The organism is Burkholderia pseudomultivorans (assembly GCF_902499075.1).
GTDB lineage: Bacteria > Pseudomonadota > Gammaproteobacteria > Burkholderiales > Burkholderiaceae > Burkholderia > Burkholderia pseudomultivorans.
In genome coordinates this window covers 1-57,171 of sequence record NZ_CABVPP010000004.1, presented here as the reverse complement: position 1 = coordinate 57,171, position 57,171 = coordinate 1, and the positions used below count along the sequence as shown (strand labels likewise).

Annotated in this window: 49 protein-coding genes and 1 pseudogene (1 of these 50 only partly in view); 20 read left to right on the top strand and 30 right to left on the bottom strand. The window is 68.7% G+C overall.

What is annotated here, in order from left to right; all coding sequences use genetic code 11:
* The 3 genes in view from BST28156_RS04880 to BST28156_RS04870 are tightly spaced (at most 32 nt apart) and all read left to right on the top strand, a layout consistent with a single transcriptional unit that may run on beyond the window.
* Positions 1-311 carry the 3' end of a purine-cytosine permease family protein gene (locus BST28156_RS04880; RefSeq protein WP_012218346.1) on the top strand. Its footprint begins 1,132 nt before the window's first position, so 311 of the gene's 1,443 nt are visible here — the last part of the coding sequence; the start codon falls outside the window, past its left edge; the stop codon is at positions 309-311.
* Between the two features lie 32 nt (positions 312-343).
* On the top strand, positions 344-559 hold the full coding sequence (locus BST28156_RS04875) for a hypothetical protein (protein ID WP_038442359.1): 216 nt from the start codon (positions 344-346) through the stop codon (positions 557-559).
* Positions 556-1,458 carry a LysR substrate-binding domain-containing protein gene (locus tag BST28156_RS04870; RefSeq protein WP_012218345.1) on the top strand — a complete coding sequence of 301 codons (903 nt, stop codon included), beginning with the start codon at positions 556-558 and terminating at the stop codon, positions 1,456-1,458. Before BST28156_RS04875 ends, BST28156_RS04870 begins: the two co-directional genes overlap by 4 nt.
* 102 nt (positions 1,459-1,560) lie before the next feature.
* Here BST28156_RS04870 and BST28156_RS04865 read toward each other — a convergent pair whose 3' ends face one another.
* Positions 1,561-2,655 (bottom strand): AraC family transcriptional regulator, encoded by a 1,095-nt coding sequence (locus BST28156_RS04865; RefSeq protein ID WP_012464840.1) that lies wholly within the window; start codon positions 2,653-2,655, stop codon positions 1,561-1,563.
* A 253-nt stretch (positions 2,656-2,908) separates the two neighbouring features.
* Between BST28156_RS04865 and BST28156_RS04860 the strand changes: the two genes are divergently transcribed.
* The 5 genes and pseudogenes from BST28156_RS04860 (at position 2,909) to BST28156_RS04840 (ending at position 10,145) form a co-directional block, all read left to right on the top strand.
* Positions 2,909-4,300 carry an APC family permease gene (locus BST28156_RS04860; RefSeq protein WP_012218343.1) on the top strand — a complete coding sequence of 464 codons (1,392 nt, stop codon included), beginning with the start codon at positions 2,909-2,911 and terminating at the stop codon, positions 4,298-4,300.
* A 43-nt stretch (positions 4,301-4,343) separates the two neighbouring features.
* Positions 4,344-5,732: an aspartate aminotransferase family protein gene (locus BST28156_RS04855; RefSeq protein WP_012218342.1), complete on the top strand. Its 1,389-nt coding sequence runs from the start codon at positions 4,344-4,346 to the stop codon at positions 5,730-5,732.
* Positions 5,733-5,769: 37 nt separating this feature from the next.
* A complete protein-coding gene (locus BST28156_RS04850; protein ID WP_012218341.1) occupies positions 5,770-7,194 on the top strand; it encodes an aldehyde dehydrogenase family protein in 1,425 nt (474 codons plus the stop codon).
* A gap of 141 nt (positions 7,195-7,335) precedes the next feature.
* Positions 7,336-8,825: pseudogene (locus BST28156_RS04845) on the top strand (M81 family metallopeptidase).
* A gap of 132 nt (positions 8,826-8,957) precedes the next feature.
* Positions 8,958-10,145, top strand: a complete 1,188-nt coding sequence (locus BST28156_RS04840; RefSeq protein WP_012218338.1) for a beta-propeller fold lactonase family protein — start codon at positions 8,958-8,960, stop codon at positions 10,143-10,145.
* Between the two features lie 65 nt (positions 10,146-10,210).
* On the opposite strand, the gene BST28156_RS34955 is transcribed toward BST28156_RS04840, so the two are convergent.
* A complete protein-coding gene (locus BST28156_RS34955) occupies positions 10,211-10,345 on the bottom strand; it encodes a hypothetical protein (RefSeq protein WP_006405345.1) in 135 nt (44 codons plus the stop codon).
* Positions 10,346-10,700: 355 nt separating this feature from the next.
* Here BST28156_RS34955 and BST28156_RS04835 point away from each other — a divergent pair, with 355 nt between their 5' ends.
* Complete coding sequence (locus BST28156_RS04835) at positions 10,701-11,144, top strand: hypothetical protein (protein WP_012464841.1); 444 nt, start codon at positions 10,701-10,703, stop codon at positions 11,142-11,144.
* Positions 11,145-11,386: 242 nt separating this feature from the next.
* On the top strand, positions 11,387-12,556 hold the full coding sequence (gene ampC, locus BST28156_RS04830) for a class C beta-lactamase (RefSeq protein ID WP_174901652.1): 1,170 nt from the start codon (positions 11,387-11,389) through the stop codon (positions 12,554-12,556).
* An 80-nt stretch (positions 12,557-12,636) separates the two neighbouring features.
* On the opposite strand, the gene BST28156_RS04825 is transcribed toward ampC, so the two are convergent.
* The 9 genes from BST28156_RS04825 to BST28156_RS04785 are packed head-to-tail and all read right to left on the bottom strand — an operon-like array spanning position 12,637 to position 20,990.
* On the bottom strand, positions 12,637-12,993 hold the full coding sequence (locus tag BST28156_RS04825) for a RidA family protein (RefSeq protein ID WP_006399142.1): 357 nt from the start codon (positions 12,991-12,993) through the stop codon (positions 12,637-12,639).
* Between the two features lie 41 nt (positions 12,994-13,034).
* On the bottom strand, positions 13,035-14,195 hold the full coding sequence (locus BST28156_RS04820) for an NAD(P)/FAD-dependent oxidoreductase (protein ID WP_012218335.1): 1,161 nt from the start codon (positions 14,193-14,195) through the stop codon (positions 13,035-13,037).
* 1 nt (position 14,196) lies between these two features.
* A complete protein-coding gene (locus BST28156_RS04815; RefSeq protein ID WP_012218334.1) occupies positions 14,197-15,603 on the bottom strand; it encodes an FAD/NAD(P)-dependent oxidoreductase in 1,407 nt (468 codons plus the stop codon).
* A complete protein-coding gene (locus tag BST28156_RS04810) occupies positions 15,593-15,955 on the bottom strand; it encodes a (2Fe-2S)-binding protein (protein ID WP_006399139.1) in 363 nt (120 codons plus the stop codon). The genes BST28156_RS04815 and BST28156_RS04810 overlap by 11 nt, the downstream gene beginning before the upstream one ends.
* 16 nt (positions 15,956-15,971) lie before the next feature.
* Positions 15,972-17,129, bottom strand: coding sequence for an NAD(P)/FAD-dependent oxidoreductase (locus BST28156_RS04805; RefSeq protein WP_012218333.1), 1,158 nt, complete (start codon positions 17,127-17,129; stop codon positions 15,972-15,974).
* Positions 17,126-17,923: an ABC transporter permease gene (locus BST28156_RS04800; RefSeq protein ID WP_012218332.1), complete on the bottom strand. Its 798-nt coding sequence runs from the start codon at positions 17,921-17,923 to the stop codon at positions 17,126-17,128. Before BST28156_RS04800 ends, BST28156_RS04805 begins: the two co-directional genes overlap by 4 nt.
* A 12-nt stretch (positions 17,924-17,935) precedes the next feature.
* Positions 17,936-18,808, bottom strand: coding sequence for an ABC transporter permease (locus tag BST28156_RS04795; RefSeq protein WP_012218331.1), 873 nt, complete (start codon positions 18,806-18,808; stop codon positions 17,936-17,938).
* Entirely contained in the window at positions 18,795-19,865 is a 1,071-nt protein-coding gene (locus BST28156_RS04790) for an ABC transporter ATP-binding protein (RefSeq protein ID WP_006399135.1), read from the bottom strand. The genes BST28156_RS04795 and BST28156_RS04790 overlap by 14 nt, the downstream gene beginning before the upstream one ends.
* A gap of 36 nt (positions 19,866-19,901) precedes the next feature.
* On the bottom strand, positions 19,902-20,990 hold the full coding sequence (locus BST28156_RS04785) for an ABC transporter substrate-binding protein (RefSeq protein WP_012218330.1): 1,089 nt from the start codon (positions 20,988-20,990) through the stop codon (positions 19,902-19,904).
* A gap of 167 nt (positions 20,991-21,157) precedes the next feature.
* Between BST28156_RS04785 and BST28156_RS04780 the strand changes: the two genes are divergently transcribed.
* Positions 21,158-22,072 carry a LysR substrate-binding domain-containing protein gene (locus tag BST28156_RS04780; RefSeq protein WP_012218329.1) on the top strand — a complete coding sequence of 305 codons (915 nt, stop codon included), beginning with the start codon at positions 21,158-21,160 and terminating at the stop codon, positions 22,070-22,072.
* A gap of 112 nt (positions 22,073-22,184) precedes the next feature.
* Here BST28156_RS04780 and BST28156_RS04775 read toward each other — a convergent pair whose 3' ends face one another.
* From BST28156_RS04775 to BST28156_RS04760, 4 genes are read right to left on the bottom strand one after another with little or no spacing between them, the layout of a single operon-like run.
* Entirely contained in the window at positions 22,185-22,973 is a 789-nt protein-coding gene (locus BST28156_RS04775; protein WP_006399130.1) for an ABC transporter substrate-binding protein, read from the bottom strand.
* Positions 22,974-23,016: 43 nt separating this feature from the next.
* Positions 23,017-24,453, bottom strand: a complete 1,437-nt coding sequence (locus BST28156_RS04770) for an FAD/NAD(P)-dependent oxidoreductase (RefSeq protein ID WP_012218328.1) — start codon at positions 24,451-24,453, stop codon at positions 23,017-23,019.
* Complete coding sequence (locus BST28156_RS04765; protein WP_006405327.1) at positions 24,450-24,749, bottom strand: (2Fe-2S)-binding protein; 300 nt, start codon at positions 24,747-24,749, stop codon at positions 24,450-24,452. Before BST28156_RS04765 ends, BST28156_RS04770 begins: the two co-directional genes overlap by 4 nt.
* The gene (locus BST28156_RS04760) at positions 24,742-25,866 is read right to left on the bottom strand and encodes an NAD(P)/FAD-dependent oxidoreductase (protein WP_012218327.1); all 1,125 of its coding nucleotides are present in this window, start codon (positions 25,864-25,866) and stop codon (positions 24,742-24,744) included. Before BST28156_RS04760 ends, BST28156_RS04765 begins: the two co-directional genes overlap by 8 nt.
* Before the next feature lie 149 nt (positions 25,867-26,015).
* Between BST28156_RS04760 and BST28156_RS04755 the strand changes: the two genes are divergently transcribed.
* Complete coding sequence (locus BST28156_RS04755) at positions 26,016-26,930, top strand: LysR family transcriptional regulator (protein ID WP_012218326.1); 915 nt, start codon at positions 26,016-26,018, stop codon at positions 26,928-26,930.
* Between the two features lie 76 nt (positions 26,931-27,006).
* On the opposite strand, the gene shc is transcribed toward BST28156_RS04755, so the two are convergent.
* The gene (gene shc, locus BST28156_RS04750) at positions 27,007-29,058 is read right to left on the bottom strand and encodes a squalene--hopene cyclase (protein WP_012218325.1); all 2,052 of its coding nucleotides are present in this window, start codon (positions 29,056-29,058) and stop codon (positions 27,007-27,009) included.
* Between the two features lie 52 nt (positions 29,059-29,110).
* Here shc and BST28156_RS04745 point away from each other — a divergent pair, with 52 nt between their 5' ends.
* Positions 29,111-29,845 carry a TetR/AcrR family transcriptional regulator gene (locus BST28156_RS04745; protein WP_012218324.1) on the top strand — a complete coding sequence of 245 codons (735 nt, stop codon included), beginning with the start codon at positions 29,111-29,113 and terminating at the stop codon, positions 29,843-29,845.
* 12 nt (positions 29,846-29,857) lie between these two features.
* Here BST28156_RS04745 and BST28156_RS04740 read toward each other — a convergent pair whose 3' ends face one another.
* Positions 29,858-30,961 (bottom strand): helix-turn-helix transcriptional regulator, encoded by a 1,104-nt coding sequence (locus tag BST28156_RS04740; protein ID WP_012218323.1) that lies wholly within the window; start codon positions 30,959-30,961, stop codon positions 29,858-29,860.
* Between the two features lie 392 nt (positions 30,962-31,353).
* Here BST28156_RS04740 and BST28156_RS04735 point away from each other — a divergent pair, with 392 nt between their 5' ends.
* Positions 31,354-31,614 (top strand): hypothetical protein, encoded by a 261-nt coding sequence (locus BST28156_RS04735; RefSeq protein WP_006415950.1) that lies wholly within the window; start codon positions 31,354-31,356, stop codon positions 31,612-31,614.
* 143 nt (positions 31,615-31,757) lie between these two features.
* Here BST28156_RS04735 and BST28156_RS04730 read toward each other — a convergent pair whose 3' ends face one another.
* The gene (locus tag BST28156_RS04730; protein ID WP_006405320.1) at positions 31,758-32,699 is read right to left on the bottom strand and encodes a dihydrodipicolinate synthase family protein; all 942 of its coding nucleotides are present in this window, start codon (positions 32,697-32,699) and stop codon (positions 31,758-31,760) included.
* Positions 32,700-33,103: 404 nt separating this feature from the next.
* Between BST28156_RS04730 and abaF the strand changes: the two genes are divergently transcribed.
* A complete protein-coding gene (gene abaF, locus BST28156_RS04725) occupies positions 33,104-34,480 on the top strand; it encodes a fosfomycin efflux MFS transporter AbaF (protein ID WP_012218322.1) in 1,377 nt (458 codons plus the stop codon).
* A 122-nt stretch (positions 34,481-34,602) separates the two neighbouring features.
* Here abaF and BST28156_RS04720 read toward each other — a convergent pair whose 3' ends face one another.
* Positions 34,603-35,961 carry a hypothetical protein gene (locus BST28156_RS04720; protein ID WP_012218321.1) on the bottom strand — a complete coding sequence of 453 codons (1,359 nt, stop codon included), beginning with the start codon at positions 35,959-35,961 and terminating at the stop codon, positions 34,603-34,605.
* 325 nt (positions 35,962-36,286) lie between these two features.
* Between BST28156_RS04720 and BST28156_RS04715 the strand changes: the two genes are divergently transcribed.
* Positions 36,287-36,967 (top strand): GntR family transcriptional regulator, encoded by a 681-nt coding sequence (locus BST28156_RS04715; protein WP_006399115.1) that lies wholly within the window; start codon positions 36,287-36,289, stop codon positions 36,965-36,967.
* Between the two features lie 28 nt (positions 36,968-36,995).
* Here the strand turns inward: BST28156_RS04715 and BST28156_RS04710 are convergent, their stop codons facing one another.
* Both BST28156_RS04710 and BST28156_RS04705 read right to left on the bottom strand, forming a co-directional pair.
* Positions 36,996-37,190 (bottom strand): hypothetical protein, encoded by a 195-nt coding sequence (locus BST28156_RS04710; RefSeq protein WP_006399114.1) that lies wholly within the window; start codon positions 37,188-37,190, stop codon positions 36,996-36,998.
* Between the two features lie 220 nt (positions 37,191-37,410).
* Entirely contained in the window at positions 37,411-39,561 is a 2,151-nt protein-coding gene (locus BST28156_RS04705; protein WP_012218319.1) for a glycoside hydrolase family 28 protein, read from the bottom strand.
* Positions 39,562-40,088: 527 nt separating this feature from the next.
* On the opposite strand from BST28156_RS04705, the gene BST28156_RS04700 reads away from it, so the two are divergent.
* Genes BST28156_RS04700 through BST28156_RS04690 form a run of 3 tightly spaced genes read left to right on the top strand, consistent with a single transcriptional unit; the run spans position 40,089 to position 43,000 of the window.
* Complete coding sequence (locus BST28156_RS04700; RefSeq protein WP_006399111.1) at positions 40,089-41,075, top strand: TRAP transporter substrate-binding protein; 987 nt, start codon at positions 40,089-40,091, stop codon at positions 41,073-41,075.
* A complete protein-coding gene (locus tag BST28156_RS04695) occupies positions 41,072-41,641 on the top strand; it encodes a TRAP transporter small permease (protein WP_012218318.1) in 570 nt (189 codons plus the stop codon). The genes BST28156_RS04700 and BST28156_RS04695 overlap by 4 nt, the downstream gene beginning before the upstream one ends.
* 6 nt (positions 41,642-41,647) lie before the next feature.
* Positions 41,648-43,000 (top strand): TRAP transporter large permease, encoded by a 1,353-nt coding sequence (locus BST28156_RS04690; protein ID WP_012218317.1) that lies wholly within the window; start codon positions 41,648-41,650, stop codon positions 42,998-43,000.
* 154 nt (positions 43,001-43,154) lie between these two features.
* On the opposite strand, the gene proP is transcribed toward BST28156_RS04690, so the two are convergent.
* From proP to BST28156_RS04650, 8 genes are all read right to left on the bottom strand, one after another.
* The gene (gene proP, locus BST28156_RS04685) at positions 43,155-44,624 is read right to left on the bottom strand and encodes a glycine betaine/L-proline transporter ProP (protein ID WP_012464845.1); all 1,470 of its coding nucleotides are present in this window, start codon (positions 44,622-44,624) and stop codon (positions 43,155-43,157) included.
* A 373-nt stretch (positions 44,625-44,997) separates the two neighbouring features.
* A complete protein-coding gene (locus BST28156_RS04680; protein ID WP_012218315.1) occupies positions 44,998-46,068 on the bottom strand; it encodes a porin in 1,071 nt (356 codons plus the stop codon).
* Between the two features lie 248 nt (positions 46,069-46,316).
* On the bottom strand, positions 46,317-48,359 hold the full coding sequence (gene acs / locus BST28156_RS04675; RefSeq protein ID WP_012218314.1) for an acetate--CoA ligase: 2,043 nt from the start codon (positions 48,357-48,359) through the stop codon (positions 46,317-46,319).
* Between the two features lie 188 nt (positions 48,360-48,547).
* Positions 48,548-50,425 (bottom strand): sigma-70 family RNA polymerase sigma factor, encoded by a 1,878-nt coding sequence (locus BST28156_RS04670; RefSeq protein WP_012218313.1) that lies wholly within the window; start codon positions 50,423-50,425, stop codon positions 48,548-48,550.
* A complete protein-coding gene (locus BST28156_RS04665; protein WP_012464848.1) occupies positions 50,409-50,726 on the bottom strand; it encodes a high-potential iron-sulfur protein in 318 nt (105 codons plus the stop codon). The genes BST28156_RS04670 and BST28156_RS04665 overlap by 17 nt, the downstream gene beginning before the upstream one ends.
* A gap of 74 nt (positions 50,727-50,800) precedes the next feature.
* A complete protein-coding gene (locus BST28156_RS04660) occupies positions 50,801-52,039 on the bottom strand; it encodes a c-type cytochrome (RefSeq protein ID WP_012218311.1) in 1,239 nt (412 codons plus the stop codon).
* 70 nt (positions 52,040-52,109) lie between these two features.
* Positions 52,110-53,837: a methanol/ethanol family PQQ-dependent dehydrogenase gene (locus BST28156_RS04655; RefSeq protein ID WP_006399100.1), complete on the bottom strand. Its 1,728-nt coding sequence runs from the start codon at positions 53,835-53,837 to the stop codon at positions 52,110-52,112.
* Positions 53,838-53,924: 87 nt separating this feature from the next.
* The gene (locus BST28156_RS04650; protein ID WP_038442352.1) at positions 53,925-54,212 is read right to left on the bottom strand and encodes a hypothetical protein; all 288 of its coding nucleotides are present in this window, start codon (positions 54,210-54,212) and stop codon (positions 53,925-53,927) included.
* Between the two features lie 223 nt (positions 54,213-54,435).
* Here BST28156_RS04650 and BST28156_RS04645 point away from each other — a divergent pair, with 223 nt between their 5' ends.
* Positions 54,436-56,736 (top strand): TonB-dependent receptor, encoded by a 2,301-nt coding sequence (locus BST28156_RS04645; protein WP_012464849.1) that lies wholly within the window; start codon positions 54,436-54,438, stop codon positions 56,734-56,736.
* Between the two features lie 18 nt (positions 56,737-56,754).
* Here BST28156_RS04645 and BST28156_RS04640 read toward each other — a convergent pair.
* A partial coding sequence (locus BST28156_RS04640; protein ID WP_367651220.1) for an alpha/beta fold hydrolase occupies positions 56,755-57,171 on the bottom strand: 417 nt, incomplete at its 5' end.

The following is a 57,171-nucleotide window of genomic DNA, read 5'->3' as shown; positions in this document are numbered from 1 at the left end:
TCAATCTCGTCGACTTCTTCTTCGTGCGGCATACGCATTACTCGGTGCGCGAAATCTTCAACCCGCGCGGCATCTACGGGCGCTGGAACTGGCGCGGCCTTACCGCCTATGCGGTCGGCTTCGTCGCGATGATCCCGTTCTTCAAGACCGAGACGTACAGCGGCCCCGTCGCACGTGCGCTCGGCGGTACCGATATCGCGATGCTGGTCGGCCTGCCGGTTGCCGCGCTCGTCTATCTGTGGGCATGCCGCTCGCTCGATACCGAAGCGGAGCGCAAGCTCGTCGAGGCGGCCGATCGCGGCCTGAACTGATCCGCACGGATCGTCGACTTCGCGATGAAACGATGAGTCACGTGCTGAAGCAGATGCTGTCGCTGGTGGCGCTGAGCCTCGCGTGCGTCGCCACCGACAGCCGTGCGCAGGGCGGTGTCGCGCAACGCGGCGGGTTCGCCCCTGCGTTCGGCGCGGACGGCGTGCACGTCGCAAAGTGGGGCGACGAGGACGCAAACGCAGGCATGCGTCGGCAAGTGCGACGCGATCGGAACGGAGCCGCGCGATGAACGAGACGAGCGCGATGCCGGAGCTCGGCGACCTGCGCGTATTCTGCATGGTCGCGCGCAAGGCGAGCTTCAGTGCGGCGGCCGACGCGCTTGCGATGTCGTCGTCGTATGTCAGCAAGCGCGTCGGGATGCTCGAGACGAGCCTCGGCATTCGTCTGCTGCACCGCTCGACGCGCCGCGTCTCGGTGACGGACGCCGGCGAGCGCGTATACGCGTGGGCCGAGAAGATCCTCGACGACGTCGAGCATCTGGTCGAGGACGTGTCGAGCACGCGCCGCGTGCCGCGCGGCACCTTGCGCGTGTCGAGCAGCTTCGGCTTCGGCCGCAATGTCGTCGCGCCCGCGCTGGCCGAGTTGTCGGATCGCCATCCGCAGCTCAACGTCCGGCTGGAGCTGTTCGACCGGATCGTCGATGTCGCCGCCGAGGGCTTCGACGTCGACATCCGTATCGGCGACGAGATCGCCGGCCATCTGATCGCGAAGCAGCTGGCGACGAACCATCGCGTGCTCTGCGCGTCGCCCGACTATCTGGCACGGCATGGCGCGCCGAAGCAGGTCGGCGATCTCGCGTCGCACGCCTGTCTCGCGATCAAGGAGCGCGACCATCCGTTCGGCGTGTGGCGGCTCGACGCGCGCGGCGAGACGGTGTCCGTGCAGGTCACGGGGCCGCTGTCGAGCAATCACGGCGAAGTCGCCGTGCAGTGGGCGCTCGCCGGGCGCGGGATCGTGCTGCGCTCGGTGTGGGACGTCCAGCCGTTGCTCGATGCGGGCCGGCTGCAGCGTGTGCTGCCGGGCGTCACGCAGCCGGCGAATGTCTGGGCCGTCTATCCGGCGCGGCTCGCACAGTCCGCGAAGGTGCGCGCGTGCGTCGAGTTTCTGAAGGACAGGCTGGGCGCGTAGGAGTGCGGGTGATCGCCCTTTCGGGTGGTTGCGTCGCGGGCCGCGTGCAGGTCCGCTTCTCCCGGATGGCACCGCAATGCGCACAGAGAGCCGCGGCGACTTTCACGCATCGCCGCCGCGACCCTCGCGCGGCGTGCGTCCGGTCCAGCGCCGGTAGGCATGACGGAACGCGCGCGGCTCGCTGTAGCCGAGATGCTCGGCGATCGCGGCAACCGTCAGCGCCGGATCGTCGAGCAGCCGTGCGGCTTCGTCGCGCCGCACGTCGTCGAGCAAGGCCTGAAACGAGATGCCGTCCTTCTCGAGCCGTCTGCGCAGCGTGCGCTCCGTCATGTGCAGCGCATCGGCGAGCGACGTCATCGACTTGAAGCGCGATAGATCGCGCGTCATCAGCGCCTTCGCACGATCGGCGAAGCGCGTGCCGATCGATGCGGCCCATTGCCGCTCGAGCGCCTCGCACTGGCCGTGCAGCGCGTTGAAGCTGACCTCGTTCGCGAGCCGCGGCGTTTCGGTGCCGTTCACCGCAGTAAACACGAGACTGTTCTCGCCCGCATTGAAAACGGCCTTGCAGCCGAAATGCCGCACGTAATCGGACGCATTGCGCGGCGTGCGGCGCGCGAGCAGCAACTGGTCGGGCCAGACCGGCTTGCCGACGAGATCGGACACGATCAGCCGCAGGCTCGACAGGCACATGTCGGTCTGGAACACCTCGAGATCGGGCTCGCCGTTGTAGCGGTCGATCGTCACCGTCATGCCGTCTGCATGCGCATGCACGCGCACGTCGAAATACAGACCCATGAACAACGGAAACTGGCTCATGCAGCGAAACGCCTGCATCACGGAGCCGCTGATCAGCATCGCGTAGCCGGCAAGACCGAGCGTCGACACGTGCAGCCGCGCGCCGATCCACAGCCCGATCGACGGCACGCCGCTGCATCGCAGCAGATTGCGAAAACAGCGCTGCTCCTGCGCGCGGTTCACGTACAGGTTCGGCGACGCGACCTCGTCGGCGCCGAGCCCCGTGCCTTCGAGCAGTGCGGCGCTGTCGATGTGTCTGACGCGGCATTCGTCGAGCGCGACCGCGATCGCGTGGCCGGTCGCGGGAATGTCTTCCTGGCGTCCGGCCGGACGCGCGGGATCGAAAGACGAACGCTGGCTGCGTTCGGCGCTGCATTGATGTCGGTGAGACGGGCTGTCCATGGCAGTGAGGCGGCGACGGGATCGCGTAGAACATAGCCGGAATGTGCGCGCGGCGCCAGAGGCGTCGCACGCGTCGCGCGCCGGCGCGGCCGCGCATGTCTGCCTGTCCGGAAATATCCCTCGATTACGTCCGCATTTGTCATTCGTCCTCGCGTTTTTGGCGCACCACACTTTGTCCGACATCGCGCTCGGGCCGTCGACGGCCGCGAGCGGCGCAACACGACACGACGAACGACATACACGTGAGGACAGCATGACAGACAGCACATCCGCTCGACGCGCGCCGCACGCCGCGTTCGACGATTCCGCCTCCGACGCCGACGCACGCGACGCCTTCGCGTCGCGGCACGCGCGTCCGCTCGGCCTGTTCACGCTCGTGATCTTCGGTCTCGCCTACATGCTGCCGATGACGGTGTTCACGACGTACGGCCTCGTCACGCGCGAGACGAACGGCCACCTCGTCGCCGCCTATGCGGTCACGCTGATCGCGATGCTGTTTACCGCGCGCAGCTACGGACATATGACGCGTCTGATGCCGAGCGCAGGCTCCGCGTACACGTTCGCGAGCCGCAATTTCGGCACGTCGGCCGGCTTCATGGTCGGCTGGGCGCTGCTGATGGATTACCTGTTCATCCCGATGATCAGCTATCTCGCGATTGGCATCTACATGAAGCAGATCGTCCCCGCGGTGCCGCCCGCCGTCTGGATCGTCGCGAGCATCGCATTCATCACGGCGCTGAACGTGATCGGCATCCGGCTCGTCAATCGCGTGAACCTGATCCTGATCGCGAGCCAGCTCGTGTTCATCGCCGTGTTTCTCGTTGCGGCCGCGCGCGCGGCGGGCGGCGACGCGCTGCCGACGACGATCGCGCTGCCCGTCACGGAGGACGCACACGCGATCTTCTCCGGCGCCGCGATTCTGTGCCTGTCGTTTCTCGGCTTCGACGCGGTGTCGACGCTGTCCGAGGAAACGCGCGAACCGCGGCGCACGGTGCCGCGCGCGATCCTGCTCTGCACGCTGGCGAGCGGCGTGCTGTTCATGCTGATCGCGTATGCGGGGCAGGCCGCGTTTCCGGACTGGCACGCGTTTCGCGATCTCGATTCGGCGAGTCTCGAGCTGATGCGGCATATCGGCGGCGGCGCGCTGTCCGCGTTTTTCGTCGCGGTCTACGTGGCCGGCTGCTTCGCGAGCGCGATGGCCGGGCAGGCGAGCGTCACGCGCGTGCTGTTCGCGATGGGACGCGATCGCGTGCTGCCCGAATGCGTATTCGGCCGTCTGCATGTCCGGCTGCGCACGCCGGTGCGCGCGACGCTCGCAGTGGGCGCCGTGTCGCTGTCGGCGTTGTTCATCACGCTCGATCTCGCGTCGACGATGATCAGCTTCGTTGCGCTCGTCGCGTTCGCGGTCGTGAACCTCTGCGTGATGCGCAGCTATCTGTCGCGGCCCGAACATCGCACGGCGGCCGGCTGGATCCGGTTCGGCGCGATGCCCGCGATCGGCTTCGCGCTCAACGTCTGGCTGTGGTCGGGGCTGTCGCGCCAGACGTTCTACGTCGGCATCGCGTGGCTCGCGCTCGGACTCGCGCAGCTCGTCTGGCTCACGCGCGGCTTCACGCGCCCCGCGCCGACGCTGACGATGAATTGAACGGCCGGTCGTCGCACCGGCACTGATAAGGAGGAACGAGGCAATGAACGTCAATCCCGATACCGATCTGCAGGCGCTCGCGAAGCGCCATCTGCTGATGCACTTCACACATGCCGACGCATACGGCGACGCGGCGCTGACCGTCTTCGACTGCGGCGAAGGATGCTGGCTCGTCGATCGCGACGGCAAGCGCTACTTCGATGCGCTGGCCGGGTTGTACTGCGTGCAGGTCGGCTACAGCCACGGCGCGGAGATCGGCGACGCGGTGCGCGAGCAGATGACGCGGCTGCCGTTCGCGACGAACTGGAGCTATGCGCACGAACCGGCGATCCGGCTCGCAGAGCGGCTCGCGACCTTGGCGCCGGAAGGGCTCAATCGCGTGTTCTTCACGTCGAGCGGATCGGAGTCGAACGAATCGGCGATCAAGCTCGTGCGCCAGTATCACCAGGCGCGCGGCGAACCGCAGCGGCGCAAGTTCATCGCGCGGCGCGTCGCGTATCACGGCACGTCGTTCGGCGCGCTCGCGCTGAACGGCATGACGGCGTTCCGCAAGCATTTCGAGCCGCTGATGTCGGGCGTGCGGCACGTCGGCAACACGAAGCGCTACGGCCGGCCGGTCGATGAGACCGAAGCGCAGTTCACGCGTCATCTGCTCGACGAGATCGAGTCGCTGATCGTGCAGGAGGGGCCGGACACGGTCGCGGCGATCGTCGTCGAACCGCTGCAGAACGCGGGCGGCAGCCTGACGCCGCCGGCCGGCTACACGGCCGGGCTGCGTGAGATCTGCGACCGGCACGGCGTGCTGCTCGTCGCGGACGAAGTGATCTGCGGGTTCGGCCGCGTCGGCGAGTATTTCGGCTCGACGCGCTACGGGTTGAAACCGGACATCATCACGTTCGCGAAAGGAATCGCATCGGGCTATGTGCCGCTCGGCGGCGTGATCGCGAGCGACGCGGTGGTCGATGCGGTACTCGCAGGCCCGCAGCAGATGTTTCTGCACGGCGCGACCTACGGCGGCCATCCGGTTGCCTGCGCGGCCGCGCTCGCGAATCTCGCGATCATCGAGCGCGAGCGCGTGTTCGACAACGTGCGCGACAACGCCGCGTATTTCCGCGCGACGCTCGATGCGCTGCTCGAGCTGCCTTGCGTCGGCGACGTGCGCGGCGACGGCTATCACTATTCGCTCGAACTCGTGACCGACAAGCAGGCACGCCGCTGGACCGGCAGCATCGACGCACGGACCTTCGTGTCGACCGTGCTCGCGCCGGCGATCTTCGATGCGGGGCTGCTGTGCCGCGCCGGCGTCGATCACGAAGGCACGCCGATCGTGCAGTTCTCGCCGCCGCTCGTGATGACGCGCGACGAGATCGCATGGTTCGTCGCGCAGATTCGCGACATCGTCGCCGACGCGTATGCGCGCGCGACGCGCTGAGCGCCCGTGCCGCGCGCCAAACCCACAGGAGCATTCGATGCGTACGTCCCGACAAACCTACATCGCCGGACAATGGCTCGACCCGGCGGACGAACAATCGATCGACGTGATCGATCCGGCCACGGCGCGGCCGTATGCGCGGCTCGGCATCGGCGGCATGACCGAGGTCGACCGCGCGGTCGCCGCCGCAAAGCAGGCATTCGATGCGTATGCGCGCTGGCCGGTCGACGCGCGCGTTGCGCTGCTGTCGCGCGTGCTCGACATTTACCGGCGCCGCTACGACGAGGTCGCGCAGACGATCAGTCAGGAAATGGGCGCCCCGATCGCGTTCGCGCGTGCGATGCAGGCCGCGGTCGGCACCGCGCACCTCGAGCAGACGATCCGCGCGCTGCAGTCGTTCCGCTTTGCGACGCAGACCGATTCGCTGCTCGTCTCGCACGAGCCGATCGGCGTTTGCGCGCTGATCACGCCGTGGAATTGGCCGATCAACCAGATCGTCTGCAAGGTGGCGCCTGCGCTTGCGGCCGGCTGCACGATGGTGCTGAAGCCGAGCGAGATCGCGCCGTTCAGCGCGATCCTGTTCGCGGAGATCCTCGACGAAGCCGGCGTGCCGCCCGGCGTGTTCAACCTCGTGCATGGCTACGGGCAGGTCGTCGGCGATGCGCTCGCGCGGCATCCGGACGTCGACATGGTGTCGTTCACGGGCTCGACGCGCGCAGGCATCGAGGTCGCGAAGGCCGCGGCCGATACCGTCAAGCGCGTGCATCAGGAACTCGGCAGCAAGAGCCCGAACCTGATCCTGCCCGACGCGGACATTGCCGACGCGGTCGCGCGCGGCGTGCGCAGCTGCTTCAGCAACAGCGGCCAGTCGTGCAATGCACCGACGCGCATGCTCGTGCACGTCGATCAACTGGCCGAAGCCGAAGCGGCAGCGCGCGACGAGGCGCGCCGCACGATCGTCGGCGATCCGCGTTCGCCCGAGACGACGATCGGGCCGGTCGTGAGCCGCACGCAGTTCGAGCGGATCCAGCAGTTCATCGGGCTCGGCATCGACGAAGGCGCGACGCTGATCGCCGGTGGCCCCGGCCGGCCGGAGGGGCTCGGCGACGGGTTTTACGTGCGGCCGACGGTATTCTCGAACGTGACGCCCGACATGACGATCGCGCGCGAGGAAATCTTCGGGCCCGTGCTGTCGATCATGACGTACCGGACCGAGGACGAGGCGATCGCGCTCGCGAACGATTCGGTGTACGGGCTCGCCGCCTACGTGCAGTCGAAGGATCTCGAGCGCGCGCGGCGCGTGGCCGCGCGATTGCGCGTCGGCAACGTGCACATCAACTATCCGCCGTGGAATCCGGCCGCGCCGTTCGGCGGGTACAAGCGATCGGGCAACGGGCGCGAGTATGCGGAATTCGGCCTCGCCGAATATCTGGAAACGAAGGGCACGACGGGCTACGCTTGAGCGGCATGTCGATCCGCGCACGCCGGGCGGCGTTCTATCGATGCGGATCGCCATGACGATGCCGCGCGCGGCCGGTCGCCGCGCAACGAAACCGACCGTCGCGCGCGCACCGGCCGCACGCGACAAGGAGGACGCGACACGATGAAGATCCTGATCGCCCGGATGAATCACGAGACGAACACGTTTTTGCCGGTGCCGACGCCGCTCGCGGCCTTCGGCCGCGACGGCCCCGACTGGGGCGACGACGCGGCGCGCGCGAACCGCGGCATGCGCACGGCGATGGCCGCGTTTCTCGACGCCGCCGCGCGCGAGCGCGCCGACGTCGTCACGCCGGTGTCGGCCGCCGCCAATCCGAGCGGCCCCGTCTCGGCCGACGCGTATGCGGCGATCTGCGAGGCGATCGTCGCAGCCGCGCCCGGCTGCGACGCGGTGATGCTCGATCTGCACGGCGCGATGGTCGCCGAGCAGAGCGCGGACGGCGAGGCGATCTGCTCGAACGCGTGCGCGCGGCGCTGCCCGACGCGCCGATCGCGGTCGCGCTCGATCTGCATGCGAACGTCACGCAGAAGATGATCGATCATGCGGACGTGATCGTCAGCTTCAAGACCTATCCGCACGTCGACATGTACGAGACGGGCGAGCATGGGGCGCGCCTGCTGTTCGACCGGCTGCACGGCCGCGCACGGCCGGTGCTCGCGTGGCGCCAGCCGCCGCTGATGACGTCGACGCTGCGCAGCGCGAGCGCCGAAGGCGCGATGCGGCGTGCGGTGGAGGCCGCGCGCGCGGCGGAAGCGGACGGCATGCTCGCCGTGTCGGTGCTGCCCGGCTTCTCGCTCGCCGATATTCCGGCGCCATGCATCAGCGTTGTCGTGGTCGGCGACGGCGACCGCGCCGCGGCCGACGCAGTGGCCGCACGCATCGCGCGGCAGATCTGGGAGGCGCGCGACGAATTCGTGTATCGCAGCGCGCCGCTCGCGGAATCGGTCGCCCAGGCGGCGGCGCTCGCGCGCGATTCGGAGCCGCCGGTGCTGATGCTCGATCACGGCGACAACTGCATGTCGGGCGGCCCGTGCGACACGATGGACGTGCTCGAGGAAGCGCTCGCGCAGCGGCTCGACGGCATCGTCAGCGGCCCGCTGTGCGACCCGGACGCCGTCGCGCAGCTGATCGCCGCCGGCGTCGGTGCGACGGTCACGGTGCCGGTCGGCAACAAGCGGCCGTCGCATGGCGGCGTGCAGCGTGAGCCGTTCGTCGCGACCGGCATCGTGCGCGCGCTGACCGACGGCGAATACGTGATCACGGGGCCGACGTATACGGGCCAGCGCGCGTACATGGGGCGCACGGCCGTGCTCGACATCGGCGCGGCCACGCTTGTGATCGCGGAGCGCACGCAGGAGCCGTGGGATCTCGGCGTATTCGAGAGCGTCGGGATCGACCCGCGTCGCGCGCGATTCCTGCTGCTGAAGTCGCGGATGTACTGCCGGCCGGTGTTCGTGCCGATCGCCGCCGCGCTCGTCGAATGCGACAGCCGCGGCGTGACGAGCTCCGACTACGCGCTGTTCCGCTACGCGCGGCTCGCCCGGCCCGTCTATCCGCTCGACGCGATCGATCGATGGGCGCCCGCCGCGTAAGCGGCATGCGCGCGCGGTGACGTGCCGAACGCCGGCGTCGCGCCGTTTCGTGCATCATGCGAAGGCGCGACCCGCGATGGCGCCGGGTCGCGCGTTTCCTGCATCCGCACCGACCCGGAGAACCGACCGCTCATGCCTACGCATTCCTTCCGCCTGCGCCGCACGCGCGCACTCGTCGCGCTCGCGCTGGCCTCCGCTACCGTCGCCGTGCATGCCGCCGACTGGATCGTGTCCGGCAACGACGGCAAGTATCAGCGCGTCGAAGGCCGCGACACGTATCTGCCGTCGCCGCCCGCCGACACGCTGACGCTGCTCGACGCAAGCTCGTTTCCGCCGAAGGTCGCGCAGACCGTCGACGTCGAAAACGGCATTCAGGGGCCGCCGCAGGCCGTCGCGATCGCGCCCGACGCGAAGCTCGCGCTCGTCGGCGCGCCGACGCGCTACGACACGGCCGCCAAGCAGCTCGTGTACGACACGTTCGTGCAGGTCGTGAATCTCGGCGCGTCGCCGCCGAGCATCGCGCGGATCGAGCTCGGTACGCATCCGCAAGGGATCGCGATCGATCGCTCGGGCCGGCTCGCGCTCGTCGCGAACGTCGACGGCAGCGTATCGATCCTGCGCATCGACGGCACGCAGGTCACGCTCGACGGCAATCTGAAGATCGGTAAAAAGCGGCTGGCCGGCATCAGCTTCACGCACGACGGCAAGCATGCGCTCGTGTCGCTGCGCGACGAGCAGGGCATTGCGGTGCTGAACGTCGACGACGGCAAGGTGACCGACAGCGGGGCACGTTTGAGCACGGGCGTCGCGCCGTATACGATCGACGTGTCGAGCGACGGCCGCTGGGCCGTCGTCAGCAACGTCGGGCTCGCGGGGCTGCCCGGCTATACGGGTACGCTCGCCGGCGATGCGGATACGATCGCGCTGATCGACGTGTCGCGCGTGCCGTTCCGCACCGTCCAGTATCTGACCGTCCCGTCGCTGCCAGAAGGCGTCGCGATTTCGCCGGACGGCAAGTGGATCGCCGTGCAGGCGATGGACGGGTCGAACCTGACCGCCGACAATCCGGGCCGGCACAAGCGCGGCAAGGTGCTGCTGTTCGAAATCCGCGACGGCCGTGCCGTGCAGACGAGCGAAGTGCCGGGCGGCGAGGCGTCGCAAGGCATCGTGTTCACCGCGGACAGCCGGCACGTGATCGTGCAGTTCAACGTCGAGCGGCAGCTCGCGCTCTATGCGGTCGAGGGCGGCAAGCTGCGCGATACGGGCCAGCGGATCGCGCTGTCGGGCGGGCCGTCGTCGCTGCGGAGGCTGCCGCGCTGACGCACGCGCGTGTCGCGCGACGCGGTGCGCAGGCCGATGTGCGCGGCATGCGCCCGCTATGTCGATCACGGACGCAGCAGATCGAATCCGCCGAACACGACGACTCCGCTGAGCGCGATCATCGCGACCGAATGCTGGCCGAAATACAGAATCGCGGCCGCAAGCCACGTCGTGATGCAGAAGGCGCCGATGCGGGCCATCGTGGGTTCCTCGAATCGAGAAGCGGTCGAACGGGCGATCGCCGGCGCCGGACCTGCGGCTTGGTGCGTTGCTCGAATCGGCGGACGACGCGGGGATGAACAACGGGCGATCGGTGCGGTCGCGGTGACGGCGCGCGTTGCGCGGCACGATCGACGTGCGGCGCGCGGGCGGCCGGCGAAAAGCGCGATTTTACCAGCGTCGTCGCGGTGCTCATCCGGCCCTTCGATGCGGAATTCGCGTGGCCCGTCTGCCGCGGCCGGGTCCTCAAGTTTCGTGTGACGAATGCCGTCAACCGGTTGTAAGCCACGCAGGGCTCAACCGATACGACCCGTTCATTCATTCCGGACCGACACGATGCAGATCGATCTTTCCGCGACCCATGCGTCTGCGTTGCCCGCCGCCGGCGGCGCCGCGGACGCGGCCGTGCCTGCCTCATCGACCGCGCCTGCCGATGCTTCGTCGGCGGCCGGCGCGTCGGGCGACACGACGTCCGCCGGCGCAACGCCGACGGGACCGACGCTCGGCGCGGCCGGCAGCGATGCCGACAACCCGGCCGTCAAGCAACTGAAGCAGCTGATCGAGCGCTTGCAGAAGCAGCTCGCGCAGTTGCAGCAGCAGATCGCGCGCGCCGCGCAACGCGCGAAGACCGACCCGGCCGCAGCCGTCGAACAGCAGGCGCTGAGCGCGGAAGCGAGCGCGGTGTCGGCCGCGCTGTCCGCGGCGATCGGGCAGCTTGCGCAGGCGCTGCAGCAGTCGGGCGCATCGGCGGCCGGCGCGCTCGTATCGACGCAGGCATGACAGGCCGCCGCGCGGCGCAACGCGCACGCAGGCGCGTTCGCGCGTTGCCCGCCCATTAGTTTTTCTTTCTGCTCGCGCAACATATCGTCGATTGTCGGCACGCGGCCGGCAGCGGATAGTCCAGCATCGGCAACCGGCCGGCGCGCCATGTCGCGTTGCCTGTCCGTCGCCGTCGCCGTTGCGGCTCGCGGCCGCGCGCGCCGAAGCTGTTCGTTCCACTGTCCGACAGGAACCCGAAAACCATGCGAATCACCGTCACACGTGTCGTCGCGACGCTGCTCGTCGCGACCGCCGCAATCGCCACGACCGGCCGCGCGGCCGAACTCACGCAGGCGCATATCCGACAGATCGTCACGCAGCAGGTCGCGCCCGCGATGAAGCAGTACGCGATTCCCGGCGTCGCGATCGGCGTGATCGTCGACGGCAAGCGCTATGTGTTCGACTACGGCGTGATGTCGAAGGACACCGGCAAGCCGGTGACGGCCGACACGCTGTTCGAGATCGGCTCGGTCAGCAAGACGCTGACCGCGACGCTCGCGGCCGACGCGCAGGAGGGCGGCGAGCTGTCGCTGTCCGATCCCGTCGCGCGCTACGTGCCGGCGCTGAACGGCAAGCCGGCCGGCGCGCTGACGCTGCTCGAACTCGGCACGCATACGGCCGGCGGCCTGCCGCAGCACGTGCCGGACGCGATTCACGACGACGCGACGCTGATCGGCTATTTCGACGCGTGGCGTCCGGCATCGGTGCCGGGCACGCAGCGCGTGTACTCGAACGTCGGCATCGGCACGCTCGGGTGGATCACCGCGAAGGCGATGAAGCGCGACTTCGCCGAGCTGATGGAACGACGGTTGTTTCCGGCGCTCGGCATGACGCACACATATATCGACGTGCCGGACGCGCGCCGCGCCGATTACGCGCAGGGCTATACGACCGACGGCACGCCGATCCGGATGAAGCCGGGCGGGCTGTGGCAGCCGGCGTACGGCGTGCGCACGACGGCCACCGATCTGCTGCGCTTCGTGCAGGCAAACATGGGCGGAATCGACATCGCGCCGCGGCTGCAGCGCGCGATCGAACGGACGCACACCGGCTACTTCCGGGCCGGTCCGCTGACGCAGGATTTGATCTGGGAGCAGTATCCGTATCCGGTCGCGCTGCCGACGCTGCTCGAAGGCAACGCGTCGAAGATGCTATCGGACGCAGTGCCGGCCGTTGCGCTGACGCCGCCGCTCGCGCCGCAGCGCAACGTCTGGATCAACAAGACCGGGTCGACCAACGGTTTCAGCACGTATGTCGCGTTCGTGCCGGCGAAGCGGATCGGCTTCGTGATGCTCGCCAATCGCCGTGTGCCGAACGAAGTCCGCGTCGAGATCGCGTACCGGATACTGGCGTCGCTCGGCGGCGCACGCTAGCGCTCGTTGCATGAACGCGCACGCACCCGCAGGTGCACGCGCGTGCTGCTGCGCGCCCGCCATGCCGCCGAACGCAGCACTCAGCGCTGCGCGGCGACGACGGCGATCTCGACCAGCAGATGCGGCGCCGCGAGCTTCGCCTCGACGGTCGCGCGCGCCGGTGCGTGACCGGCCGGCACCCACGCATCCCACACCTCGTTCATGCCGGCGAAATCGCGCGCGATGTCGGCGAGCCACACCTGCGCGGACACGAGCCGCGTCTTGTCGATGCCGGCCTGTTCGAGAAAGCCGTCGATCTTCTCGAGCACTTTCGCGGTCTGCACCTTGACGTCGGGCGACGGATCGGCGGACGTCTGGCCGCCGATGAAGACGAGGCCGGCGGCCTTGACGACGCGGCTCATGCGCGCATTGGTTTCGATGCGAACGATTTCGGACATGATGACAAACGCTCCTTCGCCATGACGGCAGGTGGAAAGATTCAGTGAGTCGCAGGCGCCGCGCCACGTGCGCGCGCGAAGCGATCGATCGCGAATGCGTCGAGCGGCACGGACGGCGTGCCGTCGAGCATCAGCTCGGCGACGACCTGCCCGCAGCCGGGGCCGAGCTGGAAGCCGCTGCCGCAATAGCCGAACGAGTAGTAGAGATCGTCGGCCGTGCGGCTCGCGGAGATCACCGGTAGCGCATCGTCGGTGAATGCCTCGACACCGGCCCACGCGCGGTTGATGCCGAGATCGCGCAGATGCGGAAACAGATCGACGACGGTGCGCGCGCTGCGCGCGAGCCGCATGAAGTCGACTTCGCCGTGCCGCGCCTGCAGATCCGCATGGCCGATCAGCTTGCCGCCGATCACGACCGTGCCGTTGTCGAACTGCTTGAACGACAGCGGCCGCCCGGTCGCCCCGAGCGTCGCGCGGCAAAACGGCGCGACGCGCTGCGTGACCATCAGCATCAGTCCTTCCGCATGCAGCGGCACCGGTTCGCCGGCCGCGCGCGCGAACTCGCCCGACCACGCACCGGCCGCAATCAGCAGTTTGCGGGCCGCGAACGCGCCGCGCGGCGACTGCGCGATCCAGCGCGTGCCGCGCCGCTCGAGATGCGTGACCGGCGTGCGTTCGTGAAAGCGCGCGCCGTGTCGCTGCGCGGCGATCCGGAACGCGGCGGTCGTGCGAAACGGCAGCGCGTAGCCGTCGTGCTCGACCCAGATGCCGCCCGTCACGTGCGGCGCGAGCGCGGGCTCGAGTTCGCGCACGCGCGCGCGGTCGATCAGCGTTTCGTGCGTGTAGCCGTGCGCTTCGAGCAGCGCGACGCGCGCACCGCATTCGTCGAGCTCCGCCTCGGTTTCGGCGATCTTCAGCTGGCCGGACGGCACGAACCCGCCCGTATCGCCGATCAGATCCGGCAGCGTGTGCCACAGCTCGCGCGACAGCAACGCAAGCGGAATCTCGTCGAGCGGCCGGCCCAGCGTGCGCACGCCGCCGGCGTTGACGCCCGACGCATGGCGCGCGACGTAGTCGGCCTCGAGCACGATCACGCGCGCGCCGCGCCGCGCAAGATGCCACGCGCTGCTCGTGCCGTGCAGGCCGCCGCCGATCACGATCGCATCGGCTTCGTCGCGTATCGCCTCGTGTGTGCCGGTCATGTCACTCACCGGCCAGTTCGCCGAGCGTGATCGGCTTGATCGGCGGCCGGATCCGGTAGTAGCCGACCGTGTCGGGCGCGACGCGGCGCGCATCGGCGATCACCTCGGTGACGGTCAGCCCGCACAGGCGTCCCTGGCACGGTCCCATTCCGCAGCGGCCGAACGATTTCGCCTGGTTCGGGCCGACGCAGCCGAGCGCGACGAAGCCGCGCAGCTCGCCGGCCGTCACTTCCTCGCAGCGGCAGACGATCGTGTCGTCGGCAGGAATGCGGTTCGCGTCGCGCGGCCGGTACAGGCTGTCGAGGAACGGCCGAATCCGCAGCGCGCGGGCCAGCGCGTTCCGATGCGCGCCCGCTTCGCGATCGCGCGCGGCCTCGTCGAGCGCACCGAGCTGCGCGGCCACCGCGAGCGCAGCGAGCGTGCCCTGTTGCGCCGCGGCCTGTGCGCCGCCGATTCCGGCGCCGTCGCCGGCGACGAAGATGCCCGGCACGTCGAGTTCGCCCCACGCGTCGACCTGCGGCGTAAAGCAGAGCTGCGCGTCGTCCCAGCGGTGCGCGGCGCGCAGCGCATGCGTGAACTGCGTGTTCGGAACGACGCCCTGATGCAGCAGGATCACGTCCGCGTCGATGCGGTGCGCGCGGCCCTGCGCCGTAAACGTCAGGGCGGCGGCGCGCGGCTGGCCGTCGTCGCCTGCGCGGCTCACGATCGCGAGATCGTCCGCGCCTTCATGGATCGGCACGTTCGCGTCGCGCAGCGCGCGCATCATCTGCAGCCCCTTGCCGAGGAACGGCCACGCGCGCAGCGCCGCGAACAGATGCTTTTTCGCGCGCCAGCGATCGGCGGGCCGCGTGGTGTCGACGAGCGCGCGAATCGGCACGCCGGCGCGCAGATACTGCCAGCCGAGCAGATAGAGCAGCGGCCCGCAGCCGGCCAGCACGGGCGGCGTCGACGGCACTTCGCCCGCGCTCTTCAGCAGGATCTGCGCGGCGCCCGCGCTCAGCACGCCGGGCAGCGTCCAGCCCGGAATCGGAAACGGCCGCTCGAGCGCGCCGGTGGCGAGAATCACACGGCGCGCGTCGAAGCAGCCGACCTTGCCGTCGCGCAGATAGTGCACCTGCCGCTCGCGCGTGACCTGCCAGACCGTCGTGCGCGTCAGGTGACGGGCGCCCGAGCGCGCAAATGCGTCGGCGAGCGCGGCGCCGGCCGCGTAGTCGGGGCCGAGGATCTCGCGGCGGCGTGCGTCCGCGCGCTCGATCGCGCGATAGATCTGGCCGCCGACGGCATCCTGCTCGTCGAGCAGCACGACCGACAGCCCCGCGCGCGCTGCGCGCGTGGCGGCGCCGAGGCCGGCGGGGCCGGCGCCGACCACGACGACGTCGACGGTTTCCTGCATGAATTCAGCGGTCATCGGCGTTCTCCAGTGACGCGGCGGCAAGCGCGGATTCGGGCGGCAGGTCGCGCGCGCCTTCCTGCGTGCGCACGCACATGCCGTCGCGCACGTCGACCATGCAGCTCTGGCGCGCGGGCACGCCGTCGATTTCGACGAGACATTCGAAGCACGCGCCCATCATGCAGTAGGGCGCGCGCGGCGCATGCGACACGGGCGTCGCGCGAAAGCGCCGTACGCCGGCCGCGAGCAGCGCGGCAGCGACGCTGACGCCGGCCGGCACGCGCAGCGGCGCATCGTTGAAGCGGATCTCGACGGTCGCCGCGGCGGCATCGAGCGGCTTGAACAGGGACGAACTCGGGTGGGCAGTCATGGGCGGGCGGACAAAGTCAGTAAGCGGGAGCAGGCCGGGCGGCAGCGGCGATCGTGTCGGGCGCGTCCGGAAAGCGCCGCGCGGACAGCGCGGGCAACTCGTCGGGCATCGGCGCGCCGACGATCCACGGCGCGATGCGCATCGCATGCGCGGCCGCGAGCGTGACGCCGCTGTGGCAGGTGACGACGAACGCGCCCGGATGCTGCGGCGATTCGTCGTAGATCGGAAAGCCGTCGGGGCTGTACACGCGCAGCGCGGCCCACATCCGCACGAGCCGCACGTGCTGCAGCATCGGGAATGCGCGCACGCCGCGCCGCGCGATGTCGGCGAGCACGGGCGTCGTGGTCAGGTCGTCGAAGCCGACTTCCTCCATCGAGTCGCCGAACTGCACGGTGCCTTCGTCGGTCTGCCGCACGTTGATGGTCGGATAGCGGAGAAACGGTGCGACGCGTTCGCTGACGAGCACCTGCCCGCGATTCGGTGCGACCGGCGCATGGAGCCCGACCTGCGGCGCGAGCGTGCGATTGCCGAGGCCGGCCGCGAGCACGAGGCGGCCGGTGCGGAACGTGCCGGCCGCGCTGTCGGCGACGAAGCCGGCGCCTTCGGCGCGCACCTGCTGCACGCGCGCGCCGGACACGAGGCGCACGCCGCGATGCTGCATCGACGCGTGCAGCGCGCGCAGCAGCTTCAGCGGATTCACGTGGCCGTCCATCGGCGTGTAGCTCGCGCCGACGACCGCGGGGCCGATGCCCGGCAAGCGCTCGCGCAGCTCGCGATGATCGAGCAGCTCGAACGGATAATCGCCGAGCGCGGTCTGCAGCGTCGCGAGACGCGTGCGGCGCTCCGCGAGCTCGTCGTCGGAGAAGCAGAGATGAAAGCCGCCCGGCTGGCGCAGTGCGACGTCGACGCCGCTGTCCTCGAGCAGGCTCGCGGCGAGCTGCGGCCAGCGCACGGCCGAGCTGCGCGACCAGCTCGCGTAGGGCGTGCGGTCGTGGCCCTTGCCCTGAATCCAGACGAGGCCGAAATTGCCGCGCGACGCGCGAAAACCGCCGTCGTCCTCGTCGAGCACGGTCACGCGCGCGCCTTCGCGGGCGAGGCCGTACGCGACGGCCGTGCCGACGAGGCCGCCGCCGATCACGAGCACGTCGGGGCTCGCGGCTGCAGGTCGAATCATCGTGCTTCTCCGATCAGGATGCGATCGAGCCCGACCAGCCGGTCGAGCACGAGCATCAGCAGGACCGTGCCGACGATCAGCACCGCCGACACCGACGTGACGAGCGGATCGATCGTCTGCGCGATCTGGTTGTACATGGCGACGGGCAGCGTCGTCGTGCCCGGTGTCGCGACGAAAATCGTCATCGTGAGCTCGTCGAAGCTCTGGATGAACGACAGCACCCAGCCGCCCGCGACGCCGGTGCGGATCATCGGCAGCACGACGCGGCGAAACGCGGTGAAGCGGCTCGCGCCGCACGCCAGCGCCGCGCGCTCGGCATCGCGGTCGAGCCCGATCGCGGACGACAGCGCGAGCCGCAACGCATACGGCAGCACGATCACGACGTGCGCGGCGACGAGCGCCCAGAACGAGCCGCTCAGATGCAGCAGCGACAGGAAGCGCAGGAACGCGATGCCGAGCACGACCGCCGGAATCATCATCGGCGACAGGAAGAAGCTCGTCAGCGCGCCGCGTCCCGGGAAGCGGTAGCGCGCGATCGCAAGCGCGGCCGGCACCGCGAGCGCGACGCCGAGCGTCGCGGCGACGAGCGCGAGCCGCACCGACAGCCAGAACGCCGACACGATGTCGCCGTTGTCGGCGATCGCGCGAAACCAGCGCAGCGACGCGCCGTCGAACGGCATCGAGATATAGCCCTTGTCGGTGAACGCGACGAGCATCACGGCCGCGAGCGGCGCGACGATGAACGCGACGAACAGCGCATGGAAGGCGAGGGCGGCAAAACCGTTGCGTTGCATGGCGTCGCTCCGTCAGTCGAAGATGTGCTTGAAGCGGCGGTCCGCGAGCCGGCTGCAGCCCATCACGATCGCGACGTTCGCGATCAGCAGCAGTACCGCGATGCTCGCGCCGAGCGGCCAGTTCAGCGTGCCGAGGAATTCGTCGTATGCGGCCGTCGCGACGACTTTCAAGCGGCGGCCGCCGATCAGCGCGGGCGTCGCGAACGCCGATGCGGACAGCGCGAACACGATGATCGACCCCGACAGCACGCCGGGCAGGATCTGCGGCAGGATCACGCGGCGAAACACGCGCATCGGCGACGCGCCGAGCGACCGCCCGGCCCATTCGACCTGCGGGTCGAGCTTCTGCAGCGTCGCCCATACCGACATCACCATGAACGGCACCAGCACGTGCGTGAGCGCGACGATCGTGCCCGTCATCGTGAACACGAGGCGCACGGGCTCGTCGGTGATGTGCAGCGCCTGCAGCGCATCGTTGAGCACGCCGTTGTTGCCGAGCAGGATCTGCCAGCCGAGCGTGCGCACGACGACCGAGATCAGCAACGGGCCGAGCACGACGAGCAGGCAGATCGACTGCCACGGCTTGCGCATGCGCGCGAGCACGATCGTCTCCGGCACGCCGAGCACGATCGACAGCAGCGTGACGGCGGTCGCGAGGCCCGCGGTGCGCGCGAAGATCGTCAGATAGTAGGGATCGCGAACGACTTCGAGATAGTTCGCGACTGTCCAGCCCGGCTGCGTGCCCGCGATGTCGCTGAACGTATGGAACGACAGCACGAGCGTGAGCAGCAGCGGCGCGAGCAGCAGCGTCGCGAACAGCAGCAGCGCGGGCGCCGACAGCAGCCACGGCGCGGCGCCGCCGCGCGTATCGTCAAGCGTGGCCATGCGCGCCCTCCCGCGTCAGCATCCGCAGATCGTCGTCGGCCCACGCGAGGCCGACTTCGCTGCCTTCGTCCGGCGGCGGCGCGCCGGTGTTCGACTGCGTGACATGCAGCTTGCCGAGCGCCGTGTCGATCACGAGCAGCCACTGGTTGCCGACGAACACGCGCGTCGCGACGCGCCCGTGCAGCCGCGCGTCGCCGTTCGCGAGCCGCATCTTCTCCGGACGGATGTAGACGTTGACGGGGCCCGCGACGTCGCGCCCTTCGTGCGGCACATGCAGCGTCGTGCTCGCGACCGCGACTTCCGCGCAGCGCGGATTGCGGCGCAGCACTTCGCCTTCGAACGTGTTCGTGCGGCCGAGGAACACCGACGCGAACGGCGTGGCCGGCCGCTCGTACGCGTCGAACGGCGTGCTCAGCTGCGCGATGCGGCCGCGATGCATGACGGCGATGCGATCGCTCATCGTCATCGCCTCGACCTGATCGTGCGTGACGAGGATCGTCGTGATGCCGAGGCGCTTCTGGATCGCGCGCAGCTCGATGTGCATTTCCTCGCGCAGCTTCGCGTCGAGGTTCGACATCGGCTCGTCGAGCAGCAGCAGCTCGGGCCGCATCGCGATCGCACGCGCGATCGCCACGCGCTGCCGCTGGCCGCCCGACAGCTCCTTCGGGTAGCGCGCGTCGAGGCCGTCGAGCCGCACGAGTGCGAGCGCCTCGGCGATCCGCTCTTCGCGCTGCGCGCGCTTCATCTTGCGCATTTCGAGGCCGAAGCCGACGTTGCCGGCGACCGTCATGTGCGGAAACAGCGCGTAGCTCTGGAACACGACGCCGATGCCGCGCTTCTCCGGACGTTCGTGCGTGATGTCGCGGCCGTCGAGCGTCACGCGCCCGGCGGACGGCGCGACGAAACCCGCGATCATCTGCAGCGTGGTCGTCTTGCCGCAGCCCGACGGCCCGAGCAGCGACAGAAATTCGCCGCGCTCGACCGACAGGTCGAGCTGCTCGATCGCCGTGAAGTCGCCGTAGCGTTTCGAGACGTGTTGCAGGGTCAGAAAGCTCATGGGTCGGATTCCTTGCGAAGCGGCGGCGCCGCGCGTTCAGCGTTCGACCGAGCGGTTCCAGCGCTGCGTCCATTCGGTGCGGCGCGGGTTGATGGTCGTCCAGTCGACGGTCGTCAGCTTCGCGACCTGGTCGGGACCGTAGGGCACGCGCGCGGCGACGTCCGGTGCAAGCTTCACCGTCCGGTTGACGGGGCCGAGCCCGATCGCCTGCGCTTGCAGCGCCTGGACTTCCGGCGTCAGCAGGTACTGGATGAACTGCTGCGACAGCTGTGGCTGCGCGTTTTCGGCGACTGCGCACGCGGCGACCTGCAGTGCGACCGCGCCTTCCTTCGGATAGACGAACTTCAGCGGGAAGCCGGTGTTCTGCAGCGACACCGCGCGACCGCTGCCGTACGGTGCGGCGATCACGTCGCCGGCCTGCATCAGGCCATCCATCTCGCCGGGCGTCGGCGCCCACGACAGCACGTTCGGCGCGACGCGTTTGGCCATCGCATCGAAGCCGGGATCGATGCGCTTTTCGCCGCCGCCGTTCAGGCGCGCGAGCATCACGAGCGTGTGCAGCCCGTACGTGACGGTGATCGGCGGCATGCCGAGCTTGCCCTTCAGTCGCGGATCCTCGAGCGACTTCCACGAATCGGGTGCCGGCAGGCCGAGCTTCTTGAACGCGTCGGCGTTGTAGCCGATGCCGGTCGCGACCACGCCGACACCGACTGCCGCCGGACCGAGGCGCGCAAGCGGATAGAGATCCTTCATGATCGGCGCATCGTCGATCGTCGCGCAGAGGCCGAGCGGCATGGCCTGATACATCGGGCCGTCGTCCATCACGGCGACGTTGATCTGCTGATGGCCCTTCTGCGCCTGCAGCTTCGCGAGCGTGTCGCTCGAGTTGCCGGCGACGTAGACAATCTTCACGTTGTGCGCCTTCTCGAACGCCGGGATGACCTTCTGCCGATAGAGCTGTTCGTTCGAGCCGCCGACGTTCGCGACGTTCAGCGTCGTTTCCGCATGCGCGGCGACCGACGCGATCAGCGCGAGCGCCGCGCCTGCGGCGACGAGCGGTTTCGCCGCGACGCGGCGCGAGGCGGGAGAGAAGCGGGACGGGCGGCGGTGCGGCGAACGGTTCATGACGGCGATCTCCATTCGGGTGTGGTGGGCGGCGGCATCGGAACGTGTGCCGATGCAATGCAGTCTGGCGCCTGTGGTCCATGCCGTCCAATACGAATAAAATGCCGGTCCATACCGAAATGTGATGGATCAGGGTTAGGCTCTACGGGACGATACGGAGTGGCACGATGAACCTGAAGCAGATCGAAGCGTTTCGCGCGGTAATGGTGGCCGGTTCGATGACGGCCGCCGCGAAGGCGCTGTTCACGACGCAGCCGAACGTGAGCCGCATGATCGCGAGCCTCGAGCGCGATACGGGGCTCACGCTGTTCGAGCGTGTCGGCGCGCGGCTCGTGCCGACGAGCGAGGGCACCGCGTTCTTTCGCGAGGTCGAGCGTGCGTATGTCGGATTGCGCGGGCTCGCGAATGCCGCCGAGCAGATTCGCAATCTCGGCAGCGGACGGCTGCGGATCGCCGCGATGCCGGCGGTCGGCTATACGCTCGTGCCGCGCGCGATCAAGCGCTTCCAGGAGCAGTATCCGGGCGTCACGGTGTCGCTGCACGTGAACACGTCGGCCACCGTGAATCACTGGACCGCGTCGCAGTTCTGCGATATCGGCGTGGCCGTCTACGTGAGCGAGACGTCGAATTGTGAGGTCGAGCTGCTGTCGAAGGTCGCGGCCGTCTGCGTGATGCCGGGGCAGCATCGTCTCGCGAGCAAGCGCACGATCAAGCCCGCCGATCTCGCCGGCGAGTCCTTTATCTCGCTCTGTCAGGGCGACGGGATGCGCACGCTGATGGATGCGGTGTTCGAGCGCGCGGGCGTCGAGCGCAAGCTCGCGACCGAAGCGCAATACACGGCGATCTGCTGCGAGATGGTGCGGCTCGGGATGGGCGTGACGCTCGCGCATCCGGTCGTCGCGCAGGCGTTCGCGGGGCCGGACGTCGCGATCCGTCCGTTTTCGCCGGCCGTCACGATGCCGACGTATCTGCTGTTTCCGCCGCAGCCGTCGCGCGACCGCCTCGCGACCGCGTTCGCGACGCTGCTCGCCGACGAGCACGACGCGGCGACGGGGCGGACGTCGGCGCGAGGGCGTCGTTAGTTATTTGGTTTGTGAAATCGTCGGCGTCGCGGCCGCTAGCCGACGCAAACGCCGATTCGCACGCAAGCGGCAACGCACGCCGCTTGCATCGCGCGGTCTACCAGAGCGCACTTCAATTCCCGTACATATCGAAGTCGAAATACTTCGACTGAATCTTGTTGTAGGTCCCGTCGCTGCGAATCTGCGCGATCGCGCGGTTCAGCGCATCGCGCAGATCGGTATCGGCCTTGCGCACGCCGGCCGCATCGCCGTTGCCCATGATCTTCGGGTCGTAGACGACGCCGCCCGCGAACGAGAAACCCTTGCCGCGCGGCGTCGCGAGGAAGCCGAGCTGGCCCTGCACGGCGTCCATCAGCACGCCGTCGACGCGCCCGTTCACGAGATCCGCATACGCCTGGTCGTAGCTCGGATACGGCACGACCTCGACCTTCGCCGCCGCCCATTTCTCGCGCGCATAGGTCTCCTGGATCGTCCCTTGCTCGACCGCGATGCGCTTGCCGGCGAGCTTCGCCGCTTCGGGTAGCAGCCCGGAGCCCGTGCGTGCGATCAGGCGCGTCTGGTTGCGGTACAGCCGATCGGTGAAATCGATCTGCTGGCGCCGCTGCTCGGTCGCCGCCATCGACGACAGGATCACGTCGAACTTGCGCGCCTGCAGCCCCGGAATCAGTCCGTCGAAGCTGCTCGACACCCATACGCATTTCGCGTTGAGCTTCGCGCAGAGCGCGTTGCCGAGATCGATGTCGAACCCTTGCACGCTGCCGTCGGTCGCGGTCGATTCGAACGGCGGATAGGTCGGATCGACGCCGATGCGGATCGTCGTCCATTCCTTCGCCGAGGCGAGCGTCGCGCAGGCCATCGCGGCCGCGGCGACGAGCATCGTGATACGCGTCTTCTTCTTCATGGTCAGGCTCCGTTCGTGTGGGGAAGCGGGGGCGGGTGCGGCGTCAGCTCGGGAAGTCGCCGCGGCGGAAATCGTCCGACAGTTCGACGGCGTCCGCGAGTTCGTCGACGGTGATCGGCTTGATCGGCGCGCGCACGCGGTATTGGCCGACGTCGGCGACGTCGCGCTGCTGCACCTCGGCGATCAGCTCGCCGACGGTCGTGCCGCACCAGCGTCCCTGGCACGGACCCATCCCGCAGCGCGTGAACGCCTTCATCTGATTCGGGCCCTGACAGCCGAGCGACGCGAGCCGGCGGATTTCGCCGGCCGTCACTTCTTCGCAGCGGCAGGCGATCGTGTCGCCGTCGGGACGGCGCAGCGCGGCGGGCGGCGTATAGAGTGCATCGAGCAGCGGCCGTACCGCGAGATGACGGCGCCACGCCTTGAGCAGCGGCCGTTCGCGTGCGGCCTGTTCGTGCGGCGCGAGCGCACCGACGCTCGCCGCGATATCGAGCGCCGCGACCTCGCCCGCGATCGCCGCAGCCTGCGCGCCGCCGATGCCGGCGCCGTCGCCGGCGATCCAGACGTGTGCGACGCTGCTGCGTCCGCGCGCATTGCGTTGCGGCCGCCAGCACGCGGCGCGTTCGTCCCACTCATGCGCGCAGCCGATCGAGCGGGCGAGCTGCGTTGACGGGATCACGCCCTGATGCAGCAGCACGAGCGACGTGTCGAGCGCGTGTGCGATGCCGTCCGCGTCGCGAAAGCGCAGATATTGCGCGCGGCCGTCGCCGTCGACGCGCACGTCGGTGGCGCCGCGATAGACCGGTATGCCGGCGTCGCGCACCGCGCGCAGCATGCGCCAGCCTTTCAGGAGATAGTCCGCGCCGCGCAGTGCGGGCAGCGCATGCGGGAGTGCGCGTCGCCAGGCATCGGGCGGCGTCGTGTCGACCAGCGCGCGCACGCGCCGGCCCGCATTCAGCAACTGCGCGGCGAACAGCCACAGCAGCGGGCCGCTGCCGGCAAGCACCGTATCGGCCGACGGCGCGAGCCCCGACGATTTGAGCAGCGTCTGCGCGGCGCCGACGCCCATCACGCCGGGCAGCGTCCAGCCGCGCACGGGCCACGGGCGCTCCTGCGCGCCGGTCGCGATCAGTACCGCGCGTGCATCGATTTCGAGCGTGCCGCGCGCTGCGCCGCCGAGCGTCAGCATCGCGACGGGCGCAGGCTCGAATGCGATCTGCCAGACCACGCTGCGCGGCAGATAATGCGCGCCGCTCGCGAGCAGCCCGTCGATCAGCGGGCGTCCCGCCGCATAGTCGGGGCCGAGCCACTGCGCGAGCTTCGCCGGCACGTCGGCGAGGTTGCGATAGATCTGTCCGCCCGGCGACGGACCTTCATCCGCGACGACGACCGACAGCCCGGCCGAGCGTGCGGCCATGGCGGCCGCCATGCCGGCCGGCCCTGCGCCGACGATCAGCAGATCGCATGCACGCCGCGTCATGCGAGCCTCGCTTTGCCGTGCATCGCGCGCACCTGCATCCCGTCGCGCACGGGCGTCATGCAGCCTTGCACGTTCGGCACGCCGTCGACTTCGACGAGACAGTCGAAGCAGACGCCCATCATGCAGAACGGCCCGCGCGGCGATGCGCTGACGGCCGTCGAACGGCAGGCGAGCGTGCCGGCCGCGAGCAGCGCGGCCGCGACGCTGTAATGGGCCGGCACGTCGTGCGCGATGCCGTCGACATGGATGCGCACGCGTTCGCGTATCGCGTCGGCGGGAACGATCGATTCAAACATGCCGGGCCTCCTTCGGTGCGGCGAAACGCGCGGTCGTAAACGCGGACAGCTCGGCCGGCGCCGCGCGCCCGGCAATCCACGGCGCGACGAGATCGGCATGCGACGCGGCCAGCGTCACGCCGCTGTGGCAGATCGCGAGATACGCACCGGGGTGCGTGCGCGACGCTTCGTAGACGGGCAGCCCGTCCGGCGTCATGATCCGCAGCGCGCCCCAGGCGCGTACGATCCGCGCATGCGCGAGCGCCGGGAACGCGGTGCGTGCGCGGCGCGCGATGTCGGCCATCGCGGGGCGCGTCTGGCCGTCGTCGAAGCCGACGTCTTCGGCCGAATCGCCGAGCAGCACCGAGCCTTCCTGCGTTTGCCGGACGACGAGCGTCGGATAGGCGAGAAACGGCGCGAGCCGTTCGGTCACCATGATTTGCCCGCGCAGCGGCGAGATCGGCGCGGCCATGTCGACCATCGGCGCGAGCCGCGCATTGTCGAGGCCGGCCGCGAGCACGACGCGCGCGGCGTCGAGCCGCACGTCGCGCGTGTCCACTTCGAAGCGGCCCGCGCGCGGGCGAATCTCGACGACGTCGTGACGCGGCAGATAGACGCCGCCGTTTTGCAGGAACGCTTGCAGCAAGGCGCGCAGCGTGTAGAGCGGATTCGCGTGGCCGTCGTTCGGCGACCACAGCGCGCCGGCCAGCGCGGCCGACGCGGCCGGAATGCGGCGGCGCAGTTCGGCCGGATCGAGCGCTTCGTAGGCGAGCGCCGCGTCCTGGCGGCGCAGCGATTCGAGCAGCGCGATCGCGTCGTTCATGTCGGCCGCATGCTCGAACAGTTCGATGCCGCCCGGCCGCTCGAAGCCGCAGTCCACGCCCGTCTCGCGCTGCAGCTGCGCGGCGAATGCGCCCCAGCGCTCGGACGATTCGCGCGACCAGCGCGCATACGGCAGACAGCGGCCGCCCTTGCCCTGCACCCAGACGAGCCCGAAATTGCCGCGCGCCGCGCGAAACGCGATGTCGTCGCCGTCGCATACGGCGACGCGCTCGCCGAGCCGCGCGAGGCCCCAGGCGAGCGCCATCCCGACGAGCCCGCCGCCCGCGACGACGACGTCGAAGCTGCGCACGTTCATCGGCAGCTCCGGCGTGGGGAGGTCTGGATAGGGATGTTATGGTGCATGGCGGCGGCGTTCGTGGCGGAATGTACGTTGCAGGACCGATGTTCGGACAGGCAAAATGGGCTGTCCAATACAGGTTGATCAACGACCCATAACCCAATGTTATGACGACGCCTTCACTGAGAATCCGCCAGATCGAAGCGTTCCGCGCCGTGATGCAGCGCCATACCGTCACGCGCGCGGCGCGCGATCTGCATATTTCGCAGCCGGCCGTGAGCCGGCTGATCGCCGATCTCGAGGCGCGCGTCGGGTTCGTGCTGTTCGAGCGGCAGCAGGGGCGCTTCACGCCCACCGCGCAGGCGCGCGTGCTGTACGAGGAAGTCGAGCGCGCGTTCATCGGGCTCGATCGCGTCGCGCAGGCCGCCGAGCAGATTCGCGCGATGCGGCGCGGCACGCTGCGCGTGGCCGGCTCGCCGGCCGTCGCGCTCGATCTGCTGCCCGAGCGCATCACGCGTTTTGCGCGCGCGCATCCGGGCGTCGATATCACGCTGCTCGCGCACAGCGCGTCGACAGTCGTCGACAAGATCGCATCGGGGCAGTGCGACGTCGGGCTGATCGCCGAGCCCGTGCCGCATCCGGCCGTACGCAGCGAGCGGCTCGCCGACGCGCCGATGCGCTGCATCGTGCCGCGCACGCATCGGCTCGCGCGCAAGCGCGTGATCCGCCCCGACGACCTGCGCGACGAAGCCTTCGTCTCGTTTCCGCCGAGCTTCGAGGCGCGCAGCGCGATCGACCGCGTATTCGTCGACGCGGGCGTGTCGCGCGGGCTGTCGATCGAGGCGCAGCTGTCGCAGACGATCGTCGCGTTCGTCGCGAACGGCGCCGGCGTCGCGCTGATCGATCCGGTGACGGCCGCGTATGCAGGCCATCGCGTCGCGGTCAGACCGTTCGAGCCGGTCGTGCCCGATCACTTCTATCTGGTGACGTCCGCGTCGCAGCCGCTGTCGATGATCGGCGAAGCATTCTGCACGGACTTGCGCGAGGCGTTCGGGCGGATGCGGGCGCTGCGCGACGCGTGAACGGCGTACGCGCGCACCGCGAGGATCGCGCCGGACGCCGTCGCTCGTCGGCGCGCCGGCGCGTTGCGATCGCCGTTTACGCGAGCGCGGTATCGGCCGCGTGCGGCGCCCGTCCGGACGACGCACGCGCCCGCGCCTCGGCCGCGCCCGCCAGGCGCCGGTAGCGCGCGAGCGCCCATAGCGGGAAGTACGCAGTATAGCCGTGATACTTCAGGTAGAAGATGCGCGGGAAACCCGGCGCGTTGTGCGATCGGTGCCACCAGAAGCCGTCGTCCTGCTGCACCGATTGCAGATACGCGATGCCGCGCTTCACCGAATCGGACGCGCAGTCGCCGAACGCCATCTGCGCGAGCAGCGCCCATGCCGTGCAGTTCGATGTGCTCTCGCCGCCGTTGGTGCCGGCAAGCGCCGGGTCGAGATAGCTGTCGTTTGTTTCGCCCCAGCCGCCGTCCGCATGCTGGTGCGCGCGCAACCATTCGAGCGCGCGCGCGATATACGGCTGCGACGGATCCTCGCCGGCGAGCGTGAGGCCCGCGAGCACGCTCCATGTGCCGTACAGATAGTTCGTGCCCCAGCGGCCCCACCAGCTGCCGTCGGGCTGCTGCGTGCGCTTCACGTAGTCGATTGCACGCGCGAGCGACGCGCGGTCTTCCGCACGCCGCGTCACGCCGAAGCACAGCAGCACGCGGCCCGATACGTCCTCGGTCGGCGGATCGAGCAGCGCGCCGTGATCGGCGAATGGGATCGCGTTCAGGTAGAGGCGATCGCAATCGGCGTCGAACGCCGCGAAGCCGCCGTTGCGCGACTGCAGCGCGCGCATCCAGTCGAGCGCGCGCGCGACGCGCGCCGCATACGGGTGCGAGCCGTCCGCGTTGCGATGCGTGCGGCCGCGGCGATCGAGCATTGCGGTGACGACCGCGCTGTCGTCGATGTCGGGGTAATACGGGTTCGCGTACTGGAAGGCCCAGCCGCCCGGCTGCGTGTCGGCCGGCGCGTTCTCGATCCAGTCGCCGCGCAGGTCGTTCACCTGGCGCGTCGCGAGCCAGTCGTAGGCGCGCGCGATGCGGGCGTCGAGTTCGTCGAGCGCGCGCGCCGATTCATCCGATTCCGGCACGGCCACGCTGCGTGCCTGTTCGAGCGCCATCGTGCTCCACGCCGTATCCCAGACGGGCGACAGGCACGGCTGGCAGTACACGCTGCCGTCGGGCCGCGTGACCAGCAGCTTCGCGAGCGCGTTTTCGCAGTCGCGGCGCAGCGGATGATCTTCCGGATAGCCGAGCACGTCCATCATCTGATAGCTGTACACGATCGGCGGAAAGATGCCGCCGAGGCCGTCCTCGCCGTTCATGCGTTGCGCGCACCAGGCCTCCGCGTGCCGGATCGCGCGCCGGCGCAGCCGTTTCGGCAGCAGCGGTTCGACATGGCGAACCACGCGGTCGAGGATGAGGAACGCGCGGCGCATGCCGCGCGTCGGCGGGAAGTAGTGGCGCTCCTGGTCGGGCGGCGTGACGAACAGCTCGGGAATCGCGACGTTGCGCGGGTTGCGCGCGCGGGCCTTCAGCGAGCACAGCACGAGCAGCGGCACCATCGTCGTGCGCGCCCAGTACGCGACCTTGTACATCGAGATCGGTACCCACTTCGGGAACAGCACGAATTCGATCGGCATGAACGGTGTCGCGCGCCACGGCACCTGCCCGAACGTCGCGAGCAGGATGCGCGTGAACACGTTCGAGCGGGCCGCGCCGCCGAGCTTCAGGATCGCCTCGCGCGCGCGGATCATGTGCGGCGCATGCTCGCTGTCGCCGGCCGCCTTCAGCGCGAAATACGCCTTGACGCTGCACGAGACGTCCGGCGCGCCGTCGACGTACAGATCCCACGCGCCGTGCGTGTCGAGCCGCTGGATCGCACGCAGGTAGCGCGCCATCCGTTCCTGAAGCGCGTCGTCGATCCGGTCCATGAAATGCATCATCAGGATGTATTCGGCCGTGATCGTCGCATCGGATTCGAGTTCGAAACACCAGCTGCCGTCGGGCTGCTGAAGACGGGCAAGCGCGTCGCGTCCGCGCGCGATCGCGGTGTCGAGCGCGGACCAGGGAGAGAGGGCGGACTTGTTCATGGCGCGGATCATACCATCCGGATGGAATGTTTACCGCGAGACGGCCGGTGCTAACATCGCGTCCATGAAAAAACGCTCCGTATCCGCTCGTTCCGCTCAGTCCGTACCCGTCGATCGCGCAGAACCGGGCGACGATGCTGCGCAATCGCGTGCAACCGCCGCCGCGCCTGCGCCCGTTGCCGGCGTGCGGCGTAAAAAGGCGCCGGAACAGGTGCGCGCCCAGCTGCTGGATGCCGCGTCGGAGATCGCGACGCATCACGGCGTGGCCGCCTTGACGCTCGACGCAGTGGCCGAGCGTGCCGGCGTGACGAAGGGCGCGCTGCAGTATCACTTCGCGAACAAGCAGGGCCTGCTCGATGCGCTGTTCGAGCAGGCCACCGAGCGGTTCGCGGCGCAGATGGCCGCGCGCCGGGCGGCCGATCCGCACGGCGAAGGGGCGGCCGCGCGCGCGTATCTGCATGCGGTGCTCGATACCGCGCAGCCGGCCGCGAGTACCGACGTGCTGCGCGTGCTCGTCGCGTCGATGATTACCGATCAGGAGACACGCGCACGCTGGTCGGTGCCGATGCGCGAGTGGACGCGGCCGGACCCGGTACCGCTCGAGCAGGCCGCGACGCTGATGATCTGCCGGCTCGCGGCCGACGGACTGTGGATCTCGGAGCTGCTCGACAGCGTGGAGATGTCGGCGGAGCTGCGCACGGAGATCGTCCGGCAGCTGGACCGCATGAGCGGCGGCGGTGCGCCGCAGGCCGGGACGAAGCCACGCGCGCAAGCACGCGCGCGCGGGCGGCGCGGCTGAGCGGCTCCGGTTTCAGTCGCCGAACAGCGCGACGAGATCCGCGATCCGTCGCACGCCCGTCTTCGCGAAGATCGATTTGATCTGGCTTCGCACGGTGCTGATGCGCACGCCGTTGCGCTGCGCATATTCGGCAGGCGTCAGGCCGCCCGCGATGCCGCTCGCGACGGCCATTTCCGCCGGCGTCAATGCGAACGGTGCGCCTTCGGCGTGCGGACGCGCGGCGCCGCGGAACGGCCGCCGCGGCAGCAGCATCGCGAGCGGCCGCGTGTCGCGGTCGAGCGATGCGGTCAACTGCGGCTTGAGCGGAACGACCTGAATTTCGAGCGTCGGGCGACGCTCGCGATCGAGCGCATAGAGCGGCTGCGGCGCGGCGACGTGCGGCGGCGTGCACGCATCCTTCACGCGCTGCGCCAGTTGCGGCGCCACCTGCGGCGACGAGGCGACGACCCGGTCGGCCTGCACGCGCAGTTCCGTCGAAGCGCCGAGCAGTGCGCTCGCGGCCGCATTCATATAGCGCACGCGCAGCGTGTCGTCGACGACGATCACCGCACGCGGCAGCGCGTCGAGCGCCGCGGCCAGCATCGGCGCACTGTCGTGCGTCTGCGCGGCCGTTTCGCGCACGCGAAAGACGTTCGGCAAATGATCGAGCACGCGCTGCAGTTCGCGCACCGTATGCGCGTCGTAAGGCTGGTGATTGACCGGACGATGCACGGCGAGAATCAGCCGCCGATCGCCTTCGAGCCGCATGCCGCCGCACGAATAGCGCAGCCCTTCGCGGATATAGAAGTCCTGGTAGTACTCGCTGCGGTCGATCACGCTGTCCGGCAGGAAGCGGTGCATCGGATACATGCGGCCTGCGGGTTCGCGCATCAGCACCTCGCGCGCGAGATCCAGGCTGTGATAGTGGCTCGCATACGCGTCGGCCCAGCCCGAGCCGTAACCGGTGAAGCGGTATTCGAGGAAGCGGCCGGTGCGCGCGTCGTGCACGAAGCAGTTCGCGGCGCGCGCGTCGGCGAGGGCGACGAGCGCCCGAAGCGCGACGTGCCATTGTTCGGGATCGATGGCGGCCGCATAGAGCGCCGCGATCGACTCGTCCGCCGATCGTATCGTGGTCATCCCCGTACCCCCGTTGGCGCATGCGCGCCGCCGCACGTTCGAGCTGGACGATCAGCGCCCGCCCGTCGAACGAATGCCGTGCGATCGATTCTAGCAAGCACCCCCAGTTTTGGGGATGCTGCTGCGATGCGGAATGTCTAGGATCGGCAACAGGCTCGCGGTTCGGCGTGCTGGCGCACATTTCGATACCGACGTTTTGCGCGGTGCGGAATGATGCGACTCGCGGCGTCATTGATCGGACGATAGCGCGGTACGACGCGCGGCACCGACAAGATTCCGACACACGCCGCGCGTACCGTCATCGAGCACGCGCGCAATCTGACGCAGACGGAGACACGGCGGCAGCGCGGGCAGCAGGTCGGGGGTGTCATGTTTCGGGGGGCAGGATCAACATGCTGACGAGAGACTATGTCGAACGCGAGCTGTCGCACATCCAGAGAATGGTCGCGATGCTCGAAAGCGATAGCGGCACGAAGGCGTATCTGCCGGGCGCTGCGCGCGTGAGTTGTCCGAGTTACTGGCGAGGGCGCATCGAAGCGCTGCTGTCGACGCCCGACATGCCGCGTCATGCGCGGAAAATCAGCGAAACGCTGCTCGTGAAGATCGACGGCATGGAAGCGCGATTCGCGGCGCGTGCGTCCGCGCGCAGATAGCAGGGTCCGTTCGCGCGTCGGCGCGGATTGGCGCGCATCGGCGCGCATTCACGCGATCAACGCAAAGGCCACGGAAACATCCCGTGGCCTCGTGGGTGCGCGCAGCCGAGTCGGCTGTGCGCGTCAGTGCATCGTGCGCCGGCTTAGCCAAGCGTCTTCGACCAGTTCGCGTACCAGTTGCGGAACAGCGTGTACTGCGTTTCCGCATAGTTGCGCTGCGCGTCGCTCAGCACGTCGGTTTCGTTGAAGTGCAGCGTGTATTCCTTGTCGCCGTTCAGCACCATCAGATACTTGTAGAACAGCACGAGGTCGCAGCCTTCGTCGAACGACGACAGCACCGCCAGCGCCGACTCGAGTTCCTTCGCGCGCGCCCGTGCGACCGCATCGCCTTGCGCCGCCTTCTTGCACAGCTCGACGAGGTGCAGCACTTCGCGCGGCAGCGCGTTGCCGATGCCGGTGATCGCGCCCGCCGCGCCGCAGTTGACGAAGCCGTGGAAGACTTGCGTATCGACGCCAGCCATCAGCGTCACGCTATCGTCCTGCGACGTGATGTTCTCTGCGGCATAGCGCATGTCGGCCGCGCCGCCGAATTCCTTGAAGCCGATCAGGTTCGGATGCTGGCGACGCAGTTCGAAGAACAGGTCGGCGCGCGTCGCGAAACCGTAGTACGGGCTGTTGTAGATCACGGCCGGCAGATTCGGCGCGGCCTTCAGGATCGCGGAGAAGTGCGCCTTCTGTGCGGCCGGCGACGCGCCGCGCGACAGCACGCGCGGAATCACCATCAGGCCGTGCGCGCCGACGGCCGCTGCGTGCGCCGCGTGCGACACGGCTTCCTTCGAGTTCACCGCGCCAGTGCCGACGATCGTCGGCACGCCGGCCGCGACGAGGCGCGCGACGCCCTCCTGGCGCTGCGCTTCGGTCAGCAGCGGCCAGTCGCCCATCGAGCCGCAGTACACGACCGCGCGCATGCCGATTTCCACCAGCTCCTTGCCCTTCTTGACCAGTGCGTCGAAGTCGGGCTGGCGGTCGGCCGTGCACGGCGTCATCAGCGCAGGAATGGTGCCGGTAAAAATGTTGTCGCTCATCACGTTTCCTCTTTCAGATTGGATCAACTGCCGTGGCGCCCGCGGCGTGGCCGGTGCGCGCTCGTCTCCTCGTCCGTGCAACGTGGCCGCGGCTTCGCCGCCGGCCGACCTCGCACGCCGATGAACGCATTCTAGATGTTTCGAATATTTTATACAATATAAAATTAAAAGGATGCGGCCCGGAATGTTCGGGCGTGTGCAGAAGGGCCGTGGTGTGCCGAAAAAGGCGTCGGACCTCGGCCGCCGAGGCGAGTCGATGTAGCGAACCTCTCGCCGTCCCACTCTCGGTGAGCCGCGTGCTCGTCCTGTTGGATTGCGTAATGAATATTGTATAAAATCGTGCCGCGAGCAGGCTCGCGTAAAGAACCAGAAAGCACAACGCAAGACATGAACAGGAGACACCCATGACAGGTCAGGTCGGCGACGCAGTGTCGCCCGGTAATGCCGCCGCGCAGCGCGCGGCATCGAACAGCGCCTTGAAGCGCGTTGTCGCCGCATCGATGGTCGGATCGATCGCGGAGTGGTACGAATTCTTTCTGTACGGCACGGCGTCCGCGCTCGTCTTCGGCACGCATTTCTTCAGGAAGACCGGCAATCCGGTCGACGGGCTGCTCGCCGCATTCGCGCTGTATGCGGTCGGGTTTGCCGCGCGCCCGATCGGCGGGCTCGTGTTCGGCTATTACGGCGACAAGTTCGGCCGCAAGCATCTGCTGCAGGTGAGCCTGATCGTCGTCGGCGTCACGACGTTCCTGATGGGCTGCCTGCCGACGTTCGACGCGATTGGCTACTGGGCGCCGGCCCTGCTCGTCACGCTGCGGCTGATCCAGGGCTTCGCCTTCGGCGGCGAGTGGGGCGGCGCGGTGCTGCTCGTCAGCGAGCACAGCCCCGACGACCGTCGCGGCTACTGGGCCAGCTGGCCGCAGGCCGGCGTGCCGGCCGGCAATCTCGTCGCGACGATCATTCTGCTCGTGCTGTCGAGTTCGCTGCCGGAGTCCGAGTTTCTGTCGTGGGGCTGGCGCGCCGCATTCTGGTTCTCGGCGGTCGTCGTGCTGATCGGCTTCTGGATTCGCCGCAAGGTCGACGACGCGCCGATCTTCAAGGATGCGCAGGCGCGCCGCGAACGGAACCAGGAGAAGCAGCTCGGCGTGATGCATGTGCTCAGGCATCACTGGCGCGAGGTGCTGATCGGCATCGGCGCGCGTTTCGCGGAAAACATCCTCTACTACATGGTCGTCACGTTCTCGCTGACGTACCTGAAGCTCGTCGTCGGTGCCGACACCACGCGGATCCTGAAGCTGATGTTCGCCGCGAACGCGATCCACTTCTTCTTCATCCCGCTGATGGGGCTGATGTCGGACCTCGTCGGCCGCAAGCCCGTGTATCTGACGGGCGCCGTGCTCACCGCGTGCTGGGGCTTCGTCGCGTTTCCGATGATGGACACCGGCAACGACTGGATCATCATGGCCGCGATCGTGCTGGGCCTGTTCATCGAGTCGATGACGTATTCGCCGTATTCGGCGCTGATGACCGAGATGTTCCCGACCAACGTCCGCTATACGGCGCTCTCGCTCTGCTATCAGGTTGCGCCGCTGATGGCCGGCTCGCTCGCGCCGCTGATCGGCCTGTCGCTGCTCGAGCGCTATCACTCGTCGATGCCGATCGCGATCTATCTCGTCGTGGCGGCCGCGATCTCGATCGTGTGCGTCGGCGTCGCGAAGGAAACGCGCGGGAAATCGCTGCGCGACGTCGATGCGGATGCGCAGCGGCGCACGGCGCGCTAGCAGCAGCCGGGAGGCGGCGCATTTCGACGAGCCGGGCAGCGTGCAAAACGCGCTTGCGCGTGCTTGGCCGACGAGCGGCGACGTATCGCGTCGAATGTCGCGGCGCCTGCGCTCATCCGTCGCTATGGCGTATAGCGCGACGCATAGCTGGCCGCCCGTGCGACCTGTTGAGCGTGGCGCTCGCCGGCCGTCACGTACTTCGTCGTGGGCGGCAGCACGGAGGGCAGGTCACGCAGCTTCACGAGTCGGGCGGACGCCGACGGCGGCGCGGCGCCCGCGGTATCGGGCAGGCCCTGCCAGCGCAGGTTCAGCAGGCCCTCGTGGATGCCCACCGTGTCGACCCAGTTGTAGACGCCGGGATCGCTCGGCGACACCACGAACGTATAGGTGCCGTCCGGATCGGCCACGGCCTGCGTGTTATTCAGCGTCTGTGTATGGCCGATGTAGTCGGTGGTGATGGTCCAGCGGCTATAGGCCGGCGCGATGAAGTACTTCGCGCCGCCGAGGTTGACGCTCAGCACCAGCGCTTCGTCGTCCGCGAGTCGGAACGCACTGTAGGTCGCGGCCTGCGAGCTCAGGCGACCGTTCGCGCCGCCGCGCGTGATCGCCGGCAGCGTGTTGACGGGCTGGGCGTAAGCCAGCGCGTTGTAGTAGGCAAAGACGTCGCCGACCTTGCCGAGCGTCGACGCCAGTGCGGCGGCCTGGGCGTCCTGCGTCACGGTGCTCGCGGTAGTGGTCGCGGGCACCCGCTTCACCGAGAGGCGGTTGAATTGCTGCACGCCCCAGTCGTTGACGGTGTCGCGGATAAAGAACGACGCGGCCGTCGGCGTGAGCTGCACATGGTTGCCGCTGCCCTGCGCGTTGGCATCTGCCGTGATCGTGAAGTTGCCGTCGGCATCGATCGCGAGTTGCTGGCCGGCCAGGTTGGATAGCGTCGCGTTCGCGCTGTTCCAGAGGCTGATGTTCACGTCGACCGGTGCATGCCTGTCGACGTGGCCGGCGACGACATAGCTGGCCGCCGGATCGACGACGAAGGTGCGGTATATCGTGTCGGGGTTGTCGAACGTCGTGCGCGAGCCCGGGACGTTGAGGCCGAACCAGGCGTGCGGTGCCGCGAGCAGCGACACGATTTTCGGCCGTTCCGGATCGCGGTTGGCGATGGACAGCGCATTGGAGAAGACCGTTTCGTCCACGGCGGTGTCGAGGCTGGCCATCGCTTCGGCCGGGACACCGCCGAGCGTCTGCGCGACGGCGAGCCATTTGGACTTCAGGACGGCCTTCGCCTCGATCACGGCAGGCGCCTGCACGAGTTCGAGCGCCCGCTTTTCGGCGGCGATCTGATCGTCGGTCGCCAGCGGATTTCTGCTGCCCGCGCTCGCCGACGCCGCCGGGCTGGAGGCATCGCCACCGCAGGCGGCCACGCCGAGGGCGACGAGGGCGACGGGAATCGAGAGTCTTGCAATGCGCGTGGAACGGGTCATGTCGGGCCGGCGGAAGTCGAGGATCGTGCAGCGGTCGCCGATCTTAAAAGGCGGTCGTACGTGCCGGGAACCAAGAAAACGCGATATGGAAAGCAGGAAAACCGGAGAGCGGCGTCGCGTCGCCCGTTCGTATGTCGGAGGGCCGCGTCGCGCCGGCGCGATAGGGGGCGAGCGTCGGAATGCCGTGCATCGATCGCCCGACGCCGACGCGCCGCTTCCGTGCGCAGCGAATCGCCGCCCGAAAACGCTCTGCTAATATCGTAGAAAATATGCAATATCCACCGTCGCGCCGCCGCACGCCGACGGTCTAGCCGAAACCGCAAACATGAACGAGAAACGCCCCGCGCTGGTCTATGCGACGCGCGCCGAAGCCGCAGCGAACGAACTGCGCCGCCGCATTCTGTCAGGCGAATACGTCGACGGCTATCAGCTGCGCCAGGACGCGCTCGCGACCGAACTCGGCATCAGCCGCATTCCGCTGCGCGAAGCGCTCGTGCAGCTCGAAAGCGAAGGGCTCGTGAAGATCCTGCCGCACAAGGGTGCGGTCGTGTCGGAGCTGTCGCCGGAGGACATCACGGAGCTGTTCGAATTGCGCGCGCTGCTCGAACCCGTGCTGCTGAAGAAATCGATCCCGAAGCTGACCGCGGAAGATTTTGCACGGCTCGACGCGATTCTCGCCGAATACAGCAAGGTGCTGCACGCGAGCCAGTCGGGCCGCTGGGGCGAACTGAACACCGAGCTGCATCACGTGCTGTTGTCGCGCGCCGAGCAGCCGAAGACGGCGGCGATCGTCGCCTCGCTGCTGCAGCAGACCGATCGCTACACGCGCGTGCAGCTGTCGCTGTCGCAGGCTGCGCGCGACGTCGCCGAGTCCGAGCATGCGGAACTCGTCGCGCTGTGCCGCAAGGGCGATGCGCGCGCGGCCGCGTCGTTGCTCAAGCGGCATATCGAACACGCGGGCGGCGAGCTGAACGCGTTTCTGCGCGAACGGCGGCTCGGCCGCTGACCGCGCCGCGCGCGCCCGCCCGCGGCGCTCAGCCGCCGCCGATGCCCTGCAGCACCTTGCCGGTCCCGCCGCACACCGTGCACGGCCGGCCCTCGACCATCCCGGTGCCGTGGCATGCGCCGCATAGATCCTCGCCGACGCCCGGCGCGTCGGGCGGCCCTTCGTCGCCGGGATTCAACGGTTCGTCCGGATTCGGCCCTGCCGAGCGTTTCGTCGTCTGCATCGCGTGCCTCCTGTCGGATTGACAGATGCACGCGGCGGCGCATCGCGCGTGCCTGCTCGTGCTTGCTCGGGCCTCCTCGTGCGATAGGGGCCGCGACCGCGGCGCGCGGGGCGCCGAGTCGAGGCGAGTCAAGGCGAGCACGAGTTGAAGCGCGGCCGCGAGTGGCAGGCGTGCTGCACACGCGGGCAACCCCGTTCGGCTCACCCGCGCGACGCGGCGCTTACAACGACGGCGCCCACGTCGTCCCGAACGGATTCGACTGGTCGATGCCGGGGAAGTCGACGAACGCCTTGCTGCAGTCGACGACGTTGGCCGGACGCGCGTTGTGCGTCGCCATGCCGTCGACGACGACGCGGTTCGCCGTCGATGCGAATATCGGCAAGTTCACGTTGTGCAGCGTCAGGTTCGCGTCCGAGGCGATCACCGAGATGCTGTCGGGCGTGTCGGCGACCACGTCGGTCAACGTCATCGCAAGCGGGAACGCCGGTTCGCCGTAGCCGCCGGTATTGGCTTCGAACCCCTGCAGCTTCACGCCCGCCTCGCCGAAGATCGCGACGTTCGCAAGCGAGATGTCGTGGAAGTTCGGGTAGAGCGGACCGCCGGCCGGCACGGCCTTGGTGCTGTAGTACGGCGTGAACAGCAGCGCGTTCTTCGCGTCGCGAATGCAGATGTTCGCGTAGTGGATCTGGCTGACTTCGCCGCCGCGTGCGTAATCCGACTTGATCCGCAAGCCTTCCTCCGAATCCTGGAACGAATTGTCGTAGACCTGCACGTTCGTCACGCCGCCGTTCGTCTCGCTGCCGATCGAGATCCCGTGCCCCCAGTAGATGTGGTTATGCGCGATGGCGATGCCCCACTTGCGGTCCGCGCGCACGTCGCGGTTGCCGTCGATGCCGGGCAGCTGCGAGCCGGCCGGCGACGGGTTGTTGCCGCCTTTCAGCGCGATGTCGTCGTCGCCGGTGCTCACGTAGTTGTAGGCGAACACGACGTTCTTCAGATAGCCGTCGAACGAAACGGGGCTGGCCGACGTCGTCGTGCTGCCGGTCGATAGCGCGGCCGAGATCGGCTTGGACGCCGAGCCCGGATCGAATGCGTCGGTGTTCTTGACGTTGTCGGCGTTGAAGGTCTGGCCGTTGTAGAGCGGATTGCCGTTGCCGGCCGGATTCGCGAACGCGGCGAGCGTCGGCGTCTGCACCTTCACGTTCCAGACGGTCAGGCCGTCGATGCCGCTCGGCACGACGTGGAAGTTCGGGCTGTTGTTCAGCGTGATCCGGTACAGCGTCAGGTTCTTCGCGTAGTTGAACACCATCAACCGGAAGTTCGACTGCGAGCCGAAGCCGGTCGTCCCGTTCTGCACCATGTTGCCGAGATACGCGAGATCCCACCACGTCATGTTGCGCACGGTCGATTTCGAATCGACGACGGTGCCGCCGTCGTCGCACGCGGTGCCGTCCGGCGCGACGGTGCCGTTGCGGTAGGCCGCGTACGTGTTCGAGCAGGTCAGGTCGACCTTCATCAGCGGATATTTCGCGTCGGACGTCACGAGTTCCGCGTAGCCGCGCCCGTCGATCCGGCCGTCGCCGACCACGGCCGCGTTGACGAGGTTCGTGCCGGTGATCAGCGCGAGACAGTTCGACGAACTGCCGGCCTTCGTCGCGCTGACGGCCGTGTTGCCGCAATACGGTCCCGCCACGTTCGGGGCATACGCCTTCACGTCGCGCGATGCATACAGCGTGACGCCCTTGTCGATCCACAGCGTGACGCCGGACGGCAACGTCAGCGGCCCGCTGATGAAGCCGTTGCCGGCGCCCGCATGGTTGACGACGAGCCGCACCGCGAACTTGCTCGCGCGGTACTTCGGTTGCGCGAGCGTTTCGCCGGACGCGCCGGCGAGATTCACGTTCGGCACGGCCGCCGCCTTCTGCGATGCGGTCGCGGCCGCATCGGCGGCGGCGATTGCCGCGCCGACTTCGGCGTCGACGGCCGCGCCGCAGGCGTCGAGCGCGGCCTGGATGCGCGCCTGGTCGGGATTCGCGGTCGCGGCCGACACGGCCTTGCCGACGCCGGACGGCGACGGATCGGCCTCCGGCGGCAGCGAGCCGTCCGGACGGCTGACGAGCGTATTGCTCGCCTCGAGCGTGCTGCAGACCTGCGCGTCGGTCGGCAACGCGGGCTCTGCGGGCAGGTTCGGGTCGACCGTCGTCGTGCCGACCTGGAACACGCTGTTCGCCGACGGTGCCGCCGCCAGGGCGGCGCTCGCGCCGGGCTCGTCGCCGCCGCATGCGGCGAGCGTCGCGGCCGACACGAGCAGGACCGCAAGCAGGCCGAGCGCGCGCGGGCGCGCGTGCGGCCGGAATCTACGGGATGTCATCACGCTGTCTCCTGAAGGGCATCGGTTGCATCCGATGCGGTTGGGGGTATCGGGTGCTGCGCGGTGTTGCGGGGCCGGCGCGGCGGGCAGGGCCGCGGTCGCGCGGCCGGTGCCCGGGCCCATGCATGCTCGTGACATGCGGCGTGAGGTGATTGTGGTCAGTCATCCTATAACGGCGCGCGGAGCAGCGAAAGAGCACGCATTGACGGCCGGAAAACGGCAAAACAGCGGCGCGGTTTCCGTTATGGACGCGTTCCGGAAAACGTTTCGCAAAACGGCGCGAAAACGGAGAAGCGTGTTCCACGTTCTGGGCAATAGACCGTGGCGGGGCGTGTTTCTAGGGGTATGCACCAAGTGAGTTAAACGATTAACCGACGTACATTGGCGCAACACATCATACGACGTACGACTGAGACGCCCGAAACCGCCCGCCGCCAGGCGGCCGGCATGCCGGCGCGCCGCAGCGTACCTCGCCGACGAACGCGTGCCGGAGGATCGCCGAGCCGCAACCATCAAGGAGACTGACGATGAAGCACCGATTCACCCGCTCCCGTACCGCGCTGGCCGTTGCGCTGCTCGCCGGCTTCGCGGCATCGGCTCACGCGCGCGTGTTCCGCTCGGCGGACGTGCACGGCGACAACTTCCCGACCAACATGGCCGTCAAGTACATGGGCGACGAGCTGTCGAAGCTGACGGGCGGCAAGGATTCGATCAAGGTGTTCGGCAACAGTGCGCTTGGTTCCGAGAAGGACACGGTCGACCAGGTGCGGATCGGCGCGATCGACATGGCGCGCGTGAACGGCGCGTCGTTCAACGAGATCGTGCCGGAATCGCTGATCCCGTCGTTCCCGTTCCTGTTTCGCGACATCGACCATTTCCGCAAGGCGATGTACGGGCCGGCCGGCCAGAAGATCCTCGACGCGTTCGCCGCGAAGGGCATGATCGCGCTGACGTTCTACGAGAGCGGCGCGCGTTCGATCTACGCGAAGCGCCCGGTGCGCTCGCCGGCCGACATGAAGGGGCTCAAGGTGCGCGTGCAGCCGTCGGACCTGATGGTCGACGAGATCAAGGCGATGGGCGGCACGCCGACGCCGATGCCGTTCGCCGAGGTCTACACGGGCCTGAAGACGGGCCTCGTCGACGCGGCCGAGAACAATCTGCCGTCCTACGAGGAAACGAAGCACTTCGAGGTCGCGCCCGACTACTCGGAAACGCAGCACGCGATGACGCCCGAAGTGCTCGTGTTCTCGAAGAAGGTGTGGGACAAGCTGACGCCGGAAGAGCAGACGGCGATCCGCAAGGCCGCGGCCGATTCGGTGCCGTACTACCAGAAGCTGTGGACCGCGCGCGAGGCGTCCGCGCAGCAGATCGTGACGAAGGGCGGCGCGAAGATCGTGCCGGCGTCGCAGGTCGACCGCGCGGCCTTCGTGAAGGCGATGCAGCCGCTCTGGGCCAAGTACGAGAAGACGCCGCAGATGAAGCAGATCGTCGACGAGATCGAGGCCATCAAGTGACGCGTCACACTTCCCTGGACGGCGCGGCCGCCGGTGCGCCGGCCTCGGCTGCGGCCGACGGCGGCGCGGCGGCGCGGCCGCATCCGGTGCCGGTGCTGCGCCGCGTGAACGACGTGCTGTTTCGCGTGCTGGCCGTGATCGCGTCGCTTTGTCTCGCGGCGCTCACGGTGCTCGTGTTCTATGCGGTCGTGATGCGCTACGTGTTCGAGAACGCGCCCGACTTCGTCGAACCGATCGCGCTGCTGCTCGTGATCGTGATCGCGATGTTCGGCGCCGCGATGAAGGTGCGCGACGGTGGCCATATCGGCCTCGACTCGTTCGTGCGACGGCTGAACCCGCGTGCGCGCGACGCGGTCGTCGCGTTTCAGCATCTGAGCCTGATCGGCTTCGCGATCGCGATCCTCGTCGGCTGCGGCAGCATGGCCGTCGAAACGATGGGCGACCGCATTCCGATCATCGGGCTGCCCGAAGGCGTGCGCTATCTGATCACGATTCCTGCGGCGGTCGCGATCATCCTGTTCTCGCTCGAGCACCTGCTCGCGCTTCGTCGCGCTTCAAGACCATAAAACGCCATGGAACTCGCGATCCTGTCCGTCAGTTTTCTGATTTTCCTCGTGCTCGGCGTGCCCGTGTCGTTCGCGCTCGGGATAGCCTGCGTGCTGACCTATATGGTCGAAGGGCTGCCGATCGCGACCGCGATGCAGTCGATGATTTCGGGAATGAACGCGTTCTCGTTTCTCGCGGTGCCGTTCTTCATCTTTTCCGGCGAGCTGATGCTGCACGGCGGCATCGCCGACCGGATCCTGCGCTTCGCGCAGGCGACCGTCGGCCACTTCCGCGGCGGGCTCGGGATGGCGAACGTCGTCGCGTGCACGCTGTTCGGCGGCGTGTCCGGTTCGCCGACGGCCGATACGTCGGCGATGGGCGGCGTCGTGATTCCGCTGATGAAGCGCGAAGGCTACAGCGCCGCGTATGCCGTGAACGTGACGACGCACGCGTCGCTCGCCGGCGCGCTGATGCCGACCTCGACCAACATGATCATCTACGCGTTCGCCGCGCAGGGGATCACCGGGATGCTGCACGGCCAGCCGGTCAGCGGCGTGTCGATCGGCGATCTGCTGTTCTCGGGGCTCCTGCCCGTGCTCTGGGTGATGGGCTTCGTGCTGGCCGCCGCGTACTGGCAGGCCGTGCGTCACGGCTATCCGCGCCGTGCGGACGGCTCGTCCGCGCTGCCCGCGTTTCCCGCCTGGTATGCGGTCGCGCGCAGCTTCGTCGGCGCGGTGCCGGGGCTGCTCGTGATCGCGATCATCCTGGTGTGCGTCGCGAAGGGCATTGCGACCGCGACCGAAGCGGCGGCGATCGCGGTCGTCTATTCGCTCGTGCTGACGGCGATCGTCTATCGCACGTTGACGCTCGACAAGCTGCGCCGCGCGTTGTCGCATGCGTCGCGCACGACGGGTGTCGTGCTGCTGCTGATCGCGGTGTCGAACATGCTGCGCTTCCAGATGTCGTATCTGGAGATTCCCGATGCGATCGAAGGGCTGCTGAAGCAGTCGACGGCCGCGCCGTGGCTGATGCTGCTGTACATCAACATCATCCAGGTGTTTCTCGGCACGTTCGTCGACATGGCCGCGCACATCCTGATCACGACGCCGCTGTTCCTGCCGATCGCGATGGCATGCGGCGTCGGCCCCGTGCAGTTCGGCATCATGCTGCTGCTGAACTGCTCGCTCGGCCTCGTGCACCCGCCGATCGGTTCGGTGCAGTTCGTCGGCTGCGCGATCGGCAACGTGTCGATCGGCGAGACGACGAAGATGGCCTGGCCTTACTACATCGCGATCTTCAGCGCGATCAACATCGTCACGTATCTGCCGTTCTTCTCGACCTGGCTGCCGAGCCTGATCAGCGGGCACCCCGTGTACTGAACGCCGTTTGTCACGCGCCTCGCGGCGGCGCCGGACGAAGCCAATCGTCCGGCGCCGCCGCGTTTTTTCCTCGTCGCCATCGGATGATATCGAACGTGTTCACGAAAGCGAAGCGGCCCGCGCGCGCGATCGCGACGCTCGCGCGCCGCATCGATCACGCGCGCTCGCCGGCCGGCGCGAACTTGCGCTCGCGCACGCGTGCATCGCCGGTTTCGCCGCGCATCAGCGCGAGCGCCTCGGCGCGACTGCCGACGCACGGCGCGGAGCCCGGCAGCGGCCGGCGTGCGCTCTCGCGCAGCGCGAGCACCGACACGATGCCGATGAACGAGGCGCCCATCAGGTAGTACGCGGGCATCATCAGGTCGCCGGTGCGATCGACGAGCCAGGCGGCGACGAGCGGCGTCGTGCCGCCGAACAGCGACACCGACACGTTGAAGCCGATCGCGAGCGCGCCGTAACGCACGCGCGTCGGAAACAGCGCGGGCAGCGCGGACGGCATCACGCCGGTGAACGTCGACAGCAGCGTGCCGTAGATCAGCATGCCGGCAAACACGGGCAGCATCGCGCCGCTGCGAATCAGCATCAGCGCGGGCACCGACAACACGAGCAGCCCGACGCAGCCGAACATCATCACGGGCTTGCGGCCGATCCGGTCGGACAGATGGCCCGCGTACAGCGTCATCGGCATCATCAGCACCATCACGATCAGCACGAGCACGAGGCTGTGCGATTCGTCGAAGTGCAGCGTCGACGACATGAAGCTCGGCAGATACGACAGCGCCATGTAATCGGTCACGTTGAAGATCAGCACGAGGCCGACGCATTGCAGCAGCGGCTTCCACTGTTCGACGAGCAGCGCGCCGAGCGTCTGTTTCGGTCGTGCGCGTTCGTCCGCTTCGCGCGCTTCGGCCTCCTTCTTGAACGCCGGCGTTTCCTCGAGCTTCAGCCGCACGTACAGGCCGACGAGGCCGAGCGGACCGGCGATGAAGAACGGCACGCGCCAGCCCCACGACAGCAGCGCTTCGTGCGACAGCGTCGCGGTCAGCAGCGCGACCGTCGCGGCGCCGAGCGTATAGCCGATCAGCGTGCCGAACTCGAGGAAGCTGCCCATGAAGCCGCGGCGCCTGTCGGTCGAGAATTCGGCGATGAAGGTCGCCGCGCCGCCGTATTCGCCGCCGGTCGAGAAGCCCTGCACGAGCCGCGCGATCAGCAGCAGCACGGGCGCCATGATGCCGATCGATGCGTAGCTCGGGATCAGGCCGATCGCGAAGGTGCCGACGGCCATCATGATCATCGTCATCGCGAGCACGCGCTGACGGCCGATGCGATCGCCGAGCGGGCCAAACACCATGCCGCCGAGCGGACGCACGATGAACGCGGCCGCGAACGTGCCGAAGGTGGCCAGCAATTGGGCGGACGGGCTGCTGGACGGGAAGAACACTTTGCCGAGCGTGACGGCGATATAGCTATAGACGCCGAAGTCGAACCATTCCATCGCGTTGCCGAATGCCATCGCGCCGACTGCACGCTTGAGCACCGCGCGGTCGACGATCGTGATGTCGTCCAGCTTGACGGACTTGCGCGAAGAGCGGGCTTTCGCGGGGCGCGCTTGCGACGTACTCAATGATGTCTCCTGGAAGGGCCTCGATGCCCGGCCGAGCGGACGCGCGGCGCGCGTGCGCCGGCCATCGGGGGACGAAGCGGATGTCTCGGGCCGCGGCGATGCCGTCGACGCGCGCGCGCCGGCCGACACCTCGCGAGTGTGTTGGTGGAAAACAGTGTAGAGAAACGGGCGGGACCGACTATCGGTCATCCGCCCGGAAATCGGTCGTAAACGACACGGATGGCGCGCGCTGACAACTGGCGAGGCGGCGCATCTGCGCGGCGGGGCAGGCGGTCCGCATCACGCCGGCGGCGGTCTATACAGGAACGCCGCAGGCACGCGGCCGACGCCGCATGGCGCAGGCCGGCGCCGCGCAGACGTGCTCGGAACGCGCTCAGAACGCGTGCCGAATCCCGACGTTCGCGCCGACGGTCGTCCCCGTCGCACCGTAGAGCGCGTTGTTGATGCCGAGCCCCGTGTTCATCGCGCCGTGGTTGTCGACCATCGCGACCTGCGCATAGAGCGAGGTCGCCTTCGACAGGCTGTAGCTCGCGCCGAGCGCCGCGAGCAGCGAATGATTCGCGGTGTCGTTGCGATCGCTCGTGTACCAGACGCCGCCGTTCAGATCGACGGCCGGTGTCGCCTGATAGTCGAGCCCGCCGCCGTACACGTTGTTGCTGAACGAGCCGCCGACCTTGTAGCTCGCGAACGAGGCCTTCGCGGTGACGGGCCCGAACCGGTACGCGGCGCCGATCGTGCGGCCGACGAACGCGACGGTGCTCGGCACCGGCGTTGCCGCGGTGCCGCCGTCGTTGCCGTCGTAGAACGCGGCGTTGATCATGAAGCCGCCGTGCTCGTACTTGAGGCTTGCCGAATACTGGCGTCCGGCCTGGAAGTTGCCGGCGGCGCCGCCGAACGCGAACATCGCGCTGCCCGTCAGGCCCGCGATCGTCGGGCTCGTGTACGACACGGCGTTCGCGTTGAACAGGCCCGTCACGAGCACGTTGTCGACGTACGGAATCAGTCCGCTGCCGAAGTGCGAGAAGCTGCGCGGATCCGAATCGAAGATCGCGAGCAGGAACGGCGAATACTGCAGGCCCGCCTTCACCGTGCCGAATGCGCCGTCGAGTCCGACCCACGCTTGCCGGCCGAAGAAATTGCCGTTCGAATGATTGAACGCGCCGTTCGTGACGGCGAAGCCGCTTTCGAGCTGGAACTTCGCTTTCAGGCCGCCGCCGAGATCCTCGGTGCCCATCATGCCGAACGTCGTCGGCGTCATCCCGGTGTCGGTCATCGCGAACTGGTGGCCCGCGTTGCGTCCGGTCGTCGCGTCGAGCGTCTTGTTCGTATAGAGCAGGGCGGCGTCGAGATTGCCGTACAGCGTCACGCTGCTTTGCGCGAACGCGCCGCTGCAGGCCATTGCGCCGGCGGCCGCCGCGCAGCCGATCCAGAAGGTGTGCTTCATGTGTGTCTCCAGTGTTGTTGTACGTCGGAAAGCGTCGAACAGAATTCCAAAGCATCGAACTGCGAAAACGACGGCCACCGGCAAACCGGCATCCGTCGCGCGGGCCGTGCAGGCGGATGGCGCGCGGCGGGAACGCACGGCGGCGCGATCGGTTGGCGATCTGCGCGCGAGCGCGTTCGCGGCACGGGTCGGTGCCGGAACGGGCGTGCGTCGAAGATGTCGTGAGCGGCCGGCCATGCCGGCACGCGCTACAGTGCGCGGGCGAGCTGCCTGAGAATCGCCGGATTCTCGAGCGTGGACGTGTCCTGCGTGATGGCCTCGCCCTTCGCGAGCGAGCGCAGCAGGCGCCGCATGATCTTGCCCGAGCGCGTCTTCGGCAGGTTGTCGCCGAAGCGGATGTCCTTCGGCTTCGCGATCGGGCCGATCTGCTTGCCGACCCAGTCGCGCAGCGCCTTCGCGAGCGCCGCGGCCTCTTCGCCTTCGGGCCGCGCGCGCTTGAGCACGACGAACGCGACCACCGCTTCGCCCGTCGTGTCGTCGGGACGGCCGACCACCGCGGCTTCGGCCACGAGCTCGTGCGCAACGAGCGCCGACTCGATCTCCATCGTGCCGAGCCGGTGACCGGACACGTTCAGCACGTCGTCGATGCGGCCCATGATCGTGAAGTAGCCGGTGTCCTTGTCGCGCACGGTGCCGTCGCCGGCCAGATACAGGCGCCCGCCGAGTTCCTCGGGGTAGTAACTCTTCTTGAAGCGCTCCGGGTCGCCCCAGATCGTGCGGATCATCGACGGCCACGGCCGCTTGACGACGAGAATGCCGCCCTGACCGTTCGGCACGTCCTGGCCCGTCTCGTCGACGACCGCGGCCATGATGCCCGGCAGCGGCAGCGTGCATGAACCGGGCACGGTCGGCGTCGCGCCCGGCAGCGGCGTGATCATGTGGCCGCCGGTTTCGGTCTGCCACCACGTGTCGACGATCGGGCAGCGCTCCTGGCCGACGTGCTTGTGGTACCACATCCACGCTTCCGGATTGATCGGCTCGCCGACCGTGCCGATGATGCGCAGGCTCGACAGGTCATAGCTCTTCGGATGCACTTTCTCGTCGGCTTCGGCGGCCTTGATCAGCGAGCGGATCGCGGTCGGCGCCGTATAGAACACGCTGACCTTGTGATCGCCGATCATCTTCCAGAAGCGGCCCGCATCGGGATACGTCGGCACGCCTTCGAACACGACCTGCGTGCCGCCGCATGCGAGCGGGCCGTACGTGATGTAGGTGTGGCCCGTGACCCAGCCGATGTCGGCCGTGCACCAGAACACGTCGGTGGGCTTCCAGTCGAAGGTCCACTTCACCGTCTGCGCGGCCCACAGCAGGTAGCCGCCCGTGCTGTGCTGCACGCCCTTCGGCTTGCCGGTCGAACCGGACGTGTAGAGGATGAACAGCGGATGCTCGGCGCCGACCCATTCGGGCGCGCAGGTGTCGGATTCGCCGTCGGCCAGTTCGTGCATCCACAGGTCGCGATCGGCATGCCAGTCGATCTTGCCGCCGGTGCGGCGATAGACGATCACGCTCTTCACCGCGTCGCAGCCGCCCATCGCGATTGCTTCGTCGGCGATGTTCTTCAGCGGCAGCGTCTTGCCGCCGCGCACCTGTTCGTCGGCCGTGATCAGCGCGACGGCGCCGACATCGACGAGCCGCTCGTTCAGCGATTTCGCGGAGAAGCCGCCGAACACGACCGAGTGCGTCGCGCCGATTCGCGCGCAGGCCTGCATCGCGACGATGCCTTCGATCGACATCGGCATGTAGATGACGACGCGGTCGCCCTTGCCGATGCCGCGTTTCTTCAGCGCATTGGCGAAGCGCGAGACGCGCGCGAGCAGGTCGGCATAGGTGACGCGCGTGACGGTGCCGTCGTCGGCCTCGAAGATCACCGCGACGCGCTCGCCGTTGCCGGCTTCGACGTGGCGGTCGAGACAGTTGTACGACGCATTCAGTTCGCCGTCGTCGAACCACTTGTAGAACGGCGCATCGGACTCGTCGAGCACCTTCGTAAACGGCTTGTGCCACGCGAGGCCCTCGCGCGCGAGGCGCGCCCAGAACCCTTCGTAATCGCGCTCGGCCTCGGCGGCCAGTGCGCGATAGGCCTCCATGCCGGAAAGGGTCGCGCGGTCGCGCGTGTCGGCCGTCGGTTCGAAGATTCGACGTTCGTGAAGGATCGAGACGAGGGCGGTCAAGGTGTTCTCCGTGGAAAAGCGCAACGTGTCATGCAATGGCGAACGAAACGCAACATGCATGCCAGTCGCACGACGATGCGCGCTGCCTGCACGCCGGTGCCGCCGGTGCGAGGCGGCGGGCACGCCGTGCGTTGATCGGCCGACGCAGACGCCGCGGCCGGCGGCCGCCGGCGTGCGCCGAAATGCAGCAGCGGCTGTTGCAGGTATCAACACGACGCGCGGCACAGTCGGCGCATCGTGTGCGTGCGTCATCCGACGAACGGGCGCAGCACCGCGAGCGTGCCCGAGGCGCGCAGGCGTGCGAGTGCGGACGCTTCGATCTGCCGCACGCGCTCGGCGGACAGATTCAGACGGCGGCCGATGTCGCGCAGCGAGCAGCCTTCGCCCGCATGCAGCCCGTAGCGCAGCCGCACGATCAGCGCTTCGCGCGGCGGAAGCCGGTCGATCGCGGCGGCGATCGCAGCGCGCCGTTGCGCCGCGTCGGCCGCGTCTTCCGGCGACGGTGTCGACGCATCGGGCACGACGTCGACGAACGTCATGTCGCCGTCCGGCGCGATCGGCAGGTCGGCCGAAACGGGCTCCTTCACGATCGCCATCAGGTCGCGCACCTTGTCGACCGGCTCGCCCATCTGCGCGGCCAACTCGGCTGGCGTCGCGGTCGCGCCCGCACGCTGCCGATGTTCGCGCGCAAGCCGTGCGAGCTTGTTGATCGCGTCGACGGTGTGCGTCGGCACGCGGATCGTGCGTCCGAGATCGGCCAGCGCATGCGTGATCGACTGCCGGATCCACCAGGTCGCGTAGGTCGAGAAGCGGAAGCCGCGGCGGTGATCGTAGCGGTCGATCGCTTTCAGCAGCCCGATGTTGCCTTCCTGGATCAGATCGGCGAACGGCAGCCCGCGATCGGGATAGCGCTTCGCGATCGACACGACGAGCCGCAGGTTCGCGTCGAACAACGCGGTCTTCGCCGCGCGCGTCGCGCGTTCGATCGCATCGAGCCGCGCATCGAGCAGCGCGACCGTGCGCGGCGGCAGCACCGATGCGCGTGCCTCCGAGGCGAGCGCGTCGCGCGCCTCGAACAGCGCCGGCGCGCTGCGCTTGAGCGCCGGCTCGCATTCGGGATGCGCGGCGATGCCGGCCGCGAGCCAGCGCGCGTGATCGTCGTCGTGCGCGTCGTGGTATCGCCAGGTCGTCTGCGACGGGATGCCCGCATGGCGGAGCACGCGCGTCATACGCGCGAGCTGTTCGCGATGACGTCGTGCGCGCCCGCGCAGCGGCGCGCCGATGCGCTCGACTGCACGTGCGGACAGTCGCAGCGGGCGCAGTAGCGCCGCGGCATCGCGCGCGGCGGCGCGGTACGCGCGCGACGCCGTGCCGCCCGACGTCAGCGCGGCGCGCATGTCGCGCGCGAGCACATCGAGCGACGACAGACGGGCGAGGGCCGCGTCGCACACGTGTGGCTCGCCCGGCCGCATGTCGTCGTGTTGCGCGTCGCCATGCAGGTCCAGTGCGGCCGCTGCATCGGCATGCCCGCCCGCATCGACGAACATCAAATAGGCCGATGCAGCGGCCCGGCCTTCCGCGATCTCGCGACGGATCGACGCCAGCGCATCGAGCGCATCGGGATCGCCGCACAGCACCGCCACCGACGCCGCGCGGCCGCGCTCGATGCGCTGCGCGTAGGCGATCTCCTCGTCGTGCGTGAGGAGCGGCACCGTGCCCATCTCGCGCAGATAGAGCCGCACCGGATCGGTCGTGCGCGGCACGAGCAGATCGAAGGCCGCGAACGCACCGTTGCGCTCGGCCGCCGCGCGGGAGAGCGGTGCGGGCCGGAAGTACCGGTCGAGCGACCAGCCCGTTTCCGCATGGGCATCGTCCGATACCGCGATGCCGAGTTCCGCAAGGACGGCTGTCGCGGCGTCGATGCCGGCATCGTGCGCGTCGTCGTCGGGCAGTGCGTCGATCAGGTCGCCGCGCGTCACGAAGCCGCGCGACAGGCCGAGTGCGATCAGTCCGGCGAAACGCGTGCTCGCCGATGCGAGCGTGTCGTCGTGGCCGCCCGCGGGCGCCGGCTGCCGTGCATCGGGCATCGCCGATGCGTCGCGCGCGGCATCACGCGCGCTTCGCATACACGTTGCACCAGCCGTCCGCCGCGACCGCCTTGCCGCCGAACATCGGACACGTGCCGGCTGCGTCCGCGGCCTCGCCCTTGTAGAACCGGCAGTTCGCGCAGCGCTGGCCGGGCTGGTATTTCGGGAACTGCGCCGCATCGACGGCCGCGGCGTGCGCACGATAGCCGAGCGATTTCGCCGTGGCGTCGTTTTCGTCGACGAGCGGCGGCGCCGCGGTCGCGGTGCGCGCCGCCGCGAGCGCCGCGCACAGGCCGAGCGTCTGGACGATGAAGGTTCTGCGAGTCGTCGAGTAAGTCACTGTCGTATGTCCTGATGAAGAGAAAAAAACAGATGCATGCGGCGCCGTTCGCATCGGCGTGCCGCGTGCGGTCGTCACTGTCCGGCGGCCTGATGACCTGCGGGCCCGACGACGAGCGGCGCGGTCGACGCGCGCGCGGTATCGGCCGTCAGCTTGCTCTTGCCCGCGACATAGCCGTTCGACGCGAGCAGGAAGGCCATCAGGTCCGCGTATTCCTCGTCCTTCAGCTTGCCGGGCTGGTCGGCCGGCATGTTGGTCGCCATGTAGCCGAACACGCCGCCGATCGTCAGATGCGAATGCGATAGCGGCGCGAACGACGGGCCGCTCAGCGCAGGCGCGGTGTTGCCTTCGAGATCGGCGCCGTGGCATTTCGCGCAGGCGTTGCCGTACAGCGTGCGGCCATGCTCGACCTGCGCGGCGTCGAACGTCGGCGCGTGCTCGGCGGTGCTCGCGGCGATCCGGATGAAGCCGCCGCCGGCCGGCAAGCCGCGCGCGCGCACGAAGCCTGCGCGCATGATGCTGCCGGCGACGGGCGGCATCGCATCTGCGTTGCGCGCTTCGAGTGCGTTGGCCGGCAGCGTCCATTTGCGCGTGAGTGCGGCGAGCCGGCCGTCACGCTTCATCTGCGTGAGCGCGGTGTCGATCCGCTGCTGCAGCGAGGCCGAGCGCGGCGCGAACGCAAATGCCAGCTGCCACGCGGTGTACGGCGACGACGTCGGCGCGATGCGAAACGTCTGCTTCGGATGCGCGGCCTGATACGCGACGACGGCCGGATACCAGACGATCGCGCGATGCGCGCGGCCGCTGGCGACTGCCGCGACGGTCTGCTCGGACGTGTTCTCGAGATCGAAGTGCGCGTTCTGCTGCTGGACCGCGATCAGTTGCGCGGGGCTCGCGTACGTCGCGGCGACGATCTCGCGACCGCTCGTCGACGCAGCCGCGTCGCGGCGCGTGACGCTCACGTAGCCGGAACGCAGATAGCCCTGCGAGAACAGCAGTGTCGTGTCGGACGCATCGGCGATCGCCGAGCGCGGGAAGCCCGCAAGCACGTCGCAATCGCGTTCGAGCAGCCGCACGAGCTCGTGGGCGGAGACGCCGTCGTCGTCGCTGCCGTCGACGCCGGGGGCGGCGAACGTCGCGACGACGCCGGCCGTGCGGAACGCTTCGCGCGCGACGGCCTTGTCGAGCGCAGCGGTCGGCGTGCCGGGAAGCGAGCACACGCGCACCGGCGCGGCCGCGGCGGGCAGTGCCGTCAGCGCGGCGCCGGATGCGAGCGCGCAGGCCGCGGCGAGGTGGGGAAGTCGGAGGTTCATGTTCGTACGCTCGGATGAAAGTCGGGAAGCGCGCCCGCGCGCGGCGGCGCGGGCGCGACGTAGCAGCGGCTCAGGTGCGATCGAGGGCGAACACGTAGAGCGTGCCGCCGCGCGGCACGTCGTCCGCCGCCTTCGCCATCGGGCCGCCCCAGATCGGGTTCGCGCCACCGTAGCCGGCGAGCACGGCGACGTATTCCTTGCCGTCGACCTCGAACACCGAGGGCTGCGCGATGATGCCGCTCGCGAGCTTCGGGCTTTCCCAGAGCACCTTGCCGGTCGATACGTCGAACGCGTACAGGTGTCCGTCGAGCGAGCCGCTGAACGCGAGGCCGCTCGCAGTCGTCGCGACGCCGCCGTTCCACGGCAGCTTGCTCCAGTGGCTCCACACCTTCTTGCCGGTGTTCACGTCGATCGCCTGCAGTTCGCCGTATCCTTCGCTGCCGGGCTCGGGCTTGATCTCGAAGCCTTCGCCGAGATACGGCAGCCCTTCCATGTAGTTCACCGATTTGCCCGACAGGCTCATGCACGCGTGCAGCGACGGCACGATCGCGAGGTGGCGCTCGGGGTCGTACGACACCGACCACCAGTTCTTGCCGCCGAGGAAGCTCGGGCAGGTATCGATCGTCGTGCCGACCTTCGGATACTTCGCCGGATCCTGGATCGGCGTGCCGTCCTCGGTGTAGCCGGTGACCGACGTCGCCTTCACGAACGGCTCCGCGTAGATCAGCTTGCCGGTGTCGCGGTCGATCGCGTGGAAGAAGCCGTTGCGGTCCGCATGGATGATCGCGTCGCGCGCCTGGCCCTTGTAGCGGATCGTCGCGAGGATCGGCGTGTTCACGCCGTCGTAGTCCCATGTGTCGTGCTTCGTGTACTGGTAGTGCCACTTCAGGTCGCCGTTCTTCGGGTCCAGCGCGAGCAGCGAATCCGAATAGAGGTTGTCGCCGGGACGCAGATCGGCGAGCCACGGCCCCGGATTGCCGACGCCCCAGTACAGCGTGCGCGTCGCCGCATCGTAGGTGCCGGTCAGCCACGCGGGTGCGCCGCCGTGCGTCTGCATCCCGTCTGGCCAGGTGTCGCCGTGTTTTTCTCCCTGGCCCGGAATCGTGAAGCGCTTCCAGAGCAGCGAGCCGTCGTTGGCGTTCAGCGCGGCGATGAAGCCGCGCGCGCCGTATTCGCCGCCCGAGCTGCCGACGACGATCGCACCGTCGAGCGCGAGCGGCGCGAGCGAGAACGCGTAGCCGAGCCCCGGCTCGAACATCTGCTTCTTCCACACGAGCGTGCCCGTCTGCGCGTCGAGCGCGGCCACTTCGCCGCTGAGCATCGCGACGTACACGTTCTTGCCGTAGAGCGCGACGCCGCGGTTCACGACGTCGCAGCACGCGGTCTTGAACGATTCCGCGCCGAGCTTGGGCTCGTATTTCCAGAGCTGCGCGCCGGTCGCCGCGTCGAACGCGTAGACGTTGTCCTTCGGCGTCGTCACGAACAGATAGCGGCCGTTGACGATCGGCGTCGCTTCGAAACCCTGCTTCAGTTCGGCCGGAAACTTGTAGCTCCAGGCCTGCGTGAGCCGGCCGACGTTCGACGCATCGATCTGCTTGAGCGGCGAGTGCGCCTGGCCGTTGTACGTGCGGTAGTAGGTCAGCCAGCCCGGATCGTGCTGCGCATTCGTCAGGCGCTGATAGGTGACGGCCGGATAGTCGGCCGCGGCGTCCACGAGGCCGGGATTCAAGGCGATGGCGGCTGCCGCCGCGATGCCGATCGTTGCCAGTCGGCTCGTCGAAGCCGAGAGTTTCTTCATGGTTGTCTCCTGAGTCATTGTGGTCGCACCGCGGCAAACAGATCGCCGGGCCGGCATGGACGGGTTCCGGATCCAGTGCGACCTCGGTCACGCAAATCGCATGCCATTACGCCGGCGGCCTTGTGCGGCGAGGGTCAGCGCGCGATTCGAAGGCGGCGCTGGCAATGCGCGGCATGGTCGGCCGCGGCGCGCATCTGTTGCGTTCGGGAACAGCGTGCTGTGCGCACTGTTGCGAAACATGACAGTGCGGGTGGTGCGCACGGTGCCGGTCGGCGTGGCGATGAGGCGATGCGGCGATGCGCGTGGCATGCGACGACCAATCGACATCGCGTAACGGCGCGCATCGCCCGCGCACCGCGCGTCGTCGATCCGCATTGGCGCAGGCGCAGCGCGCCGACCCGAAGCGCAACACCTGCCGATCCGACAACGCGGTGTACGCCGCACGTCGTCGCGTCGGCGCACTACGCGTGCACCGCGATTTGCACGCATCGGCATGCTTCTTGCCGTTCGGTTTACAGACGACTCGTTGCGCGGCCCACGTCGTGACATGCACGCGCGACGGGATCGCGAAAGCGACAAGGACACCGGAGGAGACACGATGAAAGAGACCGCACCGTCGAAGCGGCGCGTCGCGGCCTGCCGCGCGCGCATCGCGCTGTGCTGCGGCGGCGCGTTCGGCGGGCTGCTGATCGCATGGCCCGCACATGCCGCACCGGACGACAGCCGCGACGCGACGACGCTCGCGCCGATCGTCGTCGTCGGCACGACACCGTTGCTCGGGCTCGGCACGCCGCTGTCGCGCGTGCCGTCGAACGTGCAGACCGTGCGGAGCGCGGAGCAAGAACGCCAGCATCGCAGCACGCTGACCGACTATCTCGACAAGAACGCGACGAGCGTCGACATCGCCGAGGCACAGGGCAACCCTTACCAGCCGGACGTCAACTACCGCGGCTTTACCGCGTCGCCGGTCGTCGGCACGCCGCAAGGCCTGTCGGTGTTCGTCGACGGCGTGCGCATCAACGAATCGTTCGGCGACGTCGTGAACTGGGACATCCTGCCGCCGTCCGCGATCGACACGCTGCAGCTGATTCCCGGCTCGAACCCGACCTACGGGCTCAACACGCTCGGCGGCGCGCTCGCGATCACGACGAAGAACGGCAGCACGAGTCCGGGCGGCGCAGTGGAGGTCGGCGCGGGTTCGTGGGGACGCAAGACGGTGCAGTTCGAGCAGGGCGGCCGTGTCGGCGATCGTGTCGACTACTACCTGAACGCGAATGTGGCGAACGACAACGGCTGGGCCGACCACAATGCGAGCCGCGTGCGGCAAATCTTCGGCAAGCTGCGCTATACGGATGCCGATACGACGCTGTCGCTGTCCGCCGGCGGCGCGGACAATACGCTGCAGGGCACGCAGACGATTCCGCGCTCGTTCCTCGACAATCCGCGGCAGGCCTATACCTATCCGGACCTGAACCGCAATCGCGCCGGCTATCTGACGCTGTCCGGCGATCATGCGTTCGGCGATCGCGTGCAACTGAGCGGCAACGTGTATTACCGCCGGTATCGGAACACGAACGTCAGCAGCAACGTGAACGAAGACGTCGGCCGCGCGGACGACGATGACGCCGCCGACGGCGCGCAGGCGACCAACGACCGCTCGACGATCGCGACCGAGCGCTATGGCGCGAGCCTGCAGCTCACGCTGCTCGGCAAGCCGGCCGGCTTCGACAATCAGTTAGTGCTCGGCGCATCCGCCGATCTGGCGAACGCGCGCTTCGAACAAGCGTCGCAGCCGGCGGCGTTTACCGATTCGCGCGCGACGATCGGTATCGGCGAGTTTCAGCAGACGACGCGCGCGAAGACGCGCAACGCAAACTACGGGTTCTATTTCGACGATACGCTGCAGCTCGCGCCGCAATGGTCGCTGACGCTGGCCGGCCGCTACGACTGGGCGCGCGCGGCGATCGAGGACGTCAGCGGGCTGCAGCCGCTGCTCACTGCCCGCCACACGTTCTCGCGCTTCAATCCGGCGATCGGCGTCACCTGGAATCCGGCGCCCGGCCTGACCGCGTATGCGACCTACAACGAAGGCATGCGCTCGCCGACCGCGATCGAACTCGCGTGCGCGGACCCAGCGGCGCCGTGCTCGCTGCCGAACGACTTTCTCGCCGATCCGCCGCTGAAGCCCGTGATCGCGAAGACGGTCGAATTCGGCGCGCGCGGGCGCGTCGGCGCGGCGACGACGTGGAGCGCGGCGCTCTACCGCACGACGCTCGACGACGACATCCAGTTCGTCAGCAGCAACGGCGGCGCGGGCACGCTCGGCTATTTCCAGAACGTCGGCAAGACGCGCCGGCAGGGGATCGAGCTCGCCGCGCATACGCGCGTCGGGCCGGTCGGGATCGGCGTCAGCTACAGCTATGTCGACGCGTCGTACCGCTCGACGTGGACCGAGCACAGCGCGAGCAACTCGAGCGCCGATGCACGCGGCAACATCGTCGTGCGATCGGGCGACCGCATCCCGGGCATTCCGGCCAGCACCGCGAAGCTGCGGCTCGACTATGCCGCGACGCCGACGTGGAGCCTCGGCACGAACCTCACGTACCGCAGCGGCGTGTTCGCGCGCGGCGACGAAAACAACCGCGACGCGGGCGGCAAGCTGCCGGGCTACCTGCTGATCGACGTCGACACGACATGGCAGGCGACGAAACATCTGCAGCTGTTCGCGTCGATCACGAACCTGCTCGACAAGCGCTATGCGAGCTTCGGAATGCTCGGCCGGAATTTCTTCAACGGCCCGAACCATATGTTCGACGGTGCCGCTGCGGTCGACGAGACGTTCGTCGGGCCGGGCGCGCCGCGCGGCGCGTGGATCGGCATGCGCTATGCGTGGGACTGATCGCGCGCCGCGCGGCCGTCACGCATCGCCGAACAGCGTGCGGATCGCGCGCGCGAGACGGCGCGCGAGTGCGGCATCGCTCGCGAGATGACCGGCCGGCACGCGTTCGACGATCGCCGCGGGTACCGCGCGCGCGAGGCGCGCGACGTTATCGACAGGGCAGACCGCGTCGCGCGTGCCGTGTACCGCATGCAGCGGCACGCCGGCGTGCGCGGCGCGACGCGCGAGCGACAGCAGCCGGCGCTCGCCGAGCCAGCAGCGACGCTGCAGGTAGTGCGCCTGGATCCGGTACTTGTCGGCGAGGCGGTCGAGCGCGCGCGGCGTCGTGCGCATGCGACGCACGGGCGCGCCGGCGAGCAGTGCGTCTTCGTACGCGCTCCACGCACGCGCGATCGCGCGGCGTCGACCGGCATCGACGCCCGGCCGCAGCCCGCG

Bases quoted from the DNA above. Each gene is read 5' to 3' on its own strand.
- BST28156_RS04800 (WP_012218332.1), bottom strand. From the start codon at position 17,923: ATGCAACGCAACGGTTTTGCCGCCCTCGCCTTCCATGCGCTGTTCGTC.
- BST28156_RS04815 (WP_012218334.1), bottom strand. From the start codon at position 15,603: ATGACCGCTGAATTCATGCAGGAAACCGTCGACGTCGTCGTGGTCGGC.
- BST28156_RS04775 (WP_006399130.1), bottom strand. From the start codon at position 22,973: ATGAAGAAGAAGACGCGTATCACGATGCTCGTCGCCGCGGCCGCGATG.
- BST28156_RS04870 (WP_012218345.1), top strand. From the start codon at position 556: ATGAACGAGACGAGCGCGATGCCGGAGCTCGGCGACCTGCGCGTATTC.
- BST28156_RS04670 (WP_012218313.1), bottom strand. From the start codon at position 50,425: ATGCGAAGCGCGCGTGATGCCGCGCGCGACGCATCGGCGATGCCCGAT.
- BST28156_RS04770 (WP_012218328.1), bottom strand. From the start codon at position 24,453: ATGACGCGGCGTGCATGCGATCTGCTGATCGTCGGCGCAGGGCCGGCC.
- BST28156_RS04855 (WP_012218342.1), top strand. From the start codon at position 4,344: ATGAACGTCAATCCCGATACCGATCTGCAGGCGCTCGCGAAGCGCCAT.
- BST28156_RS04705 (WP_012218319.1), bottom strand. From the start codon at position 39,561: ATGACATCCCGTAGATTCCGGCCGCACGCGCGCCCGCGCGCGCTCGGC.
- BST28156_RS04805 (WP_012218333.1), bottom strand. From the start codon at position 17,129: ATGATTCGACCTGCAGCCGCGAGCCCCGACGTGCTCGTGATCGGCGGC.
- BST28156_RS04865 (WP_012464840.1), bottom strand. From the start codon at position 2,655: ATGGACAGCCCGTCTCACCGACATCAATGCAGCGCCGAACGCAGCCAG.
- BST28156_RS04740 (WP_012218323.1), bottom strand. From the start codon at position 30,961: ATGACCACGATACGATCGGCGGACGAGTCGATCGCGGCGCTCTATGCG.
- BST28156_RS04820 (WP_012218335.1), bottom strand. From the start codon at position 14,195: ATGACCGGCACACACGAGGCGATACGCGACGAAGCCGATGCGATCGTG.
- BST28156_RS04760 (WP_012218327.1), bottom strand. From the start codon at position 25,866: ATGAACGTGCGCAGCTTCGACGTCGTCGTCGCGGGCGGCGGGCTCGTC.
- BST28156_RS04780 (WP_012218329.1), top strand. From the start codon at position 21,158: ATGAACCTGAAGCAGATCGAAGCGTTTCGCGCGGTAATGGTGGCCGGT.
- BST28156_RS04645 (WP_012464849.1), top strand. From the start codon at position 54,436: ATGAAAGAGACCGCACCGTCGAAGCGGCGCGTCGCGGCCTGCCGCGCG.
- BST28156_RS04795 (WP_012218331.1), bottom strand. From the start codon at position 18,808: ATGGCCACGCTTGACGATACGCGCGGCGGCGCCGCGCCGTGGCTGCTG.
- BST28156_RS34955 (WP_006405345.1), bottom strand. From the start codon at position 10,345: ATGGCCCGCATCGGCGCCTTCTGCATCACGACGTGGCTTGCGGCCGCG.
- BST28156_RS04680 (WP_012218315.1), bottom strand. From the start codon at position 46,068: ATGAAGCACACCTTCTGGATCGGCTGCGCGGCGGCCGCCGGCGCAATG.
- BST28156_RS04730 (WP_006405320.1), bottom strand. From the start codon at position 32,699: ATGAGCGACAACATTTTTACCGGCACCATTCCTGCGCTGATGACGCCG.
- BST28156_RS04735 (WP_006415950.1), top strand. From the start codon at position 31,354: ATGCTGACGAGAGACTATGTCGAACGCGAGCTGTCGCACATCCAGAGA.
- BST28156_RS04700 (WP_006399111.1), top strand. From the start codon at position 40,089: ATGAAGCACCGATTCACCCGCTCCCGTACCGCGCTGGCCGTTGCGCTG.
- BST28156_RS04860 (WP_012218343.1), top strand. From the start codon at position 2,909: ATGACAGACAGCACATCCGCTCGACGCGCGCCGCACGCCGCGTTCGAC.
- BST28156_RS04655 (WP_006399100.1), bottom strand. From the start codon at position 53,837: ATGAAGAAACTCTCGGCTTCGACGAGCCGACTGGCAACGATCGGCATC.
- BST28156_RS04720 (WP_012218321.1), bottom strand. From the start codon at position 35,961: ATGACCCGTTCCACGCGCATTGCAAGACTCTCGATTCCCGTCGCCCTC.
- abaF (WP_012218322.1), top strand. From the start codon at position 33,104: ATGACAGGTCAGGTCGGCGACGCAGTGTCGCCCGGTAATGCCGCCGCG.
- BST28156_RS04875 (WP_038442359.1), top strand. From the start codon at position 344: ATGAGTCACGTGCTGAAGCAGATGCTGTCGCTGGTGGCGCTGAGCCTC.
- BST28156_RS04835 (WP_012464841.1), top strand. From the start codon at position 10,701: ATGCAGATCGATCTTTCCGCGACCCATGCGTCTGCGTTGCCCGCCGCC.
- BST28156_RS04745 (WP_012218324.1), top strand. From the start codon at position 29,111: ATGAAAAAACGCTCCGTATCCGCTCGTTCCGCTCAGTCCGTACCCGTC.
- BST28156_RS04825 (WP_006399142.1), bottom strand. From the start codon at position 12,993: ATGTCCGAAATCGTTCGCATCGAAACCAATGCGCGCATGAGCCGCGTC.
- BST28156_RS04850 (WP_012218341.1), top strand. From the start codon at position 5,770: ATGCGTACGTCCCGACAAACCTACATCGCCGGACAATGGCTCGACCCG.
- BST28156_RS04690 (WP_012218317.1), top strand. From the start codon at position 41,648: ATGGAACTCGCGATCCTGTCCGTCAGTTTTCTGATTTTCCTCGTGCTC.
- ampC (WP_174901652.1), top strand. From the start codon at position 11,387: ATGCGAATCACCGTCACACGTGTCGTCGCGACGCTGCTCGTCGCGACC.
- BST28156_RS04650 (WP_038442352.1), bottom strand. From the start codon at position 54,212: ATGCGGATCGACGACGCGCGGTGCGCGGGCGATGCGCGCCGTTACGCG.
- BST28156_RS04710 (WP_006399114.1), bottom strand. From the start codon at position 37,190: ATGCAGACGACGAAACGCTCGGCAGGGCCGAATCCGGACGAACCGTTG.
- BST28156_RS04785 (WP_012218330.1), bottom strand. From the start codon at position 20,990: ATGAACCGTTCGCCGCACCGCCGCCCGTCCCGCTTCTCTCCCGCCTCG.
- BST28156_RS04715 (WP_006399115.1), top strand. From the start codon at position 36,287: ATGAACGAGAAACGCCCCGCGCTGGTCTATGCGACGCGCGCCGAAGCC.
- BST28156_RS04660 (WP_012218311.1), bottom strand. From the start codon at position 52,039: ATGAACCTCCGACTTCCCCACCTCGCCGCGGCCTGCGCGCTCGCATCC.
- BST28156_RS04790 (WP_006399135.1), bottom strand. From the start codon at position 19,865: ATGAGCTTTCTGACCCTGCAACACGTCTCGAAACGCTACGGCGACTTC.
- BST28156_RS04810 (WP_006399139.1), bottom strand. From the start codon at position 15,955: ATGACTGCCCACCCGAGTTCGTCCCTGTTCAAGCCGCTCGATGCCGCC.
- acs (WP_012218314.1), bottom strand. From the start codon at position 48,359: ATGCATGTTGCGTTTCGTTCGCCATTGCATGACACGTTGCGCTTTTCC.
- shc (WP_012218325.1), bottom strand. From the start codon at position 29,058: ATGATCCGCGCCATGAACAAGTCCGCCCTCTCTCCCTGGTCCGCGCTC.
- BST28156_RS04755 (WP_012218326.1), top strand. From the start codon at position 26,016: ATGACGACGCCTTCACTGAGAATCCGCCAGATCGAAGCGTTCCGCGCC.
- BST28156_RS04840 (WP_012218338.1), top strand. From the start codon at position 8,958: ATGCCTACGCATTCCTTCCGCCTGCGCCGCACGCGCGCACTCGTCGCG.
- BST28156_RS04765 (WP_006405327.1), bottom strand. From the start codon at position 24,749: ATGTTTGAATCGATCGTTCCCGCCGACGCGATACGCGAACGCGTGCGC.